Here is a 57,671-nt window from a genome sequence, read left to right as displayed (position 1 = left end):
TCGTCGTGCTTGTGGATGTAGGGGTCCATCAGAGCATCGGTTTCGGCGGTGGACGAGACTTTGGAGGGCGAAACCGGCGCGCCGCCGTGGTCGTGGTCGTCGTGCCCGGGGGCTTCGGCGGTGGGGGAGGCGGGCGCGTCGTCGTCTTCGGCCGTGGGCGCGTGCGGGCCAGCTTCTACCCCAATCCCGGCCTCCGACTCTTCGCCCAGAAACTTGCCGTAGCGCAGGCGCAGCGTCTGCTGGTCGAAGCCGAGGTTGTTGGCGCGGCTGGCCACGGTGGCGGCATCAAGCTTTGGCTTTTCGGCCAGCAGCTTTTCGGTGTCGATGATAATCTGGCGCTGGCTGCGGAAGTAGGCGGGGGCCACTTTTACGCCCATGCCCAGGTCGAGGGCCCCATCGGCCACGGCGGTATCCTGCCACTGCACGAGGTAGGAATCGGTGCGGGTGCTGTGGCCGTGGTTGTCGCGGGCCGTGAGGTAGAAGTACAGCTCGTCGCCATACGTCAGGCCCAGCTTGGGCAGGTTGAGGAGGCTGCCCAGCGTGGCCTGCGGCCCGCCCAGGCCCGCGCTCAAATCGCGCCGCACCTCGTGAAACTTCACCGCCTCGCCCTGGCCCTGCGCCACGGTTATCACCAGTTCGGCCCGGCTCAGGCCATAGTCGTCGCGCACGGTGGCGCGGATGGGGACTTCCGGCCGCTGGCCGATGGCCGCCACCAGCGTGTAGGATTTGGGGGTTTGAATGCGCAGCACGGGCGCGAGGTCGGGCCGCACGTCAATGGCGTAGTCATCAGACACCGTGCCCGCGTAGCGCAGCCGGTACAGCGTGGAAGCCATCAGTGTTTGCTCGGTGAAGAACCAGCCCGCCTGCCCGGCCACCGGCTGCAAACGTACCCGCTGGCGGCCCAGCTCCAGCATCGGCGCTGCCGATTTGCCATCGCCGCTCACCCGCACCTGCCAGCGCACCCGCGCCTCCTGCGGGCACTGAAACGAAGGCTGCGCCGGGGCAAAAGCCGCCAGCCGGGTGTAGGCGGGCGGTGTAACCAGCAGCTTTGTTTCGCTGATACGCGGCGGCGCGGGCCGCCCGGCCGCTGCCGGAGCCGGGGGCGAAAACCGCATGCTGACGGCCGCCGGTAGGGGTTGGGCCGGCTGGCTGATGGGCAGCAGGTAGCATAACGCCGCCCCCAGCAATAGTCCGGAGCTCAGCAGCAACGGCTTCCGAAAAGAAAATGGGAGCAGCCCCGGCCCTGCCGCAGTCAGCTGCCCGAGCTGCCCGGCTACGCGCTTGAATTGCAGCTGGCCGAGAAAAGTCAGAGTAGCCGGGTCCTGCAGCAGCAGGCCGGTGCTGTCCTGCAGCTCGGGAAACTGCCGGTCGAGCCGTTGGGCTACAACTGCGCAGTCCAGCTGACGCAGGGGCCACGCCCACCACGCCGAGGTCGTCAGCAAGCCTAGCACGACCAGCGCTACCCAAAGCGGCTGTACGGCTGGCCAGTGGTGTGCCAAACCGGCCAACAGGGTACCGGCTGCCAGCAGAACTAGTAGCCCTGCGCCGGCGTAGCGGCTGGCATAGCTATTCCTAACCGCCTGCAGCTGCGCCTGTGACTGGCCCTGCTCCGGCAACCGGCTTGTGTTAATGGAAGTAACCGTGGGCTGCGTCATATCGAAGTAGGCAATGTGCTCCCGGCCTGCCGCCCTGCCAGCCAGCGCTCCAGCAAAAACAGCAGCCCGGCCGCCAGCACCAGCCAGGGCCGCAAATCAGCCGTGCGCTCACCTGTTGCCCGGATTGGAGTGGTGGTGGGCTGCATACGCGGTGCCATGGTCAGTTGGACGGGGTCGAGGGCACGATGGTCGAAACGACTCAGCTGCTGCTCCATGCCCGGGTTGCGGGGATGGTAGAGGACGGCTGCGGCTTCATCGGTGGCGGCGGGCTGTAGCAGCTTCAGTAACCGGGCCGGCAGCTGCGGGTCGTCGGCCAGCTCGCTCCAGGGCGGCGCGAGGCGCGTGTGCAGCTGATAAGTTGCCCCACGGCCCTGCATCCGCCGCGAAAGCACCGGGCGTCCCCGGCCATCGGCCCACACCGTTGCGCTTACCGAAGCCGGTGGGCGTGCACCGCGCCGAAATACCAGGCCAGCTGCGCCCGAGGCATCCGCAGCGGCGAAGCGCGCCGTGTCGGGCATGCCCGGGCCGGCGGCCTCCTGCCAGATGGTAGCCCCTTGGCGTACCGTTTGTTGCCAGTTTTGCGGTAATGCATCGTCGGAAAGCCAGAATGTCCAGTCAGCCTGCAACTGCCTGGGCCGGTCCGTAACCCGGCGTAGCTGCAGCGCCACGGGCAGCCCTACGGCGGCAGCGCGTACTGCCGCCTCCCAATAGCGGGCATCGGCGGCGTATTCCGGCGTGGCATATAGGTGAATGGTGAGCGGCGAATTCCTTACCTCAATAGCTGGGGTGGAGGCAGAAGTAGCGCCGTTGGCTGAAACTAGCCGCAGGCTTCCGCTGCCGGTGGTATCCGGCTGCAGGCGTAGCGGGGCAAGTCCAGCCAGCCGAACTACCTGGCCGGTGGCCGGCAGCAGTGAGCGTTGCGGGCGGTAGGTGGTTCGGGCTTCGCTGCTGCGTCCAACCAGCAGGTGCAGGCTGTCGCCCACCAACCCGGCGGCCGCCAGCCACGCGCTGGTAGTGGTATCGGGCAGGGCCTGCCAGCTCACGGCGGCTGGCAACGGCGCGTGGCGACCGCCAAAGTTGCGTAGCGCCGCGCTGGTGACCACAAAAACCGGCTGGCCCGCAAAGGTGGCCGCCGCCTGCTGCACCCGCGCCCAGGCCGGGCCGGAAGGCTGCTGTGCCGCTGCCGAATCGACGGTGGCGCTGGCCCGACTCGCAGCCACCGCCCGCCAAGCCGCGCCCGGCACCCGGGGAAACCCCGCCGATAGCCAGCGCAACGTATATCCCTTCCGACGCAGCGAATCGATAGTGGGCTTGATGCCGGCCAGCGTTGGCAGTCGGGCCGCCTCGGCGCTCAACAGCACCACGCCCCGGCTGGTGGGCCGCGCCGTGCGCCACACCGGCCCGGCCACCGCCACGGCCAGCACCGCCAGCAGCGCCGCACGCAACAGCAGCAGCCAGAGCTGCTCCAGCTTCAGGTTGCGCAGGCGGCGGTTGGCACCGGCGGCCAGCCAGCGCAGGCTGCCCACCGCCACTTCACGGGCAGGCCGGCGGTTCCAAAGATGAATGGCTACCGGCACCAACAGGCCCGTGAGGGCCAGCAGGGCGGCAGGGTGGAGGAGGGCGAACATGATTTGGCAGGCGTCACCTCACCCCCTGACCCCCTCTCCAAAAAAGAGGGGGCACCGGTTCGGTCTGGATGACACCGTTACTTGAGCGTTGAGAGGTTTTACAGATGCCTTGAATATTACTATTGGTTGTCAAAAGCATTTCCGGTGCCCCCTCTTTTTTGGAGAGGGGGTCAGGGGGTGAGGTGACCCGTCAGGATGTGAGGTTACGTCGGCGCAGAAACTCCCGCATCGCCGCATCCAGCGGCTGCGAAGTGTCCAGTAAATGATAGTCGAAGCCCTGCCGCCGGGCGTTTTGGGCCGTGTCGCGCAGCCAGTTTTGCAGCTGCTGTTGGTAGGCTGTCCGCTGGGTGGCGGCGTCGATTTGCAGGGTCTGGCCAGTTTCTAAGTCGCGGAAAGTGACAGCGCCCTCGTAGCTGAATTTGAGTTCATTATGGGCCATTACGTGCAGCAGCAGCACGTCGCCGCTGGTGGCGCGCAGGCGGGTGAGCAGGGCGTTTATTTCCTGGCCTTCCTCATACAAGTCGCTCACGCACACCGTGAGGGCGCGCTGGCGGCGGGCTGTGAGGGGCGCCAGCGTTTCGGGCGCGGGGAAGCGGCCGGCGGCCTCGGCCGTTTCGAGGGCGTGGTAGAGGCGGGGCAGCTGGCGGGCATCGGCGCGGGGCGCGAGGTGGCGCAGGCCGGCGGGACTGAGGATGCTCAGACCCACGGCATCGCCCTGCTGTGTGGCGATGTAGGCAAGTGCGCCTAGCAGCAGCCGGGCGTAGTCGAGCTTGCTGAGGCCGTTGTCATCGCGGTGGTTCATGCTGGCGCTGGCGTCGAGCAGCAGGTGCACGGTCAGGCTGGTGTCGATTTCCGATTCGCGCAGGTAGTAGCGGTCCGAGCGGGCAGCCAGGCGCCAGTCGAGGCGGCGCAGGTCATCACCGGGCTGGTAGGGGCGGTACTGGCTAAACTCCATGCCCGCGCCGTGCCGCCGGCTGGCGTGCGCGCCGTTGAGAAAACCCTCAGCCGCCTGCCGGGCGGCGAGGGAGAGGTTGCGCAGGCCGTGCAGGAGTTCGGGGTTGAGCATTTGATATTGATAAGCTAACGGACGTCATGCAGCGCGTAGCGAAGCATCTTTACCGAGATGGTAACTGATTGCGTTAAGCGGTAAAGATGCTTCGCTACGCGCTGCATGACAGTTTACTGTAACATTCTGCTACACCGCTACCGCTTTCAGCAACTCCACCACCGCGTCGTCGGTCGTGATGTTCTCAGCTTCGGCGTTGAAATTCAGCAGTACCCTATGCCGCAGCACCGGTGGGGCCAGCGTGCGGATATCCTCCAGCGTGGTGGCGAAGCGGCCGTGCAGCAGCGCCCGAGCCTTAGCGCACAGTATCAGCGCCTGCCCGGCGCGGGGCCCCGCACCCCAGCGCCCGTAGTCTTTGATGAACTTTACTTCCGAGGTAGCCGGCCGCGTGGCCCGCACCAAGCGGTTCACGAAATCCATCAGCTCGGGGCTGAGGCTCACCTGCCGCACGAGGGCTTGCAGCTCGCGGATATCGGCCCCGCCCAGCACCGGCTGCACTTTTTGGCCGGCCGCGCCGGTGGTTCCACGAAGCACTGCCAATTCCTCCTCGGCGGTAGGGTAGCCAATGCGAACGTACAGCAAAAAGCGGTCGAGCTGAGCTTCGGGCAGGGGATAGGTGCCCGATTGCTCGATGGGATTCTGGGTGGCCAGCAGGAAGAACGGCTTGGGCAGCGCATGCTCCTGCCCGGCGTAAGTGACGTGGCCTTCCTGCATGGCCTCCAGCAGGGCGGCCTGGGTTTTGGGCGGCGTGCGGTTGATTTCGTCGGCCAGTACTAGGCTGGCGAAGATGGGGCCGGGGTTGAACTTGAACGAGCGGTGGCCGGTGCCGTGGTCTTCCTCCAGCACCTCGGTGCCGAGGATGTCGGTGGGCATCAAATCAGGCGTAAACTGGATGCGGCGGAAGGGCAAGTCCGTGGCGGCGGCCAGCGTGCGCACGAGTAGGGTTTTGGCCAGGCCGGGCACCCCTTCGAGCAAGGCGTGGCCACCGGCCAGCAGGGCCACCAGCACTTCATCGAGCACGGTTTCCTGGCCTACGATGACCTTGGCAATTTCGGCCTTCAGTACGGGGATTTTGGCGAGGAGCGTGTTTACTTCTTGTTCGGTCATTGGGTCCGAATTATTAATTAGCAGGCAGAATTGAAATTTAAATTCATCGTTTTCGAAATAATGATTCTAATAAAGTGAACAGAAAATATATTGCAATACCTGCTCCTAATCGTATCCCAAATAATATTCGCAATTCTCGGTTCATACAGAACACGTAAGCAAAAACTGTAATGGCTAGGTAGAATAAAATGAGTTTTATATTGTTGATTCGGTATTTGCTCTTCTCATGCCGGGCTGTCCTTTTGTAATAGAGAGAATAGAACTCTGTTACTGCTAAAATAGGGGCAAATAAACCAGCACATACCAACAGAAATAACTCAAAGCCAGTATTCGGTTGAAGGTTTGCTATTTCCATGCACCTGCCATTTAATCAGAAAAATTCATGGCTTTTATGTCAGTGCATACAGCAAAATATTCACCCCAAACTTGGTGTTGTCCTCCGCAAGGAAGCGCTTGTTGCGGAAGTCGTAGTCCCATTCGCAGCCGTAGTCTTTGTTGGAGTACAGCACGCCGATGCGGCCTTTAATTTCAATGGCTTTCAGGTAGTCGTGCACGAGGTCGTCGCCCCAGCCGTTCAATTCAAAACCCGTGTTGGGCGGACCGTCTTTGAAGGTGAAGAATTGGGAGTAGATGGGGTGGGTTTTGGGGATTTTCTTCAGGGCGCTGCTGCCGAAGCACTGGCGCATCTGCTCCTCAAAGGAACGGGCGAAGAGGCCGTCGATGTCGTGATTGCAATCATCCACGAACACAAAGCCGCCATTGCGGACGTACTGCGTAAAGTTCTGTTTCTCCGTGCTGGAAAACTGCACCAGCCGGTGCCCGCTCAGGTAGCAGAAGGGGTAGTTGAACAGCTCGGGGCTGTCCAGGGCCACCACTTTTTCCTTGGGGTCGACGGGCACCTTGGTGTACTGCACCAGCGAGTGCAGCAGGTTGGCGGGCATGCGCTCGTCCACCGCGTCCCAGTCGCCGGAGTGGTATTTCAGGCGAACGAAAGTGAAGGCGGCAGCGGGCATTAGGCAGAAATAGTAGTGGTCAGCTTTGTCATGCTGAGCGCAGCGAAGCATCTTATCAGAAGCCAACGACACCTTCTGCGCTGATAGGATGCTTCGCTGCGCTCAGCATGACAAAGATTAAATAGCGTCCGACAAGCTTGTGAACGTGAAGTCGCGGATTTTTAGCGGCGGAATGAGGCAGCCGGCCAGGCGCTGGGGCCGGCCGATGGCCTCAATATTATTGAGCATGATAATCGGGCTTTCATTGAAGCGCAGGTTTTTGATTGGGAATTTAATCTTTCCGTTTTCAATGTAGAACGTGCCGTCGCGGGTGAGGCCAGTGTAAAGCAGCGTCTGCGGGTCGACTTCGCGGATGTACCACAAGCGCGTGACGAGGATGCCTTTGGCGGTGCTCTTGATGAGCTCGGCGGTGCTTTGGGTGCCGCCTGCCATGATGAAGCCGTTGGGGAAGGCCGTGGCGGCCACCTTGTTTTTCTCAGCCCAGAAGCGGCTGTAAAACAGGTTTTTCACCACGCCTTTCTCAACCCAGGTCTGGCGTTTGGTGGGCAGGCCATCGCCGTCGAAGGCATTGCCGGGCACCTCGGCATTCAGCGGGTCGGAGTAGATGGTTATCCGGTCATCAAACAGCTTTTCGCCCTTGCGATTGCCGCCGCCCTTTTTGCTCAGGAAGCTGCGGCCTTCGTCGGCCTCGCGGGCGCCCATTCCAAATATCATTCCCCCCAGCAGCGAGAGGTCGTCGCCGGCCATGAGGGCGGCCGGCTCCAGAATGACGGTGTATTTGCCCGGCTCGATGGCCTTGGCATTCACCGAGCCCAGGGCCTTGTCGGCAGCGCGCTGGGTGAGGGCTTTGGCATTGAGCTTGGCGGGGTCCGTCACGTCGGCAATGGCGTAGCCCGAGCCGCGGCCGTCGGCGGTGCGCACCGTCACCGAAAAGTCGGTGTTGGTGGACTGCTGGTAGGCCTCCAGGCCCTTGGAGTTGCGCTTGGCCACGAACCGGGTACCGCCATCGAGGAAACCCGCTGACGTGAGGTTACTGGCAGCGCACAGGGCCATGCTGTCGGCCGCGGCCTGGGCGCGGGTGGTGGCCGTGAGCAGCGTGGTGGCGGTGGAGGGCGGGCTCAGGTAGGTTTGGGGCCCGAGCAGGGGCACGTATTCGGGGCTTTCGGGGGCGAGGCGGGCAATTTCCTCGGCCCGCTGCACGCAGCGGCGCAGCGTAGCATCGTCGAACTCGTTGCAGGTGGCAATGCCGCTGCGCTTGCCGAAGCGGCTTTCGACGGCCAGCGATACGGAATCCTGGGCGCCAGCCGTGCTCACGCTGTTGCGGGCGTAGCGGATGTTGCCGGTGGTGCGTCCGTTCAGAGAGGCTTCGCACTCGTCGGCGGTGCTGTAGCTGAGGACTTTTTTGAGGAGCGTTTGGGCTTCGTCTTTGGAGAGAATGGCCATTGGATGATTTTGCAGATAGTTTAGAGATGGGACGTTCTGGCGTTCACCTCACCCCCTGACCCCCTCTCCCGCGGAGAGGGGGCACCGGCCATGCACCTTGTGTGAAGCGTCAGGCTCCCCTCTCCGCGGGAGAGGGGCCGGGGGTGAGGTTAGGCGGCTACACCTTGCGCGCCGTATTGATAACGTTCACGCCATTAAACCGCGTGGTGGCCGAGCCGTGGCTCACCGACGACACCTGGGCCGGCTGGCCTTTGCCGTCGAAGAAGGTGCCGAACAGGCGGTAGTCCGACTGGTCGCACGAGCCGGCGCAGGCTCCCCAGAACTCCTGGGTGTTCGACTGGTAGGCCACATCTTCCAACTGCTCGGTGATTTTGCCTTTTTCAATTGCGAAAAACAGCTGCCCGCCAAACTGGAAGTTGAACCGCTGCTGGTCGATGCTGAACGAGCCGGCGCCCGCAATGTAAATGCCCTTGTCCACGCCCTTCACCATCTCGTCGGGACTCATTTTGGCAGTGCCGGGGCGCAGGCTCACGTTGGGCATGCGCTGGAACTGCACGTCTTCCCAGCTCTGGGCGTAGGCGCAGCCATCCGATTCCTTCTGGCCTACGATGTGCGCCTGGTCCCTGATTTTCTGGTAATTAACTAACTTGCCGTCCTTGATGAGGTCCCACTCGCGGGTTTTAACGCCCTCGTCGTCGTAGCCCACGTTGCCCACCGAGCCGGGCTGCAGTTTGTCGGCCACGATGTTGACCTCCTTGGAGCCGTAGGGCAGGTTTTTGGCCTTCCATTCCAGGGTGGCAAACGAGGTGCCTGCGTAGTTGGCCTCGTAGCCCAGCACCCGGTCGAGCTCGGTGGGGTGGCCCACGGACTCGTGAATGGTGAGGCCCAGGTGGCCGGGGTCGAGCACGAGGTCGTACTTGCCGGGCGTCACCGATTTCATCGTCAGCTTGGCTTTGGCCTGCTTGCCGGCCAACGCGGCATCGGCCAGTATGTCGTAGCGCAGCTTGTAGCCGATGGTATCGGTGCCCTGCGGCCCGCGCACCTGCTCGGCCGCGCTGGGCGTGAGGTACTCAAAGCCCAGGCCCACCGGCGCGCTCAGCGCCTCGCGGCTGCGGAATTTGCCCGATTTCGTGTCCACTGCCGTGGCGTTGAATGTAGGCCAGAGCCGGTGCACGTCCTGGTCGATGTACGACCCGTCGGTGCTGGCGAAATACTTCTGCTCATTCACCTGAAACAGGGCCGAGTTGATGTAGCTGGCCCCCGCATCGAGCGCCGCGGCGTTGGCCGCCAACAGCAAATCTACCTTCTGCTTGATGGGTACCTCGAAAGCGCTTTGCTGAATGGGCGTTTTCCAGCTAACCTCGCCGTAGCCCTTCTGCGTGGCCAGCTGCACGGGCTCCTTCATCACCAGGCGGTTGGCCTTGGCAATGTTCACGGCCTCGCGGGCGGTGGCGGCCAGGTTGGCCTCGGTGACGACGCTGGTGGAGGCAAAGCCCCAGCAGCCTGCCACCAGCACCCGGATGCCCACGCCGTAGCTCTCGGTACTCACGATGTTCTGCACCTGCTTCTCGCGGGTGAACACGTACTGGTTCAGCGAGCGGCCGATGCGGACGTCGGCGTAGTCGGCCCCGGCGGCTTTGGCGGCGTTCAGGGCCGCGTCGGCCAGGCGTTTTTTCACGGCCACGTCGGCCCCCGGCTCCAGCAGGCGGGCGGGGTCGACGGGCGTGTGGCCGAAGCCCGGCAGGCTCGGTAGAAACAGGGCCCCGGCGGCGAGGCCGGTGAGGCCCACAAAGTCGCGTCTTTTCATAGGTTGCAGAGAAAAAGATGTAGCGCGGAATTTCAGTCCGCAAGTGAATGAACTGTATTTATATTGCGTACCCGCGGACTACAGAGTCCGCGCTACAAGCTACGGCAACATAGTGCCGAAAGCGCCCTTCTGCTCGAAGGATTTAATGACCTCCTCTTCGAGCGGTGTGCGTTTGACGGCGGAGTTGTTCTGCCAGGCGGTGGCGTCGTAAGTTGTTTTTTTAATGGCTTCCAGGTCCGACCGCACTTTGCCGGCTGCATCATAAGTTACGCCGCTGGCGGGCGCGGACTGGACGGCGTAGAACGAGGTGAAGGATGACGCCTGCAGGTTGATGTCTTCCTTCAGCATTCGGCCCACGGTGCCCTGATAACTTGCTTTGATGTAATCCAGGGTAGCGCCGGTAGCGGAGGGCTGAAAGGCCATTTCATACACCGACGACTCCGCTTTAAATTTAAAGATTGGGTTGTTTGATTTGATGTGGATGAGGTTCTGGCTTTCCACCCGAAAATGCAGCACCTGGTGCGTGGCTTCGTCGATGGTAATGGTGCCCCGGTTCGGGGTGGGGGAGAAAGTGGACTTGCTGACGAAGCCAATCTGCACCAGGTTTTGGCTCCCGCTCTGCGTCACTCCCAGCAGCTTCAGCGTGTAGTCGCGGGCCACGTTTAAACTGACAACTCCACCCTGCTGCGTGCTATCGACTAAGGGATTGAACAGAACGATTGACTTGGTGAAGATGGAAAAGTTATTGAATTGGAGCAGGGCTTTCTTCGCCGCAAACCGGCCCTGCGCCATGGCGGTGCCTTCTATTCCGCCGCTGGTTGTTTTCGCGTGCCAAATCATTTCCTGCACCTCGGTAGGCTGCCCTTCCAAACGGGTAATTTGCCGATAGAAGGCTTGGCTGTACCTTTTGGTAAGGCTGCTTCTTTGCAGCTGCCGATATGCCTGCTTAATCAGCTCCTCCGTGTAGGTACCAAGGGCTACTTCCGGAAGCATGACCGAGGCGGGCTTCAACTTAAGCTGGAGTGGCGTGGCAGCTGCCACGGCTACGGTGTCGCGTTCGTGCCCCAGTTCCGATACCACCAGCCTGGCGGGCAGCGCAATGCCGCGTAGCTCGAACTCGCCCTCGGCGTTGCTGGTGGTGCCGGCCGTGGTGTTCAGGACCGAAATGCTGGCATAGGGCACGGCCTGACCGGTAGCGGCATCCAAAATTTTGCCGCTGAGGCGCGTCTGCGCGGCGGCGGGCCGGATGATAGTAGCCAGCAGCACACTGGCAATCAGGAAGAACTTCATCGCAGAAAAGAAGGGGAGTAGGCCGCAAGATAGGCGCGGAATGCCTGCGCCCAAGTCGGCAGATGCAGTTGGCGGGTCGGAAGTTGCCTCCGCTTCGCCAGCAACTAAAAAAGCCACCAGTCCGGCTGGCTGGTGGCTTTCGAAGTCATCTAAAAAGTCATGTTGCTATAAAAGCAAGTCGTGCTGAACGTAGCCGAAGCATGACGCTCAGTTAACAGGGATGCTACAAGAATACGCTACACCGCGTCCGACAGGCTCGTGAACGTGAAGTCGCGAATCTTGAGCGGCGGCACCAGGTTACCGTTCAAACGCACCGGCTTGCCAATGGCTTCCAGGTTGTTGAGCATGATGACCGGGCTTTCGTTGAAGCGGAAGTTCTTGATGGGGAACTTGATTTGGCCGTTTTCGATGTAGAACGTTCCGTCGCGCGTCAGGCCGGTGAAGAGCAGCGTCTGCGGGTCGACGGGGCGGATGTACCACAGGCGCGTGACCAGAATGCCCTTGGCGGTGCCTTTTATGAGGTCGGCGGTGCTTTGGGTGCCTCCTTCCATAATCCAGCCGTTGGGGCGGGGCAGGTCGGGGATGCCGGCCTTTTGGGCCCAGTAGCGCGAGGCGTACAGGTTTTTCACCACGCCCTTGTCAATCCAGGTGGTGCGCTGCTGCGGCCGCCCGTCGCCGCTGAACGTCAGGTCGGCGATTTCCGGGTTCAGCGGGTCGGAATAGATGGTCACGCGCTCATCGAACAGCTTTTCGCCCTTGCGGTTGCCGCCACCTTTCTTGCTGAGGAAGCTACGGCCCTCATCGGCGTTGCGGGCATCGAGGGCACCCATGAGCGCGCCGATGAGCGAGGTGTCCACGTTCGAGAGCAGGGCATTGGGCTCCATAATCACGGTGTACTTGCCCGGCTCAATGGCCCGCGCCTTCATGGAAGCAGCAGCTTTATCGGCGGCTACTTTGGTGAAACGGGCGGCGTCCATCTTGGTCGAGTCCACGTAGTCGCCCGAGGCGTAGCCCGAGCCGGTGCCATCGGGCGTGCGCACGGTCACCGAAAACGTGACGTTGGACGTGCGCTGGTAAGCCTCCAGTCCCTTGGAGTTGCGCTTGGCCACGAAGCCGTGCGAGTCGTCGAGGAAGCCGGCCGAGCTCAGCTTTTTCTGGTCGCACAGCGCCATGCTGGCCCCGATTTGCGCGGCCCGGTAGTCGGGGTCGATGGCGGCGGTAGCGGCGGCGTATGAGCGGCTGCCATCGAGGTACTGCTGCGGCCCGAGCAGGGGCATGTACTCCGGGCTTTCCGGCGCGAGGCGGGCAATTTCCTCAGCCCGCTGCACGCAGCGGCGCAGGGTGGCTTCGTCAAACTCGTTGCAGGTGGCCACGCCGGCGCGCTTGCCAAAGCGGCTTTCCACGGCCAGCGACACGTTGTCGCTGGCCCCGGCCGTGCTGATGGAGTTGCGGGCCGAGCGCACGTTGCCGCCAATGTTGCCATTGAGCGTGGCATCGCACTCATCGGCGGTGCTGAAACTGAGGACTTTTTTGAGGATGGTCTGGGCTTCGTCTTTGGAGAGAATGGCCATGATATTTTCAGGTGTAGGAGTATGCTGGATGAATTCAGAACGTCATGCCGAGCGTAGCCGAGGCATCTCGCGTGGGGTAGTAATCTAATCGATTGAATTACCATTGCACGCGAGATGCCTCGGCTACGCTCGGCATGACGGTCAGGCGTCTGTTACCCAATCTTACGCGCCGTGTTAATCACGTTCACGCCATTAAACCGCGTGGTGGCCGAGCCGTGGCTCACGGCCGAGCTCTGGCTGGGCTGGCCCTTGCCGTCGTTGAAAGCGCCGAAGAAACGGAAGTCGCTTTCGTCGCATGAGCCGGCGCAGGAGTTCCAGAATTCCTGGGTGTTGGCCTGGTATGCCACGTCCTCCAGCATCTCGGTGATTTTGCCTTTCTCGATGGCGTAGAACACCTGCCCGCCGAACTGGAAGTTGTAGCGCTGCTGGTCGATGGAGAACGAGCCGTTGCCGGCGATGTAGATGCCCTTATCGACCTTGCTCACCATTTCATCCACGCTCATTTTGGCCTTGCCGGGCTGCAGGCTCACGTTGGGCATGCGCTGGAATTGCACGTCCTGCCACGACTGCGAGTAGCAGCAGCCGTCCGATTCCTTCTGGCCCACCATGTGCGCCTGGTCCCGGATTTTCTCGTAGTCTACCAGCGTGCCGTCTTTGATAAGGTCCCAGCGCTTGGTTTTCACGCCTTCGTCGTCGTAGCCTACCGCGCCCAGGGTGTTGGGCGTCACCTTATCGGCCACTATGTTCACCACTTTCGAGCCGTAGGGGATGCCCTTGGCCTTCCACTCCAGGGTGGCAAACGAGGTGCCGGCGAAGTTGGCTTCGTAGCCCAGCACGCGGTCGAGCTCCAGCGGGTGGCCCACGCTTTCGTGGATGGTGAGGCCCAGGTGGTGCGGGTCGAGCACGAGGTCGTACTTGCCGGGCGTCACCGACTTACAGGTCAGCTTCTGCTTCACCTGCTTGGCGGCCAGGGCCACGTCTTCCAGCATGTCGTAGCTGTATTTGTAGCCGATGATGTCGGAGCCGGTGGGGCCGGCCATCTTGTCGGCGGCTTTGGGCGTGAGGTACTCGTAGCCCATGCCCACGGGCGAGCTCATGGCCTGCCGCGAGCGGAACTTGCCGCTGGCCCGGTCGATGGCCGTGACGCCGAACGTGGGATAAATCCGGTGAATGTCCTGGTCGATGTAGGAGCCGTCGGTGCTGGCAAAATACTTCTGCTCATTCACCTGGAACAGCACCGAGTTGATGAACGACACGCCCATATCCAGAGCTTTGGCGTTCACGCCCAGCAGCAAATCCACTTTATCCTTGATGGGCACCTCAAACGCATTCTGCTGAATGGGCGCTTTCCAGCTTACCTCGCCGTAGCCTTTTTGCGGGGCCAGCTGCACCTTTTCCTTCTGTACTTTCGAGTTGGCCTTGGCGATTTGTACGGCCAGCTGGGCGGCTTTGGCGATGCCCGCGTCGGTCACGTTGTTGGTCGAAGCAAAGCCCCAGGTGCCGTTGGCAATCACGCGAATGCCCACGCCGTAGCTCTCGGTGCTGGCAATGTTTTGCACCTGCTTTTCGCGGGTGAAGATGCCCTGGTTGAGGTAGCGGCCAATGCGCACGTCGGCGTAGCTGGCACCGGCGGCTTTAGCGGCGTTCAGGCCGGCATCGGCGAGGCGTTTTTTCATGGCCACGTCGGCGCCGGGCTCCAGCAGGCGGGCGGGGTCAACGGGGGTGCCGCCGAAGCTGGGGAAGCTGGGGAGATAGAGGGCGCCGGCCGCCAGGCCAGTGAGTCCTACAAAGTCGCGTCTTTTCATAAATTGTGAGGTAAGCTTTAGCTTGCCGTATTGGAGGCCAGCGGAAAAATGCAATGAATCAACTAATTGTCCGGCACGGCAAGCTAAAGCTTACCGCACTACCTACACCGCGTCCGACAAACTGGTGAAGGTGAAATCCCGGATTTTCATGGGCGGCACCAGGCTGCCGTTCAGGCGCACGGGCTTGCCCAGCGCCTCCAGGTTGTTGAGCATAATCACCGGGCTTTCGTTGAAGCGGAAGTTTTTCACCGGGAATTTAATCTGCCCGTTTTCAATGTAGAACGTTCCGTCGCGCGTCAGGCCGGTGTAGAGCAGCGTTTGCGGGTCGACGGCCCGGATGTAGTAGAGGCGCGTGACCAGAATACCCTTGGCGGTGCCCTTAATGAGCTCGGCGGTGCTTTGGGTGCCGCCTTCCATAATCCAGCCGCCGGGCGCCGGAATGTCGGGGATGCCGGCTTTCTGGGCCCAGAAGCGCGAGGTGTAGAGGTTTTTCACCACGCCCTTATCCACCCACGTCACCTTCTTTTGGGGGCGGCCGTCGCCGGCAAAGGTCAGGTCGGGCACATCAGGGTGGGTGGGGTCGGAGTAGATGGTCACCCGCTCGTCGAACACCTTTTCGCCCTTCTTGTTGCCGCCGCCCTTCTTACTCAGGAAGCTGCGGCCCTCGTCGGCGTTGCGGGCATCCATGGCCCCCATCATGTTGTTGAGCAGGTCGATGGCGGCAGCCGGCTCCAGAATCACGGTGTACTTGCCCGGCTCAATGGCCTTAGCATTCACCGACGAAGCCGCCTTGTCGGCTGCCACCCGCGTGAGGCGCGCTGCGTCGAAGCGGGCCAAATCGGTGTAGTTGGCAATGGCGTAGCCCGAGCCGGTGCCGTCCGGCGTGCGCACCGAAATGGAAAAATCAAGGTTGCTCACCGGCTGGTAAGCCTCCAGCCCCTTGGAGTTGCGCTTGGCCACGAAACCCGACGAATCATTAAAGAAGCCGGCTGAGCTCAGCTTCTTGGCATCGCACAGCGCCATGCTGGCCCCAATCTGCTCGGCCCGGTAATCGGGCGTGATGGCCGCCGTGCGCGCCGCAAAAGAGTTGGGCGATGCCAAATACGTCTGCGGCCCGAGCAGCGGCACGTACTCCGGGCTTTCCGGCGCGAGGCGGGCAATTTCCTCGGCCCGCTGCACGCAGCGGCGAATCGAGGCCTCATCAAACTCGTTGCAGGTAGCGGTGCCGCTGCGCTTGCCAAAGCGCGACTGCACCGCCAGCGCCACGTTCTCGGCCGCGCCCGCCGTGCTGATAGAGTTGCGGGCCGAGCGCACGTTGCCGCCGCTAGTGCCCGTGAGGGTGGCCTCGCACTCATCAGCGGTGCTGAAGCTGAGGACTTTTTTGAGGATGGTCTGGGCTTCGGATTGGGAGAGCATGGCCATGATGTTTTCTGTGAAAGTATGTTGGTTGAAGTCAGACCGTCATGCCGAGCGCAGCCGAGGCATCTCGCTCGCATCGTTGCAACCACAGGCGAACGGAGCTGACGATTGGATTACTACTCCGAGCGAGATGCCTCGGCTGCGCTCGGCATGACGGTTTGACAAAACCGTTCAATTACCCGATTTTCCGGGCCGTATTAATCACGTTCACGCCATTAAACCGCGTGGTGGCCGAGCCGTGGCTCACGGCCGACACCTGGCTGGGCTGGCCTTTGCCATCGAAGAACGACCCAAACAGCCGGTAGTCCGACTCGTCGCAAATCGCGGCGCAGGAATTCCAGAATTCCTGGGTGTTGGCCTGGTAGGCCACGTCTTCCAGCATCTCGGTGATTTTGCCTTTCTCGATGGCGTAGAATACCTGCCCACCGAACTGGAAGTTGTAGCGCTGCTGGTCGATGGAGTAGGAGCCGCGCCCGGCGATGTACACGCCCTTGTCCACGTCCTTAATCAGCTCGTCGACACTCATTTTGGCTTTGCCGGGCTGCAGGCTCACGTTGGGCATGCGCTGGAACTGCACCGAGTCCCAGGAGTCGGCGTAGCAGCAGCCGTCCGATTCGTTCTGGCCCACGATGTGCGCTTGGTCCCGGATTTTCTCGTAGTCCACCAGCGTGCCTTCTTTGATGAGGTCCCAGCGCTTGGTTTTCACGCCTTCGTCGTCGTAGCCCACTGCGCCCAGCGAGCCGGGCTGCAGCTTATCGGCCACAATATTTACCAGCTTCGAGCCGTAGGGCAGGCCCTTGGCCTTCCAGTCGAGCGTGGCAAAGCTGGTGCCGGCGTAGTTGGCCTCGTAGCCCAGCACGCGGTCGAGCTCCAGGGGGTGGCCTACGCTTTCATGAATGGTGAGGCCCAGATGGTTGGGGTCGAGCACGAGGTCGTATTTACCGGGCGTTACCGACTTGGCGGTCAGCTTCTGCTTTACCTGCCGGGCGGCCAGGGCGGCGTCTTCCAGCATGTCGTAGCTGTTGCGGTAGCCGATTAGTCCTGTTCCTGCGGCGCCCGCAATCTTATCGGCGGCCTTGGGTGTGAGGTACTCGTAGCCCAGGCCCATGGGCGAGCTCAGGGCATCGCGACTGCGGAACTTGCCACTGGCTCGGTCTACCCCCGAAACCGAAAACGTAGGCCAGATGCGGTGCACGTCCTGGTCGATGTAGGAGCCGTCGGTGCTGGCGAAATACTTCTGCTCGTTAATCTGAAACAGGGAGGAATTCACGAAGCTGGCGCCGTTGTCGAGGGCCTTTGCGTTGGCGGCCAACAGCAATTCAACCTTCTGCGCCACCGGCACCTCAAAGGCATTTTGCTGGATGGGCGTTTTCCAGCTCACCTCGCCGTAGCCCTTTTGCGGGGCCAGCTGTACCTTTTCCTTCTGCACCTTGGCATTGGCCTTGGCGATGGCTACGGCCAGCTGGGCGGCTTTGGCCAGGCTGGCCTCGGTAACGACGTTGGTGGCCGCAAAGCCCCAGGTACCGTTGGCAATCACCCGAATGCCCACGCCAAAGCTTTCGCCGCTGGCGATGTTCTGCACCTGCTTTTCGCGGGTGAAAATGCTCTGGTTGAGGTAGCGCCCGATGCGCACATCGGCGTAGCTGGCCCCGGCGGCTTTGGCGGCGTTCAGGGCCGCATCAGCAAGGCGTTTTTTCTGGGTGAGGTCGAGGCCGGGCTCCAGCAGGCGGGCGGGGTCAACGAGGGTGCCGCCAAAGCTGGGAAAACCGGGGAGGAAGAGGGCCCCGGCAGCCAGGCCGGATAGTCCTACAAAGTCGCGTCGTTTCAAAAGAGGGTAAGCGTTTTAGTGATGCAGGAAGCAGATTCGTAAAGATGGGACGAAATCTTAATCAAATAGACATGAAGGATATTGGAACGTTGCGTTGCTGATGAAGGAAAGATAGACCGTCATGCCGAGCGCAGCCGAGGCATCTCGCGGGCCTTAGTAACTCAATCGTGAAAACGGTATTGAATACTGCTGCACGCGAGATGCCTCGGCTGCGCTCGACATGACGGTCTTTACCTTGCTACCTCATTCCCATCCACTCGCGGACTCGCAGAGTCCACGGTACTACCTGCTGCTTCATGCCCATCGAAACCCACTACCGCGCCTGCAATCTCTGCGAAGCCATTTGCGGCCTCGAAATCACTCACGAAAACGGCCGCGTCCTCAGTATTGCCGGCGATGCGCAGGACCCCTTCAGCCGGGGCCACATCTGTCCGAAAGCTGTAGGGTTGAAGGACATTTACGAAGACCCCGACCGCCTGCGCCGCCCCCTCAAGCGCACCGCCGACGGCTGGCAGGAGCTCGACTGGAACACGGCCTTGGATGAAGTCGCCGCCGCCCTGCGCCAGCAGCGGGAGGCGCACGGCCCGCACGCCACGGCCTGGTACGCCGGCAACCCCAGTGTGCACAACTCGGGCACGCAACTGGCGGCACCCGGCTTTTTGCGGGCGCTGGGCTCGCGCAGCCTGTTCTCGGCCTCGTCGGTCGACCAGCTGCCGCACCACTTCGCCGCCTGGCAGCTCTACGGCCACCCACTGCTGCTACCGGTGCCCGACCTCGACCGCACCGACCACTGGCTCATCCTCGGTGGCAACCCCCTGGTGAGCAACGGCAGCCTGATGACCGCGCCCGACGTGGCCAAGCGCCTGCAAGCCATTCAGGCCCGGGGCGGCAAGGTGGTGGTCGTCGACCCGCGCCGCTCCGAAACCGCCGCCAAAGCCGATACTCACCACTTCATTCGCCCGGGTACCGACGTGTTTTTGCTGCTGGCAATGACGCAGGTGTTGTTTGCCGAAAACCTGGTGAAGCCCGGCCGGCTGGCCGGCATCACGGATGGTATTGAAGCCCTGGGCGCGGCCGTGGCCGAGTTCACGCCCGAGCACGTTGGCGCCATCACGGGCATCGCGCCCGCCGAAATCCGCACGCTGGCGCGGGAGCTGGCAGCCGCTGAGCGCGGCGTGATTTATGGTCGGGTAGGGGTGTCGGTGCAGGAGTTTGGCGGGCTATGCCTCTGGCTGATAAATGCCCTGAACCTGCTTGCCGGCCACCTCGACGAGCCGGGCGGCTACATGTTTGCCACGCCCGCGCTTGACGTGCTGGGCAAGCCGGGCCCCTATAACCGCTACGACCGGTACCGCAGCCGGGTGCGCCAGGCCCCTGAGTTTATGGGCGAGCTGCCGGTGGCCTGCCTGGCCGAAGATATGCTTACGCCCGGCGCAGGCCAGCTGCGGGCGCTGGTCACGAGCTGCGGCAACCCGGTGCTGTCCACGCCCAATGGCGGGCAGCTCGATGCCGCCCTGGCCGGTCTGGAATTCATGGTGTCCATCGACATCTACCTCAACGAAACCACCCGCCACGCCCACTACATTCTGCCCCCCGCCACCGGCCTCGAAACCGCGCATTATGATGTGAGCTTCCACGCCCTGGCCATCCGCAACACCAGCCGCTACTCCGAGCCGCTGTTCGACAAAGGCCCCGATGCCCGCTACGACTGGGAGATTTTCGAAGGCCTGCGCCAGCGCCTCGAAGCCGGCGACGCTTTCGACGTGGCCACCGCGCCCGCCCCCGAAAATCCGGAAGCAAAAATCGACCTCGGCCTGCGATACGGCGCCTACGGCCGCACCGGCCTCTCGCTGGATAAGCTCCGCGACAACCCCCACGGCATCGACCTCGGCGAGCTGCAGCCGCGCCTGCCTGCCGCCCTGCGCACCGAAAACCAGCGCATCAACATCGCCGCCCCGCTGTTCCTGGCCGACTTAGATAGGGCCCGCTGCGTGCTGACCGCTGGGCTATTAGTGTCTGATAATCAGTTATTACTTATCAGTCGGCGCGAGTTGCGCTCCAATAACTCGTGGATGCACAACCTGCCCCGCCTCATTAAAGGCCGCAACCGCTGCACCCTGCAGCTCAACCCCGCCGATGCCGCCGCCCGCCAGCTTGTTGATGGCCAGCCGGTGCGCGTGCGCTCCCGTGTTGGCAGCATCGAGCTTCCCGTCGAAATCACGCCTAACCTGATGCCCGGGGTGGTCAGTATGCCCCACGGCTACGGCCATGCCCGCCCCGGCACCCGCCTGGAAGTGGCGCAGGCCCACGCCGGCGTCAGCATCAACGACCTCACCGACGAGGCCCGGCTCGATGAGCTGACCGGCAACGCGGCGCTGTCGGCCGTGCCGGTGTGGGTGGAGGCGGCAGACGTCAACCTCACCCCCTGACCCCTGCCGGGTACGGCCCCTCTCCAAAAAAGAGGGGGCACCGGTTCGGACCAGGTGACAAATCAAAAAAGAGCCCAGCGCGTCGCACTGGGCTCTTTTTTGTTAGCAGGTTTTACGTCAAAAGCATTTCCGGTTCCCCCTCTTTTTTTGGAGAGGGGCCGTGCCCGGCAGGGGTCAGGGGGTGAGGTTGACGCGTGGTACGTTTACTTCTTCGGCCGCCAGGTAATGCTCATGCCCGTGGCCCCGTTGCCGAAGTAGGCCGGAACCATGCCCACATCGCGGCCGATGGACTTGCGGCCCCAGCGGTTGCGGTGGCTCAGGTAAGCCAGGTGGGCGGAGAGGATGCCGAAGCCGGCTCCGGCCACCACGTCACTCTGCCAGTGCTTGTCGTTAATCATGCGCAGGGCGGCCACGCTGGTGGCAATGGTGTAGGCGCCCACGCCGTACCACTGGCTCTTTTCCCGAAACTCGGTGTGCACAATGCTGGCCGCCAGGAAGGCCTGCGCCGTGTGGCCCGAGGGAAACGAGAGGTTGTCCTGCCCGTTGGGCCGCGTCTCATTGGCCAGGTATTTCACGGCAAATGTGGAAGCCAGCATAATGGCCTCGCCCTTGGCAATGATGAGCAGGGTGTTGATGCGGTCGTTGTGCGACTCCACGCCGGCAATAGCCACGGCCGCCAGCTCGAAGTAGGGGGCAATAATGAGCGTGTTATCAAAACCCGTGCTCACTGGCCGGAACTGCTTTTGCGTAAACTCCCGCGCGCTGCGGTTGATGCCCGCATCGCCCTGCGCCGTGATGGCTCCGTAGGTTATCAGCGCGGCCGGAATGGCCAAGGCCCGGAACACCTTGCTTTTAAAAAAAGGAGCCTTTACGGCCGAAGAAACACCGCTGGGGTTTTCGTATTTCTTGGTGGTATCGGAGGGAGCCGTGGCCGGCAGCTGAGCGTAGGCGGGAAGGCTACCGAGTAGCAGCGCAACGGCAGCGAAGCGAGTAAGAATAAAAGAACGCATGAAAGAAAGAATGTAATCGGTAAGCTGTTTAATCGGGTACTACGGGCCGAATAACATAAACGTAACGCTTGATTCTGTTGAAAATCTTAACAGGTTATCTTATAGGGTATTGCCATCATAAAAAATTCCCTTTCAACTCGGAAGGGAATTTAGAATCTGTGCGAAATCTGTTGAATTAGCCGCTATTCCCAGCCACCGCCCAGGGCTCGTACCAGCGCCACGCTGGCCCCCAATAAATTGCTCTGCGCCTGTGTGAGCAGCGTGGCCGCGTCGAGGGTCTGGCGGTCGGCATCCACCACCTCAAAGTAGTTGGTGAGGCCGGCCCGGTAGCGCTCCTTGGTGAGGGCGCTGGCCAGGCGGGCGGCGCGGTAGGCGCGCTGGCGCGCTGCCACCTGGGCCTGGTACTGGCGCACGTCGGCCTGGCTGGTTTCGGCTTCCTGAAACGCCACGAGGGCCGCCTGGCGGTAGTCGGCCACTAGCGCTTCGGCTTCGGAGCGGGCCACCTGCTCGTTGGCGCGGTTGCGGCCGCCGTTGAAGACGGGGATGCTCACGCCGCCGCCCACGTAGTATGTGTAGTTGTCGGCCACACGGGCCAGGTCGCCGATTTTGGCACTCTGTGGGCCGAGGAAGCCGTTGAGGCGCACGGTGGGCAGGCGCGTGAGCTTGGCTACATCCACGCGGGCGCTGGCGGCGGCCAAGCGGCGTTCGGCCTGCTGCAAATCGGGCCGGCGGGCCAGCAGGGTGGCGGGCAGCGAAGTCGGCACCGCCGGGGCCACCAGCGGCCCGGACTGCGCGGCCACCGCGAAACCACTGGCGGGCATGCCCAGCACTGTGGCCAGCGAGGCTTCGAGGCCGAGGCGCTGGCGGCGGGTTTCGAGCACACTGGCATCAACGTTGGCCAGCTCGGTTTCGGCGCGGTGCACGGCAATCTCATTATCCACGCCCGCCTGGTAGCGGGCGCGGGTCAGGTCCAGGCTGTGCTGGCGGTCGAGGCGGGCGGTATCGAGTACCAGCAACTGCGCATCGAGCCCGCGAAGGCCGAAATAATAGGTCGCGGCATCGGCGGTGAGGGAGAGCAGCACGGTGCGGCGGTTGGCTTCCTGCACCTGCGCATCGGCCTCGGCGGCACGGATGCTGCTCCGGATGCGGCCCCACACGTCGAACTCATAGCTGGCATTGATGGGAATGTAATACTGCGTCTGAATCACCCCGAGGTTATTGGTAGCCACCGGAAATGGCACCGGCCGCAGCCCCGAGAGCCGCGAGCGGTACACCTGCGGGTCCACCGTCACCAGGGGCGAGCGGTAGGAGTTGGCTACCCGCACGTTGGCGCGGGCACTTTCCACCCGGGCCAGGGCTGCCTGCAGGCTGAAGTTCTGCGCCGTGGCCTGCTGCTCCAGCGTGTTGAGGCCGGCATCGTTGAAAAGCGTCCACCAGCTGGCGGGCGCAGGCGGGTTGTCGACGGTAGGCGGCGTGCTGCTGGCCACGGCGGCCGGCGGCGTGGCGGCGGTGAGACTGTCGGCCGTGTTTTTCCAGGCGGCGGGCGTGGGCAGGCTGGGGGGCGCGTAGCTGGGCGGCCGCACGCAGCCGGCCAGCAGCAGGATGAGGGAAAAAAGGGAGAGGCGGAGGGTCATTGCTAGTTGTCGGTTTGCCCGGTCCGACCACCCTAGGCGGTCCGACCGGTTGCCGTGGGGGCGGCATCGTTCTTACTTCAACCGGTCGGACCGCCTAGGGCGGTCGGACCGGGCCAACGTCCTATTTTACCGGCGACGACACGCGCGGGGCGTCCGGGTCATTGGGCCGGGGCTTGGCGGGTGGGGGGCCGGCGGGCTTGGCGGGCGGGGTGAAGGCTTTGGTTTGCACGGCCTGGCCCTCGGTGAGGGTTTCGGCGGGGTTCAGGACCAGCAGCTCGCCTCCTTTCAGGCCCTGCGATACTTCGAGCTGGTTGCCGAAATCGCGGCCCGTGACGATGGGTTGGTAGTGGATTTTGCCGTCCTGCACGGTGGCTACGCGGCTTTCGGTGCCGCCGGGCACCAGGGCGTTGGCCGGGATGATGACGCCGGGCGCGGTGCGTGGTAGGTAGAATCTCACTTGGGCGTAGCTGCCGGGGCGCAGCTCGCCGCGCGGGTTTGGCACCTGCACTTCGGTGAGCAAGGTGCGGGTGTTGGGGTCGAGGGCTCCGGCATTGCGCACCACTTTGGCTTCGAAGGGCTTGCCCGCGAACTCCGGCACCAGGTAATCGGCCGTCATCCCGCTTCTGATGGACGGGGCGAAGTTCTGCGGCACCTGCACGTAGGCGCGCAGCTTTTCGGTCTGCTCAATTTTAAACAGCTGCGAGCCCGGCGCGTTGCTGGTGCTTACGAGACTGCCCACTTCCACATTCCGCTGCGTGACGGTGCCGCTGAACGGGGCCGTGATGCGCCGGAAATCCTGCTGCGCCAGTAGCTGCTGCAAAGCGGCCTGCTGCACCGAAAACTGCGATTTGGCCACGTCCAGCTCCTGCTTCGAGATGGCCCCGGGCAGCGCCACGCCGGCCAGGCGGTTGTAGCTGGTTTTGGCCAGGCCGAGGTTGGCGCGGGCCTGGGCTACCTGCTGGTCGAGCTCGGGCGTGGTTACTTCGGCCAGCACCTGCCCGGCGCGTACCTTCTGGCCAATGTCGGCGCTCCACGACTTCACGAAGCCATTGGCCCGGGCAAATACGAAGGTTTCGCGCAGCGACTTGGTATCGGCGGGCAGCGTGACGGTGGTGGTATCGGGCGCGGCCTTGGCCTTGGCCACGGTCACGGTCGGGTTTGCGTCAGTCACCTGTTTGGCTTCGGCATCGCGGGTTTTTTCCTGCTTGTGGCGCGGCATATAGCCCAGCAGAAACAGCCCACCGAACACGGCCAGCAGGATGAAAATTATCAGCCAGAAGCGGCCGGAGGATTTGGAGTCGGACATTATCGTTAGGTAGGATTTCTGGCGGTTTTAGCCCGCAGAAGTCGCAGAAGTTTACGCAGATGACGCTGAACGTTCAGCGTCATCTGCGTAAACTTCTGCGACTTCTGCGGGCTAAAATTCTAAGCCTGCGCCGTAGCCACCGGCTTGACTTTTTTCAGGTATGAAAACATAATCGGCACAAAAAACAAGGTTGTTACCGTGGCCAGCATCAGCCCGCCAATCACGGCGCGGCCGAGCGGGGCATTCTGTTCGCCGCCCTCGCCCATGCCCAACGACATGGGCAGCAGGCCGATAATCATGGCCAGGGCCGTCATCAGCACCGGGCGCAGGCGGGTGAAGCCGGCATCCAGCGCCGCATCGCGCGGACTCAAATCCGGTTCTTCCTCGCGGCGCTCGTTGGCGAAGGTGACCAGCAGAATGGAGTTGGCCGTGGCCACGCCAATGCACATGATGGCCCCCATCAGGGCCGGCACGCTGAGCGTGGTCTGGGTCACAAACAGCATCCACAGAATGCCCGCCAGCGCGCCCGGCAGCGCCGTGATGATGATGAGCGGGTCCATCCAGCTCTGGAAATTCACCACCATCAGCAAGTACACTAATATGATTGCCCCGGCCAGGCCCAGGCCCAGCCCGGCGAAGGAGGTGCGCATGGAATCGGCCTGCCCGCGCAGGGCCAGCGTGGTGCCTTTGGGCAGGGTTTTCTCCGTGTCAGCCAGGATTTTACGGATGTCTTTGCTCACGCCGCCCAGGTCGCGGCCGCTCACGCTGGCATAGAGGTCCACGGTGCGCTGGATGTTGTAGTCCGAAACCACGGCCAGCGTCTGGCTACGGCGCAGGGTGGTGAAGTTGCTCAGCAGCTGGGCTTGGTTCTGGGTGGCGCTGGTCACGCCAATGTTGCCGATTTCGTCGAGGGTGGAGAGGGCGCGGGGCGGCGTTTGCACGGCCACGGTGTAGCTCACGCCGGTGGCTGGGTTCAGCCACTGGTTGGGGTTGGTTTGGGTGCTGCTGCTCAGGTTCACGAGCACGTTGTTGGCAATGTCGCGCTGCGAGAGGCCGGCCTCCTGCGCCCGCACGCGGTCGATGTCGAGGCGCAGCTGGGGCTGGTCGAAGGCCTGATAGACGAAGGCATCGACCAGGCCGGGAATCTTCACGATTTTCTCCTTGATTTCGCCCGCAATGCGTTGGTTGGCGGCCTTGTCGCGGCCAATCACCTGAATGTCAATCGGGGCGGGTAAGCCGAAGTTCAGGGTCTGGTTCACGATGTCGGCCGGCTGGAAGAAGATGGTCAGGTCGGGGTACTGCTTATGAATCTGGCGGCGAATTTCGTTGATGTAGTCGCCCGTGGGGCCGTGCTCCTCCTTCATGCTCACCAGAATCTCGCCGTCGCCGGCCCCGATGGTGGGGTTGTCGCTCAGCAGCAGGTTGATGGGGATAACCGGCAGGCCGATATTGGCGAGCACCAGGTCCAGCTCTTTGGCTGGAATTACCTGCCGAATCACGTTTTCGACCTGCCGGAAGCGCACCTCCGTTTCCTCCAGGCGAGTACCAGTTGGCGTCCGCACGTGCAGGCGCAACTGGCCGGCATCCACCGTCGGAAAGAAGTTCTGGCCAATGAGCGGAAACAGCCCCAGCGAGCCGATAAACAGCACCATGAACGCCACAATGACCTTCGGACGGTTGCTCAAGGCCCACTCCAGCGCCCCGCCATACCCGGCGCGGAACTTCTCAAACTGATGCTCGAAGCCCTTGTGCAGCTTCCAGACCCAGGTTTGGGTGATGGCCTTGCCGGCCTCACGCTCCGAATCGGTGATTTCTTCTTCGGCTTCTTCCTCGGCCGTGCCGCTGGGGTGGGCCTTCTCGTACTGCTCGCGGCGGATGCGCTCCAGGTCGCGCTCTACCTGGCTCACGGGCTGGCCGTTGCGCTGGTGCTGGCTGGGCAGGTCGGGCTCTTCCTGCGCGTGGTAAATGGGCAACTCCTTGCGCAGCAGGTACATCACCAGCGTAGGCACCAGCGTCCGGCTGAGAATGTAAGACGCCAGCATGGCAAAAATAACGGCCGTAGCCAGCGGCGCGAAGATGGCCGACGCCACCCCGCCCAGGAAAAACACCGGTACAAATACAATGCAGATGGCCAGCGTGGCCACCAGGGCCGGCGTCGCAATCTGCTGGGCCCCATCGAGAATGCTGCGCTTCAGCAGCTTCTTCATGCCCATGTTGCGGTGGATGTTCTCGATTTCTACCGTCGCGTCATCCACCAGAATGCCCACAGCCAAGCTCAGGCCGCCCAAGGTCATGATATTCAGGGTTTGCCCCAGCATATTCATCATGATGATGCTGACCAGAATACTGAGCGGAATGCTCGTCGCGATAATCAGTGTGGAGCGCCACGAGCCCAGAAATAGCAGAATCATCAGCGCCGTTAGGGCCGCCGCAATGCAGGCCTCGATGATAACGCCCTTAATGCTGGCCCGCACGAAAAAGGACTGGTCAAACAGCAGCTTGATGTTCAGGGCCGGCGGCGCATTGGCCTGGATATTGGGCAGCGCCTTCTTGATTTTGTCGATGATGTCGAGCGTGCTGGCCGCCCCGCTTTTCAGAATGGGGATGATGGCCGTCCGGCGGCCATTCTGACGCACGATGTTGGTTTGCACGGCCGCACCTTCGTGCACGAAAGCCACGTCGCGGATGTACACCGTGGTGCCGTCCACCGTCTTGATGGGCAAGTCGTTGAGCGTGGCAATGGCCTCGGGGCTGGAGTTCAGCTTCACGTCGTACTCCCGGTCGCCGATTTTGGCCGAGCCGGCCGGAATGATAAGGTTCTGGGCCAGCAGGGCCGACACAACGTCGTTGCCGCTCAGGTTTTTGCCGGCTAGCTTGTCGGGGTCGAGGTCCACCATAATCTGCTTGGGCTTGCCGCCGTTCGGCAGCAATACCGACGCGCCCTGCACCACCGCTAGGCCCGGCCGGATGAAGGCATTGGCCGCGTCGAAAAGGTCCGACTCGCCCAGGGTTTCGCTGCTAAGCGAGGTCTGGGCAATCGGCACATTCGAAGCCGAGTAGCGGATGATGAGCGGCGGCGAAATGCCCGGCGGCAGAATGCGCAGCAGCGTCTGGGTAATGGCCGTGAGCTGGGCCACGCCGGCATCGGGGTTGGAGCCGGGCTGGAAGAACACCTTAATCAGGCCCACGCCTTTCAGGCTCTGGCTTTCCTGGTGCTCCACGTTGTTCACGGTGGTCGTGATGGCGCGCTCCACTGGCACTACGATGCGCTGGTTCATCTCCTCGGGCGAAATGCCGGAGTAGCCCCACACCACCCCCACCACGGGAATCGGGATGTCGGGAAAAATATCCACCGCCATCCGCTGAATTGTGAGCCCGCCGCCCACCAGGATTAGCAGCGCCATCACCACAAAGGTGTAAGGACGCGCCAGCGCCAGTCTAACTATCCACATATCGTCCGTTTTCTAACTTGGCCGCTGCGCCGCTGCGGCCGCAATGGGTGCCGCTGCGGCTGCAAGGGGTCTTAACTCATCCGCGCGGGCTTTTGTTGAGTTGATAGCGCAAAATTAACCCCGCCCGAGGCCCTGGCAGTCACTTTTATCGACGGGGAGGGGGGCTTTCATCGACGGGGACTGCCACTACTGGCCACTGCTGGCGCGAGTTTAGCGCTGCGCCAAACTCGTGACTTGTTGTACGGGGGAGGCTGTGCCTCCCATAGCGCGGCCCGTTGGAACGGTGCGACTGGCTTGCCGCTGGCGCGGCAGGGGAGGCGCAGCCTCCTCATCGTGGCAAGGCACGAGTTACGCTGCGCTAAACTCACGCCAGCGTGCTCATCATTAAGCTGAAGCTTATGCTACGAGGGGAGCGGCCTTCTGCTGGTAAGCCAGCCGCAGCAGGCTGGGCAGCACCAGCAGCAGCAGGGGCAGTGCCAGCAGCAGGCCGCCGATGACGGCAATGGCCAGGGGCTGGTGCAACTGCGCGCCCGCCCCAATGCCGAGGGCCAGCGGGGCCAGCGCCGCAATGGCCGAGAGGGCCGTCATCAGCTTGGGCCGCAGGCGGGCCGCGATGGCGTAGCCCACGGCCTGCTCCACGGGGTTGCCCTCGGCCAGCACCTCGAAAAACTGCTGGAAGGTGAAAATTGCATTCTCGCCAATGATGCCCACCACCATAATCAGGCCGGTGTAGGAACCCACGTTCAGGGGCGTATTGGTGAGGTACAGCGCCAGCGAGCCGCCGGCCGGCCCCAGAATGGCAATGAGCAGAATCAAGCCCGCCGCTTTCAAATCCCGAAACAGGAACAGCGCCACCGCAAACACCAGCAAACACGCCGTGCCCAGAATGGTGAGCAGCTCCTGAAACGACTGCTGCTGCTCGGCATACGAGCCGCCGTACTGGATGAAGTAGCCGGGCGGCAGCGGCACGTCGCGCTCCAGCTTCTGGCGGATTTCGGCCATGGCCCCGCCCAGGTCGCGGCCGTCGAGGCGGGCCGTGACGGCGGTCATGGCCTGGAGGTTTTCGCGTTCCAGCTCGGCATCGCCGGGCGTCACGCGCACCGTGGCCAGCTCGTCGAGGCGGTGGCGCTGGCCGTTGGGCAGGAACACCGGCTCGGCGCGCATCTGGGCCAGCGTGGCCTGGGTGGCGTTGGGGTAGCGCATCCGGATGTTGAGCAATTGCTCGCCTTCGAGCACGTTGCCGGCCACGGTGCCAGCCAGGTGGGTTTGCAGCTGGGTCTGGAAATCGGTAGCCGTGAGGCCGTACTGTGCCAGGCGGCGCGGGTCGGGCCGCACGTCGATGGCCGGGCCCATCCGCACAATGCCGTCGAACACATCGGCGGTGCCGGCCACGCCTTCTACCACTTTGGTTACCTGGTTGGCCAGGGCGTAGCGCTTGGTGGCATCGGGACCAAAAACCTTTATTTCGATGGGCTGCACGGTGCTCATAAGGTCGCCCAGCATGTCGCCGATAACCTGGCCGAAGTCAATGGTGAGGGCCGGCTGGGTGGCCTCAATTTTGGTGCGGATGTCGGAAATAACTTCCTCGGTGGTGCGCTTGCGGTCGATTTTGAGGCGAATGAGGTAATCGCCCCGGTTGGGCTCGGTGATGAAAAAGCCCATTTGGGTGCCGGTGCGGCGTGAGTAGCTGGCCACTTCGGGGACTTTTACAATGAGCTTTTCGGCCTGGCGCAGCATGCGGTCGGTTTCCTCGATGCTGGTGCCGGGCGGCGAGTTGTAGTCGAGTACAATGGCGCCTTCGTCCATGTCGGGCAGGAAGCCGGTGGCCAAGCGCGGAATAATGAGCACCATGCTGCCAATGAGCACCAGAATGCCGATGATGGAGTAGGCCGGGTGCCGGATAACGGCCTTAACCCAAGGGATTTCGTGGTGGGCGGAATCCTGACGGGTCACCTCACCCCCTGACTCCCTCTCCCGCGGAGAGGGGGCACCGGCAATGCCCGAACGGAAATCGTCCGGCTCCCCCCTCTCCGCGGGAGAGGGGGGCTGGGGGGGTGAGGTGACCGGGGAGGGCGATTTTCCCTTCCGTGACAGCAGCAGGTAAATTACCGGCAGCCCCAGCCAGGCCACCAGAAACGAGCATACCAGCGCCACCACCATCGTAGTAGCCAGTACCTTAAAATAGGCCCCTGCCACGCCGCCCAGTAGCGCAAACGGCAGGAAAATTACAATCGTGCTCAGGCTAGACCCAATCAGGGCGGGCAGCAAATGGCCCACCGACTTGCGCACTACCTCGCCGGGCGTGGCCCCGGGGTGCTCCTCGCCCACGCGGTGCAGCTGCTCCACCATCACCACGGCATCGTCAATCATGAGGCCGATGGCGGCGGCGATGGCCCCCAGCGTCATAATATTAAACGAGTAGCCCAGGCCGAAATACAGCACCGCGATGGTGAGGGCCAGCGCTACCGGAATCGCCCCCAGAATCGTCATCGTAGCCCGGAAGGAGCGCAGAAACAGGGCCGTCACCACGAGGGCCAGCGCCAGGCCAATCCACAGCGCGTCCTGCACCGACTTCACTACTTCGGCCACAAAATCGGCCTGGTCATAGTACGGCGCCATGCGCACACCACTCGGCAGGCCCGATTTCAGGGCCGCTACTTTGGCCTTCACGCCATCGGAAACGAGCACCACGTTGGCATCGGGCTGGCGCAGAATGGAGACGAGCACGGCATCGGAGCCGTTGGCGTTGATGCGGGTGTATTCGGGCTGCTCGCCGAGGCCCACGGTGGCCACGTCGGCCAGGCGCACAATGCGGCGGCCGTCGTTGCGGAGAACAATGTTTTCGAGGTCTTCCTTCTGGATGATGGTGGCGTCCGTCACCGTGAGGTAGAGGCGGCGGTAGTCGCTCAGGTAACCATTGCTCTGCACGAAATTGGTAGCTGTCAGTGACTTGGTTATGTCGTCGGGCCCCAGGCCGAGGGCGGCCAGCTGGTCGGGCAGCAGCTGCACCTGGTATTCCTTGGTGCGCCCACCCTGGATTTGCACCGACGACACGCCATCGACCTGCGACAAAAACGGCTTAATGGTGTAGAGCGCCAGCTTGCGCAGCTCCAGCGCCGAGCGGCCCGGCGCTTCCAGCGTGTAGCCCATCACCGGCAGAATGGCCGGGTTCATGCGCTCCACGGAGATGTTGACGTTAGGCGGCAGGTCGCCCCGAATCTGGTTCAGGCGCGACTCAATCAGCGTCTGGCTCTTGGCCACGTCCACGCCCCAGTCCAGAAAGGCCGAGATTTCGCAGCTGCCCCGGCTGGTGGTACTGCGCAGCAGCTTCAGCCCCGGCACCCGCTTGATGGCGTCCTCCATGGGCTTGGTCACGGTCACCATCATGCGGTCCACGGGCTCCAGGCCGTTCTCGGCAATCACCTTCACCTTCGGAAACGTCACCTCCGGAAACAGCGCCACGTTGATGCGCCGGTAAGCCACCGTGCCCAGGGCCAGGGCCAGCGCCAGCAGCACCGCAATGGGCGCTTTGTAGGCTTGGAAAATGGAAGGACGGTTGGGCATGGGGGAGGATATTATCGAAAACCAGAGAACGTCATGTCGAGCGTAGCCGAGACATCTCGCGTGGGATAGTAATCAAATCGTTGAAAAAGGATTAGTGGCGGCACGCGAGATGCTTTGCTGCGCTCAGCATGACGTTCTTTTGCTTACTACTGCTCTGCCGCCACTGGCCGGGTCACCTTCACGGCCGCCGTATCATCCAGCCCAAAGTTGCCGCTAAGCAAAATCTTATCACGGGGATTGAAAGAAGGCGACTTGATTTCGATGTGGTCTTTCTCCTGCGCGCCCACTTTTACCGGCACTTTCACGGCCGTCGAATCATTCAGCAGCCGCATCACCCAAAACGCGGTTTGCGTTTCGTTGGTGAGCACGGCCCCGCGCGGCAGGGTGCTGGCCAGGTGCGGCGCGGACTTATCGATTTCAACCTGCACGGCCAGGTTCTCGGGTAAATCCGGAAACGTGCCCACCGGGCGAATGGTGTAGCGCTGGGTCTGAATGCTCACGTCGGCGGTGGCCAGCACCTCGGCCACGCGGCCGTTCAGGATGCGGCCATCGGGCAGGAAAATGCGGCAGCTCTGGCCGGTATGCACGTAGCGCAGCTGGGTAACGGGCACATCGAGAACGAAGCCGAAGCGACTGCGGTCGTAGGTGAGGCCGAGCTGCTCGCCGTCCTGCACGTAGTCGCCGGCCAGCTTATCCACGGTGGCCAGGATGCCCGCCCGGCCCGATTTTATCGGAATAATGCCGCTGAATTTCAGGCGCGGGTCGCCGGTAAGCTTATCCAGGTGCAGGGTCCGCGATTCTTTGGTTTGAATGGTGAACACCGTTTGGCCGGCGCGCACCAGCTGGCCTACCACAGGCGTGGGCGGCAGCACGTAGCCAGTGGTAGTGGCCCGCAGCGCGTCCTTGGCCGGAAAGGCTGACACGGCGCTCAGGCGCAGTACATCCGTCAGCGTATCCGTCTGAATGGTGCCGATGGTGACCAGCGCCCGAGGCTTCATAGCGGGCTCGTCGCCGCTACCGGCGGGGGCGGCGTCGCCGGCAGCCGCCGGGTCTTTCGAGCCGCAGGCCGCAAGGAATGGGAGGAGCAGGAGAAATCGAAGAAGGTTCATGGAGTAAAATAATGTAGCGTGGACTCTGCGAGTCCGCGAGCGAGCGCAGCGAGCATCTGGCATTGGGCAAACGGCAGGTTCCAGATGCTCGCTGTGCTCGCTCGCGGACTCGCAGAGTCCACGCTACTATTGCTCGGCCAGGTAATCGAGCGCGAACCGGCTGCGGAGTTGGTCGGTCTGGGCTTGAGTCAGGCTAAACTGCAAAGTCCGGTAACTGGTCACCAGGTTGAGGTAGTCCAGGATGGCGACGTCGCCCGTGGCCAGCTGCTGGCGGGCGGCCCCCACCAGCGCATCGGCCACCCGCAGCTGCTCCCGGATGCGGCCCAGCAGCGCGTCCGACGCTCGAATCAGGCCTTCGAGCTGCTCGTACTGCTGCCGCCGCTGCACCGTGATGAACTGGCGGTAGCCGCTGCGGCTGCGCTCGCTCAGCTCGATGCGCTGGTATTGCAGCTGGCGCTGGTGGCCATCGAAAATGGGCACACTCAACTGCAGGCCACCCCCAATGCCCAGGCTGTGGGCCAGCGCTACGGGCAGGTAAGACGAGGACTGCAGGCCCGCATCCACCACGGCGCTCACTTTGGGGCGGTAGCTGGCATCCACGGCGCGGCGGTCGAGCAGCAGGCGCAGGCTGTCGAGCGTGTACTGGCGCTGGGCGGGGGCCAGCAGGCCGGCCAGCGGGCGGTGGGTGGGCGGGTTCGGCGCTTCGATGCTGATGAGGGCCGTATCGGCCACGCCGGCCAGCGCGCGCAGGGTGCCCAGCTCGCGGCGGTAGGCCAGCAGGTTCTGCTCCACGGTCACCTCCTGGGTGCGCACCGAGAGGTAGAAGCTCAGGTACTGCGTTTGCTTGAAAATGCCGCCGTTCACCAGTTGGCGCAGCATCTCATCCTGCCGGCGCAGCTGGGTGAGCAGCGTGCGGCTGAAGCTGAGCTGGGTTTCGGCGGCGTAGGCCGTCAGGAACTGGTCGGTGATGTTGCGGCGCAAATCCAGGGCCGAGAGGCGGCCGGTATTGCGCAGCACCTGGCCCTGGTTGGCAATCAGCTGGTAGTCGTTCTGGAGCTGGAAGCGGTTGAGGATGGGCTTGACGGCCTGGGCGAAGGCCGCGTAGTTTCCGCCGTTGGAAATGGCGTTGTCGTAGCCCAGCACGCTTTCGCCCTTGCTGTTGGTAATGGACGGATAGTAGAGCGCCGAGCCGATGCCGCCCACCTGCACGCCGTTCTGGCGGGCCCGTACGAGGCTGTCGATACGGTTCTGGCGCACCTGATTGGCGGTTTCGCGCAGCAGCGGGCTGCTCTGGCGGGCCACCAGCAGGAAATCATCGAGGCGGCGAGGGCTGGCAGGCGCGGCGGCCACTGCTGGCAGCGGCGCGAGCACGGCCGGGCCGGTCTGGGCCCGGGCCGCGCCGGCAAACAGCGCTGGCAGACCACTCAGGGCCAGGCACCACATCAGGCAGGAAAAACGAGCGAACAACAGACGGGGGAGGATGATAAGCGCCACAAAGCTGCGGGGCAATTCTGAAGAAAATCGGCCACTTGCCAAGCTAAAGCCCCTCATACGGACAACCTCACAGAATATATACAAACTTTGGGCCTTCCTTCGCGGCCAGGCCGTCATCTCATCGGCCCCCAGCCCATGAAAATTCTCCTTGTTGAAGACGAAGCCGCCCTGCGCACGGCCCTGCTGGCCTCGCTGAAGCAGGCCGGCTACCTGGCCGAAGCTGCGGCCGACTATGCCCAGGCCCACGAAAAAATCATGCTCTATCAGTATGATTGCATCCTGCTCGACCTGACCCTGCCCGACGGCTCCGGCCTCGACCTGCTCCGCGCCCTCAAAGCCGGGGGCTCGCCCACCGGCGTGCTCATCATCACGGCCCGCGATGCGCTCGACGACAAAATCGCGGGCCTCGACCTCGGGGCCGACGACTACCTCATCAAGCCCTTTCACCTTTCCGAGCTCAATGCCCGGGTGCGGGCCATTATCCGCCGCCGCCAGTTCAACGGCCAGCAGCAAATTGTGTTCCGCGACCTGCTGGTGCTGCCCGAACTGGCCGAAGTGCACGTGCGCGGCGAGCTCATCACCCTCACCCGCAAGGAGTACGACCTGCTGCTGTACCTGCTCGCCAACCCCGGCCGGGTGCTCACCAAGGAGGCCATTGCCGAGCACCTCTGCGGCGATGCCGTGGACGCGGCCGACTCGTTCGACTTCATCTACACCCATCTCAAAAACCTGCGCAAAAAGCTCCAGGAAAAAGGGGCCGATAATTATATTCGAACCATGTACGGCGTGGGGTATAAGCTGAGCCACGAGTAGCCGACAATAAAAGAATCCCCTCCTTACAAAGGAGGGGAGTGGCCCGTTCTACCTTCACGCTCTCGCTTATCCGCATGAACCTCCTCAACGCTACCACGCGCTACTACTTGTTACTGGCCCTGCTTGTGTTTGTGGGGGGCAGCCTGGGCCTGTACTACGGCATCAACTGGGCGCTGCGCACGGAGGTGGGCGAGCAGCTGGCCGACCGCCGGCAGGAGCTGCTGGCCAAAGCCCGCGCCAATGAGCTGCCGCCCGTGGACCAGCTGGCCGTGCTGCTCGATATCAGCCGCACGCCCCGCCCGCTGGGCTTCCGCGATACGATACTGCTCGACCGGACCGAGAATGAGCTGGTGCCGCACCGGCAGCTCACGTTTCCGCTCACGGTGCGCGGCGAGGGGCCGGTGTGGGTATCGTTGCGCAAGTCGCTGGTGGAGGCCGAAGACCTGCTGGGCGTCGTATCGGCCCTGATGCTGAGCGTGCTGGCCCTGCTGCTCGGCGGCATGGTGGTGCTGAACCGCTGGCTGTCGGCCCGGCTCTGGGCGCCCTTCCGGCACACGCTGGCGGCCCTGCGCCAGTACGACTTGCAGCAGCACCGGCCCCTGGCGCTGCCCGCGCCCCCGGTAGCCGAATTTGCCGAGCTCAACCAGGCCCTCAACGGCTTCAGCCAGCGCCTGGTGGCTGATTATGAGAGCCTGCGGGAGTTCACGGCGAATGCCGCCCACGAAACCCAAACGCCCCTGGCCATCATGCAGGCCCAGCTGGAGCAGCTGCTGCAGGTACCCGCCCTGGCCGAAGACCCCGCCGTGGCCCCACTCGTGGCCGACCTCTACGGGGCCACGCTACGCCTCTCGCGCCTGCACCAGGCGCTGAGCCTGCTCAGTAAAATCGAAAACCGGCAGTTTGCCCAGGCCCAGCCCGTGCGCCTCGACCAGCTGCTGGCCGAGAAAATGGCCCAGCTCGAACCCCTTTTTGAGGCCCGCGAGCTGCGCTACGGCCTCGATAGCAGCCTGCCCGTGGTGGTGCAGATGCACCCCGGCCTAGCCGACTCGCTGCTGCAAAACCTGTTGCAGAATGCCGTGAAGCACAACGTGCGCGGCGGCCAGCTGGCCGTTTACCTGTCGAATGCTGAGTTGAAAGTGACCAACTCCGGCCCGGCCGTGGAGGGCGACCCGGCCCGGTTCTTCGAGCGATTCCGTAAGCACAACGCCGCTTCCGAGTCGCCGGGCCTGGGCCTGAGCATTGTGCAGCAAATATGCGGCTACTACGGCTTTGGGGTTGCGTATTCGGTGGCGGAGGAAGGCACCTGCCACACCCTGCGCGTGGTGCTGAAACCGGGCGCCGAAGCCCTGCCGCAAAATGCTGAAATCAGTTTGGTGGCCACAGAATAGCCCCAGAATGGCTGTGTAAGTTTGGGTAGAAGCTTATTCACCAATCCCCTTCTGCAAACCAATGAAAACCGCATTCTTAACTATTGCCATGGCCGTGCTTACCGCCGGTGCCGCCCAGGCTCAGAAAATGGCCGCCGCGCAGGTGCCGGCCGCCGCCACCGCCGCGTTCAAAAAAGCCTTCCCCACCGTGAAAGCCGTGAAGTGGGAGAAGGAGGGAGCCGACTACGAAGCCGGCTTCGACATGGGCAAAGCCGAGATGTCGGCCGTCATCACCGCCGCCGGCGTGCTCATGGAAACCGAGACAGAAATGCCCGTGGCCCAATTGCCCGCCCCGGTGCAAAAATCCCTGGCCATGAACTACAAAACCGCCAAAATCACGGAAGCCGCCAAAATCGTGACTGCCGCCACCGGCACCACTACCTACGAAGCCGAAGTGACCCAGAACGGCAAGCACCGCGACGTGCTTTTCAACGCCGACGGCACCGAGGTAAAGAAATAGTGCCTCCCGTTTCTCACCGCTGAAACAGCCCGGTTGCCCTTGCGGCGGCCGGGCTGTTTTTATGCAGAATAAACCCCGCCGGATGGAGCGCGTATGCCAATGGTAAGTACTGGCGTAGAAGTAACCGTATTCGAGACGGGCCTGCTGGTCCGACCGCCCTAGGCGGTCTGACCGGTTGAAGTACCCCCGATTTCGTCCTCACGACAACCGGTCGGACCGCCTAGGGCGGTCGGACCGGAGCATATGCTTTAATACTCAAGCTCCTCGGCAGCCCGGCTATCCTCATCGAAAGCACAGGTTGCGCCGGTAGCATTGCCCTTTCAACCCTCTCCCCACCAACCCCGTTTTTCCGCATGGCCACTCCCGACCCCCGGCGTCTCGCCAACCAAATTGCCCTCGTCACGGGGGCCAGCTCCGGCATTGGCGTGGCCGTGGCCAAGGGCCTGGCCGCCCACGGTGCCAAAGTTGTGGTGAACTACGCCCACGACGAAGAAGGGGCCAACTCCACCGTGGCTGCCATTGAGGCGGCCGGCGGTACGGCCCTGGCCATCAAGGCCGATGTGAGCCAGGAAGCCGAGGTGCAGGCCATGTTCAAGCAGGCCATCGAGCACTTCGGCACCATTCATATTGTTGTGGCAAACTCTGGCATTCAGCAGGATTCGTCCTTTGTCGACATGACCCTGGCCCAGTGGCAGAAGGTGATTGACGTGAACCTGACCGGCCAGTTTCTGTGCCTGCGCGAGGCCGCCCGCGAGTTTATCCGGCGCGGCGTGCAGCCCGAAATTTCCCGGGCGGCCGGTAAAATCATCTGCATGAGTTCGGTGCACGAAGTCATTCCGTGGGCCGGGCACGTGAACTACGCGGCCAGCAAGGGCGGCATCATGCAGCTCATGAAAAGCGTGGCCCAGGAGCTGGCCCCGCATAAAATCCGGGCCAACAGCATCGGGCCGGGGGCCATTGCCACGCCCATCAACCTCACGGCCCGCGACACCCCCGAAGAGGAAAAAGCCCTGCTTACCCTCATCCCCTACAACCGCGTGGGCGACCCCGACGACGTGGGCAACCTCGCCGCCTGGCTGGCTTCGGACGAAGCCGACTACATCACCGGCCAAACCATTTTCATGGACGGCGGCATGACCCTGTACCCGGGCTTTGCCGATAACGGCTGAGGAAGTTTTGAGGGCTGAGTTTTGAATGTTGAGTGAGCCCACAGGCACCTTTCAAAACTCAATTCAACCCTCAACATTCAAAACTCAACCCTTCAAACATGAACCCCGAACAAAACCGCCTCCATGAAGCCAACGCCGGTGCCAAGCCCTGGCGTAAGTTCGGCCCCTACGTGGCCGACCGGCAGTGGGGCACCGTGCGCGAAGACTACAGCGCCAACGGCGATGCCTGGAACTTCACCACCCACGACCAAGCCCGTAGCCGCGCCTACCGCTGGGGCGAAGAAGCCCTGGCCGGCTTCTGCGATGACGAGCAGCGCCTCTGCTTCGGCCTGGGCCTCTGGAACGGGCAGGATGCAATATTGAAGGAGCGCCTGTTCGGGCTGAGCGGGCCGGAGGGCAACCACGGCGAGGACGTGAAGGAGGTCTATTACTACCTCGATGCCACGCCCACGCACTCCTACCAGCGCATGCTGTATAAGTACCCGCAACACGCTTTTCCCTACGAGTGGCTGGTGCAGGAAAATGCCCGCCGCGACCGCAGCAAGCCGGAATTCGAGCTGATGGATACGGCCATTTTCCTCGAAAACCGCTACTTCGACGTGTTCGTGGAATTCGCCAAAGCCGATGCCGAGGACGTGCTCATTCAGCTCACCATCATCAACCACGGCCCGGCCGAGGCGACGCTGCACCTGCTGCCGCAGCTCTGGTTTCGCAACACCTGGGCCTGGGGCGAGGACGCCTACCGGCCTCACCTGGCCGCCACGCCCGACAACAACATCCACGCCGAGCACCGCGATTTGGGCGCATTCACGCTCTACTGCGACGAAGCGCCCAGCCTGCTTTTCTGCGAGAATGCCACCAACAACGGCCGCCTCTACCACGCGCCTTCCGACGAGCTTTTTTTCAAGGATGGCATCAACGATTACCTGCTGCACGGCCAGACCGGGGCCGTGAACCCCGCTCGCACCGGCACCAAAGCCGCCGCCCACTACGAGCTGGCCATCGCGCCGGGCGCTACCCGCGTGGTGCGCCTGCGCCTGGCCGCCCCGGACCTGCAAAATCCCTTCGCCGATTTCGACCAGACCCTGAAGCTGCGCCTGGCCGAAGCCGACCAGTTTTACCAGGCCCTGCAATGCGACCTGGCCAGTGCCGATGCCCGCCTGGTGCAGCGCCAGGCCTTCGCCGGCATGCTCTGGAGCAAGCAGTTCTATTATTACGACGTGCCCCGCTGGTTGGCCGGCGACCCCGCCCTGCCGCCCCCGCCGCCCGAGCGCCTCGACGGCCGCAACAGCACCGGCTGGACGCACCTCAACAACCAGCACATCATCTCGATGCCCGATACCTGGGAATACCCCTGGTACGCGGCCTGGGACCTGGCCTTCCACTGCCTGCCGCTGGCCCAGCTCGACGCGCAATTTGCCAAGGACCAGCTCCTGCTGCTGTGCCGCGACTGGTATATGCACCCCAACGGCCAGCTGCCCGCCTACGAGTGGAAGCTGAGCGACGTGAACCCGCCGGTGCACGCCTACGCCACCTGGCGCGTTTTCAAAATGGACCAGAAAGCCCACGGCGGCCACGGCGACGTGAAGTTTCTGGAAACCATTTTCCACCGCCTGCTCATCAACTTCACCTGGTGGGTGAACCGCAAGGACCGCGACGGCCGCAATATTTTTGAAGGCGGCTTTTTGGGGCTGGATAACATCGGCGTGTTCGACCGCTCGGCTCCGCTGCCCTTCGGCGGCTTCCTGGAACAGGCGGATGGCACCGCCTGGGTAGCTATGTATGCGCTCAACATGATGCGCATTGCCCTGCAGCTCAGCCAGACCAACCCGGTGTACCAGGACCTGGCCAGCAAGTTTTTCGAGCATTTCCTGTACATCGCCGAGGCCATGACCAACGTGGCCAACGAGCACATGGACCTTTGGGACGACGAGGACGAGTTCTACTACGACGCCCTGAACACGCCCGACCGCGGCCACGAGCTGCTGAAAGTGCGCAGCTTGGTGGGCCTTATTCCACTGTTTGCGGTGGAGGTACTTGATGAGGATTTGCTGGCCGGTGCGCCGGAGTTTCTGGCCCGCATGAACTGGTTTCTCGATAACCGGCCCGTGCTGGCTTCGCTGGTGTCGCGCTGGCAGGAGCCCGGCAAGGGTGCCCGCCACCTGCTCTCGCTGCTGCGCGGCCATCGGGTTAAGCGCCTGTTATCCAGAATGTTGGATGAGGCCGAATTCCTCTCGCCCTACGGCGTGCGCAGCCTGTCGCGCTACCACCTGGACCACCCGTATATCTTCCGGGGAACCGAAACCCAGTTCACGGTGAATTACGAGCCAGCCGAGTCACAGACCAGCCTCTTCGGCGGCAACAGCAACTGGCGTGGCCCCGTGTGGATGCCCATGAATTTTCTGCTCATCGAGTCGCTGCAACGCTTTCACCACTACTATGGCGACGATTTCAAGGTGGAATACCCCACCAATTCCGGCCAGACCGTGACCTTGCTCGAAGTAGCCGATGCTCTCACCCAGCGCCTCACCCAGCTCTTCCTGCGCGACCCCGAAACCGGCCGCCGCCCCTGCTTCGGCGACGACAAGCAGCTGCAAAACGACCCGAATTTCCGCGACTATCTCTGGTTTCACGAATACTTCAACGGCGAGAACGGCCACGGCCTCGGGGCCAGCCACCAAACCGGCTGGACCGGCCTGATTGCGAAGCTCCTGCAGCCGAGAAGTGGGGTGTAGTCGAAAAAAGGGGGAGCCGAAATAGAAAGAACGTCATGCAGAGCGCAGCGAAGCATCTTGCCCGCCACCACTAATTCTTTTATTTAACGATTGAGTTAGTGACTGCGGGCAAGATGCTTCGCTGCGCTCTGCATGACGTCCTTATTGCTTCACTTTTATATAATTCAACACCCAATTATGCCCACCCCTGCCTCCTGGCTCGACGCCACTACGCCCATCCGCAACGGCATGGTGCACTGGCCCGATAACGCCCCCGTTCACGTCAAAAAAACGCTTAGCATTGCTACCGGCGCGGCCGCCAACGTCACCGAAGTGTCGATGAGCGCCCACACCGGTACCCACGTCGATGCGCCGCTGCACTTCACCCCCCACGCCGGCGATACCACCACCCTGGACCTAGCCCGCCTCATGGGCCCGGCCCGCGTCGTGGCCATCAGCGACCCCAAAAGCATCAGCCTGGCCGAAGTGCAGCGCCTCGCCATCGAGCCCGGGGCCCGCCTACTGTTCCGCACCCGCATGTCGGATTCGGAGTGGAGTACCATACCTTTTCAGCCCGATTTCGTAGCCCTGGATGGTGATGCCGCCCTTTTTCTGCGCGATGCGGGCGTCGTTTGCGTGGGGGTCGACTACCTGTCCGTGGGCAAAGCCGATGCCCACCACGCCCTGCTCGATGCCGGAATTTGCGTGATTGAGGGGCTGGCTTTGCAGCACATCGCGCCCGGCGATTACGAGATGCTGTGCCTGCCGCTAAAAATTGTGGACAGCGACGGCGCGCCCGCCCGCGTGCTGCTGCGCCCTCAGTAACAGCCCGAAACCAGTGCGGCTATCTTCGCCAGGGCAGTAGCCTCGTGCATAATATTGGTGCCCGAAGCAGCCTGGCTTCGTATTTGACGTATACGGCCTGCCGCCGGCCTCCGGGCCGTGCGGCTTCGTCTATTCAGGGTACTTCGCTTATGTTTTCGCGCATCTTCTGGCTTTGCTGGGCCACTACCAGCCTGCTGGCACTACACGGGCCGGCGCACGCCCAGCAAACGCCCAACAACGACGGCTTCCAGCGCCGCAACGGCCAGATGCAGGTGGTGCGCAACGGCCAGCCCCGCCCCATGACCCGCGACGCCCACCTGCCCACCGGCGCCACCGTCACCAAAGACGGCTTCGTGGTGAGCCCCACCGGCCAGCGCACCGAGCTGCGCGAGGGCCAGGGCTGCGACCTGCGCGGCCGCCCCGTAGCCATGCGCACCGCCGCCAACGGCGCGCTGTCTCTGGGCTCTGCCTCGGCTCCGGCCGCTGTTCGCAGTGCCAGCCCCGCGCCGGCTCCTTCGCTATTGGAGCAGCTATTTGGCTCGGATAACGACGAAGGTTACGGAAAAATCAAGTTTAAGAAGCACAAAAAGCACCATGGCAAAGGCCACGGCCACGGCAAGGGCGACGACTAGCGGCCAGCCGCCCAATTCAGTATTTCATGGTTCATTGTTTTCTCGCTTCTCCTTTTATTGATGTGGTCCGCGCCGGGCAGTTTGCGGCCCTGCAAGCCACCCTGCAAGCCAGCCCCGGCCCCGATACGCTGCTGCTGGGCAACCTGGTGCTGGCCGACGGCGCCGCCCCGCTCGATGCCGTGGTGGTGCGCCCGCACAGCATCACCGTGCTGGTATTTGCGCCCCGTGGCGGCCGGCTCAGCATTCCCGCGCTGGGCTACGGCCGCTGGCAGCTCGATGGCGTAGCTCTCTCCGGTCCCGATGATTTTGACAATCCTTTCGAGCAGTTTCGAGAGCAGAAAGCGGCGCTGGCCGGTTGGCTCCAGCCGCGTTTCGCTCCCGCTCAGGCCGATTTGAACGGCGTTTCCGGCCTTGTGCTTTTTGAAGCGCTGGTTGAGTTCGGCCCCGACGTAGAAGCTGCCCTCTCTGAAGCCCCGGCCGGCTTCCGGATTGCCACTAGCCCGGCCGACTTGCCAAGCTACTTGCGGGACCTGGCAACGCCCGAAATCAACCTAACGGCCGCTGATATAACCGAGTGGGCCGCCGAATGGGCCGCCTTCGTGGCCAAGCCCGCCGCCCCCGAAAGTGCAGCCATGGCCAGCGAGCCGGCCAGCGCCACCCAGGCCCAAGACCTGGCCCAGATGGCCACCAGCGGCAGTACCTTTTTGGGCCAGAAAGCCCGGGCCCTCTGGGGCTGGCTCGGGGCCAACGACGTGCCCGACGATGACCTGCCCTACGGCTATACCGCCACCCTGAGCGCCCGCAACGAGGAAAAACAGCAGCTTGAACAGTTGCGCCAGCAAATGCAGGCCGACCTCAGCACCCAGCTACAAGCCCTGGAAGTCCGCGAAGCTGAGCGTGAGCGTAGCATTGCCCAGCTTCGCACCGAGCTGGCCCAGGCCCCTCCCGTAGCGGCCGAGGCCACGGCCCTCGTATCACGCCTCGGCGCCGAAACCCGCGAAAAAGCCGCCCTCGAAGCCGAAATGCAGGCCTCTCGCGACGAGCTAGCCGCCCGCAACCAGGAGCTGGATGCCAAGATTCAGCAGCTCAGCCAACTCATTGGGCAATTGAGCACCGCCCCGGCCGCCAGTGCCCCGGCTCCGGCTGCGGCCCCGCCCATAGTGGCTGCGGCCCTGCCAGTAGCTCCCGTTGCCCCGCCCGTTACGGCGGCCGCCCCGGTTACTGAAAGCAAGCCCGCCGCTGCCACCGCTCCCGTGCCGGTTGCCGCTAGCCCACCTGCCGCCGCACCTGTCTTACCTAATTCAAAGTCTGCCGAAATAGCACCAGCTTTAGGCAAAAGTGATTCATATACAGCGAATTCGGGAGCCGCATCTGCTCAGGCATCACCGCTGGCTTCCGCCATCGCCAACCATCTTGCCGGCTTGCGCGCCCGGGCGCAGGCCGGCGCTGCTGCCCTGCGGCCCCGGCTGCGGCAGGGGTGGGAGTGGGGGCAGGCCCAGCCCCGGGCCGTACTGGCAGCGGGCGGCGTGGCCGTTCTTGGTTTGGGCATCTGGGCCCTGAGCCATGCGGGCAGCACGCCACCCGTGCCCTTCCAGGAAAACGGCCGCTGGGGCTACGCCGACGCCAGCGGCCAACCGGTAATTCCGGCCCAGTTCACGGCTGCCAGCCCATTTGAGAAAGGGCAGGCTGTGGTGGCGAAAGATGGCGCGTATGGCTTCGTGGATGAAAAAGGCAAGGAGATAATTCCCGCCGCCTACGACGCCCTCAATCCCTATGCCGGCGGCTACGCCCGCGCCCGGGTAGGCGATGCCTACACCTTCATCGACGAGGATGGCCAGGAGTTCGACCATTATTATTTCAATGCCCTCGACTTCGCCGAAGGCCACGCCGCCGTGCTCGACCACCGGGGCTGGCACTATATCAGCGGCCCCACCGAGCCCGATACGCCGCCCATCGCCTTCAAAGAAGCATACACGTTTGCTGAAGGCTTGGCCCGCGTGAAGCTGCCTGATGGCTACACCTTTATCACCGTCGATTACCTCGCCGACCCCGGCCAGGGCACCAAACCCTTCGGCCGCTACGAGCAGGCCACCGACTTTGCCAACGGCCAGGCCCGCGTGAAACAAGCCGGCCGTAGCTTCACTATCAACAAGGACGGTGAGGAAATAAAGTGAAATAATTACTTCCGAAGCAGCTAAAGTAATCAGGCGCAGGCAGGCTACCATTGGTGGTCTTCCTGCGCCTGATTACTTTAGGCGGATTTTGCGGGTTAAATAGGTGGCTGAATGTGAGCTACTTTGAAAATAATTTCTTCGGAAACGATTGCGGAATTACTCCATATCCCACAAAACCCTTAGCTTGCACCCCGCATAACATTAAGGTAACATGGAAGTTCAAACATTGAAGTATCCGGCCATTCGCAACTACGTGGCGGGCCAGTCGGTAGAAAGTGCCTCTACGCCCACTATGGACGTATTCAGCCCCCTCAGCGGGCAGTTGATTTCCACGTTGCCGCTCAGCAATGCCGCCGCGCTCGACGACGCCGTGCAGGCCGCCAAGGCCGCCTTCCCCTCGTGGTCGGCCACGCCCATTAAGGAGCGGGTTCAGATTTTTTATCGCTATAAAACCCTGCTGGAGCGCGACATGAAAGCCCTGGCCGACCTCGTGCGTGAGGAAAACGGCAAGACCTATGATGAGGCCCGCGCCGAAGTCGAGAAAGCCATCGAACTGACCGAGTTTGCCTGCTCGATGCCCCAACTCATCCAGGGCGAATTCCTGGAAGTGAGCAAAGGCGTGGAAGCCCGCGCCGAGCGCAAGCCGCTGGGCGTGGTGGCCAGCATCGCCCCGTTCAACTTCCCCAATATGGTGCCGCACTGGACCATCCCGAACGCCATTGTTCTGGGCAATACCATGATTCTGAAGCCCTCAGAGCAAGTGCCGCTGAGCGCCGTAAAAATTGCCGAGCTGCTGAAAGAAGCCGGCCTGCCCGACGGCGTGCTGAACATCGTGAACGGCGACCGGGAAATCGTGGAAGCCATCTGCGACCACCCCGATATCCAGGCGGTGAGCTTTGTGGGCTCCACCGCCATTGCCAAAGTTGTCTACATCCGCGCCACCAGTAACCTGAAGCGCTGCGTAGCCCTCGGCGGGGCCAAAAACCACCTCATGGTGCTGCCCGACGCCCATCCCGACATGACGGCCTCGAACGTAGCCGCCAGCATGTCGGGCTGCGCGGGCCAGCGTTGCATGGCCGGCTCCACCATGGTAGGAGTGGGCGCCGTGGACGGCATCGTGGCCAAAATCGTGGAAGAAGCGAGGAAAATTGTGGCCGGTCAGAACCTCGGCTCCGTCATCAGCAAAGAGGCCAAGGAGCGCATCGAAAAGCACATCACAGAAGCCGAAGCGGCCGGCGCGAAAGTGCTGCTCGACGGTCGTAACGCCGTGGTGCCCGGCCACGAAGACGGCTATTATGTAGGTGCAACGGTAATCGACTACGTGACGCCCGACATGCGCATCGCCCAGGAGGAAGTGTTCGGCCCGGTGCTCGCCATCATGCGTACCAACACCCTCGACGAGGCCCTGGCCATCGAAAACGCCAACCCCTACGGCAACGCCGCCGCCGTTTTCACCAGCAGCGGCAGCAGCGCCCGCTACGTGATGGACCACGCCCAGGCCGGCATGATTGGCGTGAACATCGGCGTGCCCGTGCCCCGTGAGCCCTTCTCCTTCGGCGGCTGGAACGACTCGAAATTCGGCGCCTGCGACATCACTGGCAAAAGCTCGATTGAGTTCTGGACGCAGCTCAAGAAGACCACTACCAAGTGGAACCCCGAGTCGCGCGTGAACTGGATGAGCTAGTAGGTTGTCAGAAAAAGAACGTCATGCCGAGCGCAGCCGAGGCATCTCGCGTGCAATAGTAAACCAATCGTTCAACGATTTCGAGCGAGATGCCTCGGCTGCGCTCGGCATGACGTTTCAAGATGAGCTTCTTAATCTACATCCTCACCAACCCAGCCCGAACGGTACTCTATACCGGCGTTACCAACAACCTGGAGCGCCGCCTTTACGAGCATGGTGAGGGCTTAGGAGAGTGGGGCAAATTCACGGGACGCTACCAGTGCAACTTGCTCATCTATTTTGAAATAAGTCCTGATGCAACCCAAGCAATTGCGCGTGAAAAGCAAATCAAAAACTGGAACCGCGCCAAAAAGGAATTTCTAATCAATACGCTTAATCCCAATTGGGAACCGATAGATTTACAAACCTGGAGCGGCTGATATTGCCCACAACGACAGCACGCGAGATGCCTCGGCTGCGCTCGGCATGACGTTCAAATAGAACCAACGAAAATGGAAACCACCCTCGCCCCCGACCCCACGCAAATCCTGCACGACAACCTCGACCACACGCTCTTCTCGTGGTCGAAGCAAACGGGCCTGAATCCCATCAACGCCGAGCGTGCCGAAGGCGTGTACGTGTACGACCGCGACGGCAAGCGCTATATCGACTTCTCGGCCCAGCTCATGAACGTGAACATCGGCCACGGCGACCAGCGTGTGACCGAGGCCGTAGCCGCCCAGATGCGCGAGCTGAGCTATGTGTACCCCGGCATGATTACCAAAACGCGCGGCGATTTGGGTAAAAAATTGGCCGAAATCACCGCGCCCAATCTCACCAAGGCCTTCTTCACGCTCGGAGGGGCCGAGGCCATTGAAAACGCCATCAAGCTGGCGCGGGTGTACACTGGCCGCCACAAGATTGTGACGCTGTATCAGTCGTTTCACGGGGCCAGCTACGGGGCCATGAGCGCCGGCGGCGACCCCCGCAAATTTGCCGTGGACAGCCAGGCCATGCCGGGCGTAGTGCACGTCGAGAATCCGTATTCCTACCGCTGCCCCTGGTACTCCGATTCGCCTGAGCAGTGCGCCCAGCGCGCTGCCGATGCCATGGAGCGCATCATCGGCTACGAGAACCCGGGCAGCGTGGCGGCCATCATTCTCGAAGGCGAGTCGGGCACGTCGGGCTGCATCAAGTACCCGCCCGGCTACTGGACGCGCATCCGCGAAATCTGCGACAAGCACGGCATCCTACTAGTGGCCGATGAGGTGATGTCGGGCTTCGGTCGCACCGGCAAGTGGTTCGGCTCCGACCACCACAATGTCAAAGTCGACATAATGTGCATGGCCAAGGGCATTACCGCCGGCTACCTGCCCCTGGGCGCGGTAATGGTGGACGAAGCCATCTCCAAAGCCTTCGACGACAAGCCCCTGCCGCTGGGCCTGACCTACTCGGCGCATCCCGTTTCCTGCGCCGCCGCCGTGGCCGTGCTCGACATCTACGAGAGCGACAACCTGCTCGAAAACACCGTGGAAATGGGTGAGTACATGGACGAGCAAGTGGCCCAGCTCATGCGCCACCACCCCAGCATCGGCGACTGGCGCAACACCGGCCTCTTCGGTTGCCTCGAGCTGGTGAAGAACCGCGACACCAAAGAGCCCATGGCCCCCTGGAACGCCACCCCCGCCCAAATGGACATCATGAACCAGGTAGCTGCCAAAATCCGCGAGCTGGGCATGTACACCTTCGTGCGCTGGAGCTACATTTTCATCTGCCCCCCGCTCACCATCACCAAGGAGGAAATTGACGAGGGCTTGGCCATTATTTCGGAAGCCATCAGCATCGCGGACAAGTATGTTAATTAAAAATTGAGAATTAAAAATTAAAAATGGGAAGTTCTGCCGCATTGCATCTGCATTGTCCCAAATTGACTGCCCTCAAATTTTTAATTCTTCATTTTTAATTTTTAATTAATTTCCATGTCCATCCTCCTCAAAAACGGCCGCGTCGTCACTGCCGATTCGGACGCCGTCTGCGATATAATGATTGAAGGCGAGACCATCGTTTCCATCGGCCGCAACCTGTCGGGCGAAGGCGCGGAGGTAATCGACTGCACCGGCAAGCTGATTATGCCTGGGGGCATCGACCCGCATGTGCACCTGGAAATGCCCTTTATGGGCACCTTCAGCTCCGACACGTACGAAACCGGTACCCGCGCCGCGCTGCACGGCGGCACCACCACCGTCATCGACTTTATTCTGCAAAAGCAGGGCAACTCGTTGCGTTCGGCCTTCGAGGAGTGGAGCGGCCGGGCCACCGGCAATGCCGTGGGTGACTACAGCTTCCACATGGCCGTGACGGATTTCAACCCCGACACCAAGGAGGAAATCAAGGATATGATTGCTGAAGGCATCACCTCCTTCAAGACCTTCATGGCCTACAAGGGCGCGCTCATGATTGATGACGCGCAAATGGTGGGCCTGATGCAGGAGGTGAAAAAGCACGGCGGCCTTGTGACCGCCCACGCCACCAACGGCGACATGATTGACACGCTCATCGCCCAGCACCGGGCGCAGGGCAAGCTCACCCCGCTCTACCACTACCTCTCGCAGCCAGAAGTAACTGAGGCTGAAGCATCAGGCCGCTTCGCCGACATTGCCAACTACACGGGGGTGAATGCCTACATAGTGCACCTCACCTGCGAGGGTGCGCTCAACCAGGTGCGCCGCGCCACCGAGCGCAACCAGCGCGTGCTGGTCGAAACCTGCATTCAGTACCTGCTGCTCGATGCGCGGCTGTATGAGGATAAAGTCAATGGTGCGAAGTGGGTAATGTCGCCGCCGCTGCGGGAGAAAAAGGACCAGGCCACGCTGTGGGCCGGCATCAACCAGGGCCTCGTGAATGTGGTGGGTACCGACCACTGCCCTTTTATGTGGGAGCAGAAACTGATGGGCAAAGATGACTTCTCGAAAATCCCCAATGGCCACCCCGCCATCGAGCACCGCATGGAATTGCTGTTTTCCGAAGGCGTGAATAAAGGTCGAATTACGCCGCAGAAATTTGTAGAAATCACCTCCACCAACGCCGCCAAAATCTTCGGTATGTTCCCCCGCAAAGGCACCATCAGTATCGGCGCCGATGCAGATTTAGTGATTTTCGACCCCGATAAAAAGCATAAAATTTCGGCTGAAACGCACCACATGAATTGCGACTATTCCGGCTACGAAGGCTGGGAGCTGACTGGCAAAATCGAAACAGTGCTGCTGCGCGGCAAAGTTGCGGTTGATGCTGGTGAAACGAAAGTTTCGAAGGGCTACGGGCAGTTCATCAAACGCGGAAAGACGAATATTTAGAACGAAATATCTAGCCCGTCATTCCGAGCGAAGCCGAGGAATCTCGCGTGTGGTAGTAATCAAATCGTAGCAACGTCATGGATTAGTGTAAGCACGCAAGATTCCTCGGCTTCGCTCGGAATGACGGTTTAATTCAACACATAAAACTCACCCCTCCCCACAAATGCCAAGAATAATCAAATCCGGCCTCATCCAGATGAGCTTGCCGATGACTGAAGGCGAAGGCACGATTGCCGAAATCATGGCGGCCATGGAAGCCAAGCACATTCCGCTAATTGAGGAAGCCGGCCGCCAGGGCGTGCAGATTCTTTGCTTGCAGGAAATCTTCAATACCCCGTATTTCTGCCCCGGCCAGGACAAAGCCTGGTACGCCTCAGCCGAATCGGTGCCTGGCCCGACGACGGACCGCATGGCTGAGTATGCCAAGAAATACAACATGGTGATGATTGTGCCCGTGTACGAGCGCGAACAAGCCGGTTTCCTCTACAACACCGCTGCCGTGATTGATGCCGATGGCACTTACCTCGGCAAGTACCGCAAAAACCATATTCCCCATACCACCGGCTTCTGGGAGAAATTCTTCTTCAAGCCCGGCAACCTGGGCTACCCCGTTTTCCAAACCAAGTACGCCAAAGTAGGCGTTTACATCTGCTACGACCGGCACTTCCCCGACGGCGCCCGCATCCTGGGCCTGAATGGGGCCGAAATCGTGTACAACCCCTCGGCTACCGTGGCCGGCCTTTCGCAGTACCTCTGGAAGCTGGAGCAGCCCGCACACGCGGCCGCTAACGGCTATTTCATGGGCTGCATCAACCGCGTGGGCGAGGAGAAGCCTTGGAACCTGGGCCGCTTCTACGGCACCTCCTATTTCGTGGACCCGCGCGGCCAGATTATCGCGCAAGCCGACGAGTACAAGGATGAATTGCTCATCGCCGAATTCGACCTCGATATGATTGAGGAAGTGCGCAATACCTGGCAGTTCTTCCGCGACCGCCGCCCCGAAACGTACGAGAAACTGGTGGAGCTATAGAAGTTTTGAGTGCTGAATGTTGAGTGTTGAATGGAGTGCCGGATAGTATTCGGGCTCGAATTTAACACTCAACATTTTCCACTCACCATTCAAAACTCAAAACTCAACACTTCTAAAGAATGGCCGAATTTTTTACTCCCACCACCGAGCAGGAATTTGCGGAAAATTTCGCGCAATTAAAGCCGGTGATGAACCGCACCGAGGCGCTTTACGAAAGCTCCCGCTGCCTGTTTTGCTTCGATGCACCGTGTATTAAAGCGTGCCCGTCGGGAATTGATATTCCGCAATTTATTCGTCAGATAAATTCGGGTAATGATACCGGCGCGGCGCGGACAATTTATGAGGCTAACTACTTCGGTAATGCCTGCGGTAAAGTGTGCCCCACGGAAGTGCTGTGCGAAGGTGCCTGTGTATACAATCTGCAGGAAGTGAAGCCGATTGAGATTGGCCGCCTCCAAAGCTACGCTACTACTAAGGTGATAAAGAGCGGCGAAAAGCTGTTCGGACCCGGCGCGGATAATGGGAAGAAAGTAGCTGTGATTGGGGCTGGTCCGGCCGGTATATCGGCGGCCTGTGAATTACGGGCATTGGGTTATACGGTAGACGTTTTTGAAGCCAAAGCACAGCCTTCGGGCCTGACGGTATATGGTGTCGCACCATATAAAATTACCAACGAAGAAACGCTGGCCGAAATGGATTATTTGCAGGCGCAATTTGGTTACAACACGCATTTCAATTCGCCCATTAACTCCCGCGAGGAATTGGCCGAATTAGAAAATAAATACGACGCTATTTTTCTCGGAATTGGCCTAGGCAAAACTAATGAATTGGGCTTGCCGGGTGAGGATAAAATCAACTGCACGGGTGCCGTCGAATTTATTGCTGAATTGCGTCAGCATCACCACGAAGTAGCGGTAGGCCGCAAGGTTATTGTGCTGGGTGGCGGCAACACTGCTATGGATGCTGCTTCGGAATCGTCGCGTTTGGGAGCGGAAACGGTGATTCTGGCCTACCGCCGCGCCAAGGAGGAAATGGGGGCTTATGAGTTCGAGTACGACTTGGCCAAAGGCGTGGGGGTGAAGGGCTTGTTCAACGTGGCTCCAATCGAAATTACCGGCAACGGCTACGTGGCGGGCGTGAAATTTATTCGTACCGAAACCAAGGATGGCAAGGTGTTGGAAATTGCCGGCTCTGAGTTTGTGGAACCGTGCGACATGGTGATTAAAGCCACCGGCCAAGCCAAGCAGACGGAGTTCCTGGGCCTGATTTCCGGCCTGAAGCTGGATGGCAAGGGGCGCATCATCGCCAATGCCCACACTGGCCAGACGTCGAACCCGAAGTATTTCGCCTCCGGCGATGCCTGGAACGGCGGCGCGGAAGTGGTGAACGCCGCCGCCGAGGCTAAGCTCACGGCGCGGGGTATTCACGCTTATTTGAGCAAGTAAACCCAACCGAAACTGTCATCCTGAGCCCAGCGAAGGACCTAAGGATAGTAGCCCATTTTGCAGTAAATCAATCGTCCGAAAAGCAGCGGCGGCCGTGATAAGGTCCTTCGCAAGCTCAGGATGACAGAACCGAATAGCAACCATGCCCGACCTCTCTATAAACTTCGCCGGCATTAAATCGCCGAATCCCTTCTGGCTGGCTTCGGCCCCGCCTACCAATTCCGGCTACCAGATTATGAAGGCGTTTGATGCCGGCTGGGGTGGCGCGGTGTGGAAAACGCTGGGCGTGCCCGTCGTGAACGTTTCGAGCCGCTACGGCGGGCTGAACTACCGCGACAAACGCCTCATCGGCTTCAACAATATTGAGCTGATTTCGGACCGCCCGCTGGCTGATAACCTGCGCGAGATTGAGGAAGTGAAAAAGCGCTTCCCCAACCACGCCGTTATCGCCTCGCTCATGGTGCAGACGCGGCAGGAGTGGCACGACATCGTGCGCCAGAGCCAGGACGCGGGGGCCGATGGCTTCGAGCTGAACTTTGGCTGCCCGCATGGCATGTGCGAGCGCGGCATGGGCTCGGCGGTAGGGCAGGAGCCCAAGATTCTGCAGATGATTGTGGAGTGGGTGATGGAAGTGGCCACCAAGCCCGTCATCGTGAAGCTTACGCCCAACATCTCGGACATTACGGAGCCGGCTATGGCCGCCCGGCGCGGCGGGGCCGATGCCATCTCGCTCATCAACACGATTCAGAGCATCGTGGGCGTTGATTTGGACCAGTTTGCCCCGTACCCCATTGTGGACGGCAAGGGTAGCAACGGCGGCTACTGCGGCCCGGCCGTGAAGCCCATTGCCCTGAACATGGTGAAAAACTGCGCCCAGCACCCCGATATCAAACTGCCCATTTCGGGCATCGGTGGCATCGAGAACTGGCGCGATGCGGTGGAGCACATCCTGCTGGGTGCCAGCAGCGTGCAGGTGTGCACGGCGGCCATGCACTTTGGCTTCGGCATCATTCGGGAAATGACTTCGGGTCTGGAGCAGTACATGGTCGAGAAGGGCTTCAATACCATTTACGACATGGTGGGCAAGGCCCTGCCCAACGTGCTGCACTGGGAAGACCTGAACATGAAGTACAAGGTCACTGCCAACATCAACGAGGACAAGTGCATTGGCTGCCAGCTGTGCTACACGGCCTGCGAAGATGGTGCCCACCAGGCCATCCGGCTCAACGCCGGCACCCGCGTGCCCGAAATCATCGAGGAAAACTGCGTGGGCTGCAACCTGTGCTCGCTGGTTTGCCCCGTCGAGCAGTGCATCACGATGGAGCGCACCGACGACGGCACCCAGCACCTCACCTGGAAGGAGCGCACCGAAGCCGGCACCGCCCCCACCGAGTTCAATGATGAAAAAGCCGGCGGCCGCCACCATTGGGTGCCCGAGCCCAGCGCCGCCCTGGGCAAGGAGCGCCACAAAACGCTGCCCGGCAAAGCCCGCTTGTACTCGGGCGAAACCGTGCTGCCGGCGGAAGCAGAATAAGCAATTATACAGTACGTTAGCAGCCGTCAATTAACTAATTGACGGCTGTTTGCGTTATAAATAAGCAGGCCCGGCGACTGTCAGTATGGCTTGTTTTTTGCATATACCTGTTTATCGTTTAACCGTCAATCGCCGTGCTTCGGCACGTATCTATATCATGAAAGCTAAATCCATCATTTTCGCCCTTAGTATAAGTTTGCTCATGCTGGGTGGCTGCGTGGCCTCGGTTGGTACCGGCTACGATTATTATCCTTCCGGCCCGGCCTACTACGGCTATGGCCGTCCGTACTACGCGCCCCGTCCGGTGGTGGTGCGCCCGGTGTATCGCCAGCCTTACTATCGGTCGGGCCGGGGCAGCTACCATTACGATGGCGGCCGCCGGGGGGGCAACTACGGCGGCGGTAACCGGGGTGGCGGCAACGGCGGTGGTAACCATGGCGGCGGTGGCCGTAGCCGGGGTGAATAACACTGCGTCAGGAATTTGGAATAAAGAAACAGGGCTGCTCACGAAAGTGGGCAGCCCTGTTAATTATGGCACCTGCACTGTTAGAGCAGTTTTAAGGTTCGTGTACACGTAGCGCGAACTTTGTAGTTCGCGTCCCCGCGCCGTCAAAGCCGTTCGAACGGCGCGGGGACGCGAACTACAAAGTTTGCGCTACTGCCTGCTGGCTTCATAAGCTTTACCCAAACCCGAAAACTGCTTTAGGCAAGCATCAGTTTCAGTCGAAAATTACGGTTTTGTTGCCGTGCACAAAAACCTGCTCGTCGAACACCATTTTGAGGGAGCGGGCCAGCACGATTTTCTCCACGTCGCGGCCGGCCTGGGCCATTTCGTGGGCGCTCTGGGTGTGGTCGATGGGAATGACGTTCTGGGCAATGATGGGGCCCTGGTCGAGCTGCTCGTTGACAAAATGGGCGGTGGCCCCGATGATTTTCACGCCCCGGGCGTAGGCCTGCGCGTAGGGGCTGGCCCCCACGAAGGCCGGCAGAAAGGAGTGGTGAATGTTGATGAGCCGGTTGGAATAGTGCGCCACAAAATCGGAAGTCAGGATGCGCATGTACTTGGCCAGGACCACGAAATCGGGCTGGTATTGGGCCAGCACGGCCAGTACTTCGGCCTCGTGCGCTTCGCGGGAGCGGTCGGCGTGGGGCAGGTAGTAAAAGGGGATGTTGAATTTGCGGGTGAGGTCGCCGAGCACCTCGTAGTTGCTGATAACGGCCAGCACGCGGGCATTCAACTCGCCAAACTCGTGGCGCACCAGCAGCTCGCTCAGGCAGTGGTGCTCCTTGGTGGCCATCAGCACAATGTTTTTGGGCTGGTTGGTGGTGAGGCGAATGACGGCCGAGGCCGGCAGCGCCGTGCGCAAATCGGCCTGGAGCGCCTCCGGGTCGAATGCGCCGGCTACCTCGGTACGCATGAAAAAGTGGTTGCCGTCGCGCTCCACAAATTCGCCGTTGCGGATGATGTTGAGGCCGTGCTTGAACAGCACGCCCGTAACGTTATAAACCAGGCCCGGCTCGTCGGGGCAATGAATGAGCAGCAGATGCGCCATGCGGGAAAGCGTGAATAGTCGGTTGGGCTGGCAAAAATCCAGGCTGCAAAAGTAGAGCGCTGGGTATTGGATAATTGCGCCTTTATTTGTCGCTGAATTCTACCCAGATTATTCCGTGTCTGCACTACTACCTGCCCGGCGGCTGCCGGCCCTGCTGCTCTGTGCCTGCCTGCTCATTCCGGTCCTCGGCCGGGCGCAGGGCTACGCCGAGGGCATTGGCCTGAGCTACGAGGTGCTGCCCCTGAAGCTGGCCAGCGGCAATGAAGACACGTTCCGGAGCTATGTTTTCCGGGCCAGCCTCATTGTGCCCATGGCCGTGGCGGCCGATACTTCGCACGCGGTATTGGTGGGCCTCAATCTCGAAACACTGCGTTTCAGCGGCAACCGACCTGGATTTGAGGTGCATAACGTATATGGCATCACGCCGGTGCTGGGCTACCGGCAGCGCCTTTCGCCCCGTACCGAGCTCACGGCCCTGGCGCTGCCCGCCCTCAACTCCGACCTGCGCGAGGTGCGCGGGGCCGACGTGACCTGGGGCGGCGTGGTGCGCGCCGCCTACCGCGCCAATGCCCGCCGGGCCTATCGCCTCACGGTGGGCTACCGGCAGCAGTTCTACGGCCCGCAGTACGTGCTGCTGCTGGGCCTCGACTGGCGGCTTGGGCAGCGCTGGCGGCTTTTTGGCGACTTGCCCACCTCCTTCACGGCCAGCTATGCCGCCACGCCCCGCGTCAATCTGGGCTTCAACCTGATTGGCATCAACACGGCCTACCGGCTGGTGAGCAACGACCAATACTTCCAGTATCAGCAGGGGCATTATGGCCTGTTTGCCGAAGCGTATTTGAGTACCCATTGGGCGCTGCGGGCCACGGCCGCCTATGCCGTGACACGGCGGCTGGAGGTGTATGCCAAAGATGACCAATGGCCCGCTACCCTCGACTACATCGGCCTCGGCCAGGCCCCAACTCCGCTCAGCCCGCGCCTGGATAAGGGAACGACGTTGCGCCTGGCGCTGAGCTATCGGGTTTCGGCCCAGTAGTTTAAGCTGTTCGGGGGATGCTTTGGGTGGGGTGTTAAGGACTATTAATTTAGAGGGTGAATTGCATTATATGTAGTCCGTTGCTTATTGGTATTCAGTATTTTAACCTGTAATAAAAGCTTATTGCATTTGAAAATCTAGAATTAGTTACAAATGCCCAAATGCGAAAATTTTAACATTATTCAACTAATGGCCGCTGAGTAGTTGGTTTTAAAGTCGATTACAATTGATTTAACCCATAATCGGTCAGATTAGTGCTGCGCATCGAAATGGGTTAATCACCATTCAGATACTGTTCAACTGCCAATAACCATACTTTGGCGAAAATAGAAAGGGCATGCCGTTGGGCAGGCATAATTTTGCTTTTTCTAATAAACAGTATTAATTAACAGAATGAGTAAAATATACGCTGCATTATTGGTGACCGCCCTGGCACCTGCTACTGCACTGGCTACGCCCACCCCCGGGCCACTACCACATTACCCCAAAGCCAAAGCTGCCAAAATACGCCGGATGCCTGAGCCAGTGGAAGGCCACATTGGCGGCGCGATAACCACCAATGCCGGCGACCCCTTGCCCGGCGCTACCGTGTTTATCAAAGGGACTTACATTGGCACGAGCACTAATCAGGATGGGCATTTCGACCTGACCCGCTCGTTTGCCAACGGGCCGGTGGAGCTGGTGGTAGCCTACGTGGGCTACGAAACGCAGACGATACTCCTGCAAAAGCCCGAAGACCAGCTAAATGTGGCCATGGTGCCGAGTGCTACCATGTTGAGCGAAACGGTGGTTTCGGCCTCGCGGGTAGAGGAAAACATCATGCGGGCCCCGGTAACCATCGACAAGGTTTCGGCCAAGCAGGTGGAGCGCATCAGCACGCCGGAGGTGCTCTCGGGCCTGGGCAACCTGGCGGGCATCGACGTGAGCTCGGCCTCGATGCTGTTTACCAGCATCAGCACGCGCGGCTTCAACACGGCCAAATCGGAGCGCGTGATTCAGCTGGTGGATTACATGGATACGGCCCTGCCGTCGCTCAACCTGAGCCCCGGCAACCTGGTGGGCATTCCGGAGCTGGACATGGAAAGCATTGAGATTGTGCACGGTCCGGCGTCGGCCCTGTACGGCTCGAACGCGCTGAGCGGCGTGGTGCTCTTCAACTCGAAAGACCCGTTTGTGTACGAGGGCCTGAGCCTGCGCCTGCGGGGCGGCCAGCGCAACCTGCTGGACGGGCAGCTGCGCTACGCCAAGAAGCTGAGCGAGAAGCTGGCTTTTAAAATCAATGGCAGCGTGTTTCAGGCCAACGACTGGATTGCCAACAACTACGAGGCCAATAATACGTCGCTGAACCCCGCGAATTCGCCCCTGGGCTATGATGCCGTGAACCGCTACGGCGAAATCAGCAACCTCTACACGCCCTACCAGAACCAGCCAGCCGCCGGCTATATCGTGAACCAGGAGCTGTACGGCAAAACCGTGTACATGCCCGGCTTCACGGAGCAGGAGCTGATTGCGGGCGACCAGAAAACGAAGTCGTACCGGGTGCAGGGCGCCGTGTCGTACCTCTTCAACAGCGACCTGAAGCTGACCGTGGAAGCCAAGCGCGGCGAAGGCACCGCCACTTACCAAAACCTGAGCCGCTTTCGCGTGAAGGGCTTGGGCACCAATCAGTACCGGGCCGAGCTGAAAAGCTCGAAGGGCTTTATTCGCCTGTACTCGACCCAGGATTTTACTGGCAGCAGCTACGAGCTGACCCAGCTCAGCGCCCGGATGCTGACGCTGCCCACCGCCGAAGGCGGCTCGCTGAACTACGCGCAGCAGTATTTTGGCACCTACAACCAGGCGTACACGCAGGCCCGCACGACCTTCGGCAAAACCCCGGCCGAAGCCTTGGCCATTGCCAAAACGGCCGCCGATGCCACCCAGCTGAAGAGCACCGACCCGCGCTACACCGTGCTGCGCGACCAGGTAGTGAACGACAAGCGCCCCGGCTACGGGGCCCAGCAAAACTTCAGCTCGTACCTGAACGATGCCAGCGCCCAGCACAACTTCGTGCTCGGCCACAACACCGGCCTGATTGTGGGCGGGGCCTACCGCCAGTACCGGCTGGGCTCCGATGGCTTCCTCTTTGCCGATACGAACGGGGAGCGCATTCTGAACCACGAGTTTGGCGGCTACGCCCAGCTCACCCAAACGCTGCTCGACGACCGCCTGAA

General features: G+C 61.7%; 39 protein-coding genes (2 of these 39 cut by a window edge). 19 read left to right on the top strand and 20 right to left on the bottom strand.

Translation table 11 applies throughout. The annotated features are described in order from the left end of the window. The 12 genes from HBN54_RS11540 to HBN54_RS11480 all read right to left on the bottom strand — a co-directional run. Positions 1-1,655, bottom strand: partial view of a DUF4175 domain-containing protein gene (locus HBN54_RS11540; RefSeq protein ID WP_168673366.1) — the 5' portion only. Its footprint begins 619 nt before the window's first position; 1,655 of the gene's 2,274 nt are visible here — the first part of the coding sequence; it begins with the start codon at positions 1,653-1,655; its stop codon lies beyond the left edge, outside the window. Continuing rightward, positions 1,652-3,283: a BatA domain-containing protein gene (locus tag HBN54_RS11535; protein ID WP_168673365.1), complete on the bottom strand. Its 1,632-nt coding sequence runs from the start codon at positions 3,281-3,283 to the stop codon at positions 1,652-1,654. Before HBN54_RS11535 ends, HBN54_RS11540 begins: the two co-directional genes overlap by 4 nt. A 190-nt stretch (positions 3,284-3,473) precedes the next feature. Then, positions 3,474-4,349: a DUF58 domain-containing protein gene (locus HBN54_RS11525; protein WP_168673363.1), complete on the bottom strand. Its 876-nt coding sequence runs from the start codon at positions 4,347-4,349 to the stop codon at positions 3,474-3,476. A gap of 129 nt (positions 4,350-4,478) precedes the next feature. Further along, positions 4,479-5,456: an AAA family ATPase gene (locus HBN54_RS11520; protein ID WP_168673362.1), complete on the bottom strand. Its 978-nt coding sequence runs from the start codon at positions 5,454-5,456 to the stop codon at positions 4,479-4,481. 389 nt (positions 5,457-5,845) lie between these two features. Continuing rightward, entirely contained in the window at positions 5,846-6,469 is a 624-nt protein-coding gene (locus HBN54_RS11515) for a DUF4159 domain-containing protein (protein WP_168673361.1), read from the bottom strand. Positions 6,470-6,586: 117 nt separating this feature from the next. Beyond that, on the bottom strand, positions 6,587-7,912 hold the full coding sequence (locus tag HBN54_RS11510) for a TldD/PmbA family protein (protein WP_168673360.1): 1,326 nt from the start codon (positions 7,910-7,912) through the stop codon (positions 6,587-6,589). Positions 7,913-8,069: 157 nt separating this feature from the next. Then, on the bottom strand, positions 8,070-9,719 hold the full coding sequence (locus tag HBN54_RS11505; protein WP_168673359.1) for a TldD/PmbA family protein: 1,650 nt from the start codon (positions 9,717-9,719) through the stop codon (positions 8,070-8,072). Between the two features lie 99 nt (positions 9,720-9,818). Next, positions 9,819-11,009, bottom strand: a complete 1,191-nt coding sequence (locus tag HBN54_RS11500; protein WP_168673358.1) for a carboxypeptidase-like regulatory domain-containing protein — start codon at positions 11,007-11,009, stop codon at positions 9,819-9,821. Positions 11,010-11,245: 236 nt separating this feature from the next. Continuing rightward, positions 11,246-12,580, bottom strand: coding sequence for a TldD/PmbA family protein (locus HBN54_RS11495; RefSeq protein WP_168673357.1), 1,335 nt, complete (start codon positions 12,578-12,580; stop codon positions 11,246-11,248). 152 nt (positions 12,581-12,732) lie between these two features. Further along, positions 12,733-14,385, bottom strand: a complete 1,653-nt coding sequence (locus HBN54_RS11490) for a TldD/PmbA family protein (protein ID WP_168673356.1) — start codon at positions 14,383-14,385, stop codon at positions 12,733-12,735. 102 nt (positions 14,386-14,487) lie between these two features. Next, positions 14,488-15,807, bottom strand: a complete 1,320-nt coding sequence (locus HBN54_RS11485; protein ID WP_168673355.1) for a TldD/PmbA family protein — start codon at positions 15,805-15,807, stop codon at positions 14,488-14,490. Between the two features lie 172 nt (positions 15,808-15,979). Then, the gene (locus HBN54_RS11480) at positions 15,980-17,632 is read right to left on the bottom strand and encodes a TldD/PmbA family protein (RefSeq protein WP_168673354.1); all 1,653 of its coding nucleotides are present in this window, start codon (positions 17,630-17,632) and stop codon (positions 15,980-15,982) included. A 296-nt stretch (positions 17,633-17,928) separates the two neighbouring features. Between HBN54_RS11480 and HBN54_RS11475 the strand changes: the two genes are divergently transcribed. Further along, on the top strand, positions 17,929-20,061 hold the full coding sequence (locus HBN54_RS11475) for a molybdopterin oxidoreductase family protein (protein WP_168673353.1): 2,133 nt from the start codon (positions 17,929-17,931) through the stop codon (positions 20,059-20,061). A gap of 203 nt (positions 20,062-20,264) precedes the next feature. Here the strand turns inward: HBN54_RS11475 and HBN54_RS11470 are convergent, their stop codons facing one another. The 7 genes from HBN54_RS11470 to HBN54_RS11440 all read right to left on the bottom strand — a co-directional run bounded on the left by HBN54_RS11470 (position 20,265) and on the right by HBN54_RS11440 (position 33,603). Further along, the gene (locus tag HBN54_RS11470) at positions 20,265-21,071 is read right to left on the bottom strand and encodes a phosphatase PAP2 family protein (protein ID WP_168673352.1); all 807 of its coding nucleotides are present in this window, start codon (positions 21,069-21,071) and stop codon (positions 20,265-20,267) included. Between the two features lie 182 nt (positions 21,072-21,253). Further along, positions 21,254-22,705 carry an efflux transporter outer membrane subunit gene (locus tag HBN54_RS11465; protein WP_168673351.1) on the bottom strand — a complete coding sequence of 484 codons (1,452 nt, stop codon included), beginning with the start codon at positions 22,703-22,705 and terminating at the stop codon, positions 21,254-21,256. Positions 22,706-22,826: 121 nt separating this feature from the next. Further along, positions 22,827-24,011, bottom strand: coding sequence for an efflux RND transporter periplasmic adaptor subunit (locus HBN54_RS11460; protein WP_168673350.1), 1,185 nt, complete (start codon positions 24,009-24,011; stop codon positions 22,827-22,829). 119 nt (positions 24,012-24,130) lie between these two features. Next, complete coding sequence (locus HBN54_RS11455; RefSeq protein WP_168673349.1) at positions 24,131-27,463, bottom strand: efflux RND transporter permease subunit; 3,333 nt, start codon at positions 27,461-27,463, stop codon at positions 24,131-24,133. A gap of 396 nt (positions 27,464-27,859) precedes the next feature. Continuing rightward, positions 27,860-31,027 carry an efflux RND transporter permease subunit gene (locus HBN54_RS11450; RefSeq protein ID WP_168673348.1) on the bottom strand — a complete coding sequence of 1,056 codons (3,168 nt, stop codon included), beginning with the start codon at positions 31,025-31,027 and terminating at the stop codon, positions 27,860-27,862. 146 nt (positions 31,028-31,173) lie between these two features. Beyond that, positions 31,174-32,136, bottom strand: a complete 963-nt coding sequence (locus HBN54_RS11445) for an efflux RND transporter periplasmic adaptor subunit (protein ID WP_168673347.1) — start codon at positions 32,134-32,136, stop codon at positions 31,174-31,176. A gap of 126 nt (positions 32,137-32,262) precedes the next feature. After that, the gene (locus HBN54_RS11440) at positions 32,263-33,603 is read right to left on the bottom strand and encodes a TolC family protein (RefSeq protein WP_168673346.1); all 1,341 of its coding nucleotides are present in this window, start codon (positions 33,601-33,603) and stop codon (positions 32,263-32,265) included. Positions 33,604-33,765: 162 nt separating this feature from the next. On the opposite strand from HBN54_RS11440, the gene HBN54_RS11435 reads away from it, so the two are divergent. The 16 genes from HBN54_RS11435 (at position 33,766) to HBN54_RS11360 (ending at position 53,335) form a co-directional block, all read left to right on the top strand. Next, entirely contained in the window at positions 33,766-34,443 is a 678-nt protein-coding gene (locus HBN54_RS11435) for a response regulator transcription factor (protein ID WP_168673345.1), read from the top strand. 74 nt (positions 34,444-34,517) lie between these two features. Beyond that, positions 34,518-35,831, top strand: a complete 1,314-nt coding sequence (locus HBN54_RS11430; protein WP_210428042.1) for a sensor histidine kinase — start codon at positions 34,518-34,520, stop codon at positions 35,829-35,831. Positions 35,832-35,892: 61 nt separating this feature from the next. Then, positions 35,893-36,330, top strand: a complete 438-nt coding sequence (locus HBN54_RS11425) for a PepSY-like domain-containing protein (RefSeq protein ID WP_168673343.1) — start codon at positions 35,893-35,895, stop codon at positions 36,328-36,330. A gap of 353 nt (positions 36,331-36,683) precedes the next feature. Next, a complete protein-coding gene (locus HBN54_RS11420; RefSeq protein ID WP_168673342.1) occupies positions 36,684-37,499 on the top strand; it encodes an SDR family oxidoreductase in 816 nt (271 codons plus the stop codon). 98 nt (positions 37,500-37,597) lie between these two features. Beyond that, a complete protein-coding gene (locus tag HBN54_RS11415; RefSeq protein WP_168673341.1) occupies positions 37,598-40,234 on the top strand; it encodes an MGH1-like glycoside hydrolase domain-containing protein in 2,637 nt (878 codons plus the stop codon). A gap of 177 nt (positions 40,235-40,411) precedes the next feature. Next, positions 40,412-41,038 (top strand): cyclase family protein, encoded by a 627-nt coding sequence (locus HBN54_RS11410; protein ID WP_168673340.1) that lies wholly within the window; start codon positions 40,412-40,414, stop codon positions 41,036-41,038. Positions 41,039-41,187: 149 nt separating this feature from the next. Next, positions 41,188-41,670 carry a DUF6799 domain-containing protein gene (locus tag HBN54_RS11405; RefSeq protein WP_168673339.1) on the top strand — a complete coding sequence of 161 codons (483 nt, stop codon included), beginning with the start codon at positions 41,188-41,190 and terminating at the stop codon, positions 41,668-41,670. Positions 41,671-41,696: 26 nt separating this feature from the next. Further along, complete coding sequence (locus HBN54_RS11400; protein WP_168673338.1) at positions 41,697-43,844, top strand: WG repeat-containing protein; 2,148 nt, start codon at positions 41,697-41,699, stop codon at positions 43,842-43,844. A 211-nt stretch (positions 43,845-44,055) separates the two neighbouring features. Continuing rightward, the gene (locus tag HBN54_RS11395) at positions 44,056-45,528 is read left to right on the top strand and encodes a CoA-acylating methylmalonate-semialdehyde dehydrogenase (RefSeq protein ID WP_235955502.1); all 1,473 of its coding nucleotides are present in this window, start codon (positions 44,056-44,058) and stop codon (positions 45,526-45,528) included. A 122-nt stretch (positions 45,529-45,650) separates the two neighbouring features. After that, on the top strand, positions 45,651-45,947 hold the full coding sequence (locus HBN54_RS11390) for a GIY-YIG nuclease family protein (RefSeq protein ID WP_168673337.1): 297 nt from the start codon (positions 45,651-45,653) through the stop codon (positions 45,945-45,947). Between the two features lie 72 nt (positions 45,948-46,019). Beyond that, positions 46,020-47,372 (top strand): aminotransferase class III-fold pyridoxal phosphate-dependent enzyme, encoded by a 1,353-nt coding sequence (locus tag HBN54_RS11385; RefSeq protein ID WP_168673336.1) that lies wholly within the window; start codon positions 46,020-46,022, stop codon positions 47,370-47,372. A 114-nt stretch (positions 47,373-47,486) separates the two neighbouring features. After that, positions 47,487-48,860 (top strand): dihydropyrimidinase, encoded by a 1,374-nt coding sequence (gene hydA, locus HBN54_RS11380; protein WP_168673335.1) that lies wholly within the window; start codon positions 47,487-47,489, stop codon positions 48,858-48,860. A gap of 163 nt (positions 48,861-49,023) precedes the next feature. Then, positions 49,024-49,890, top strand: a complete 867-nt coding sequence (locus tag HBN54_RS11375) for a nitrilase-related carbon-nitrogen hydrolase (protein WP_235955501.1) — start codon at positions 49,024-49,026, stop codon at positions 49,888-49,890. A 119-nt stretch (positions 49,891-50,009) separates the two neighbouring features. Continuing rightward, positions 50,010-51,335, top strand: a complete 1,326-nt coding sequence (locus tag HBN54_RS11370) for an FAD-dependent oxidoreductase (protein ID WP_168673334.1) — start codon at positions 50,010-50,012, stop codon at positions 51,333-51,335. Positions 51,336-51,477: 142 nt separating this feature from the next. Further along, entirely contained in the window at positions 51,478-52,869 is a 1,392-nt protein-coding gene (preA, locus tag HBN54_RS11365; RefSeq protein ID WP_168673333.1) for an NAD-dependent dihydropyrimidine dehydrogenase subunit PreA, read from the top strand. A gap of 157 nt (positions 52,870-53,026) precedes the next feature. After that, positions 53,027-53,335, top strand: a complete 309-nt coding sequence (locus HBN54_RS11360) for a hypothetical protein (protein ID WP_168673332.1) — start codon at positions 53,027-53,029, stop codon at positions 53,333-53,335. Positions 53,336-53,588: 253 nt separating this feature from the next. On the opposite strand, the gene purU is transcribed toward HBN54_RS11360, so the two are convergent. Next, positions 53,589-54,422: a formyltetrahydrofolate deformylase gene (gene purU / locus HBN54_RS11355; protein ID WP_168673331.1), complete on the bottom strand. Its 834-nt coding sequence runs from the start codon at positions 54,420-54,422 to the stop codon at positions 53,589-53,591. A 115-nt stretch (positions 54,423-54,537) separates the two neighbouring features. Here purU and HBN54_RS11350 point away from each other — a divergent pair, with 115 nt between their 5' ends. Together HBN54_RS11350 and HBN54_RS11345 are read left to right on the top strand one after the other, a co-directional pair. Beyond that, positions 54,538-55,458: a DUF6268 family outer membrane beta-barrel protein gene (locus HBN54_RS11350; RefSeq protein WP_168673330.1), complete on the top strand. Its 921-nt coding sequence runs from the start codon at positions 54,538-54,540 to the stop codon at positions 55,456-55,458. 393 nt (positions 55,459-55,851) lie between these two features. After that, positions 55,852-57,671, top strand: the 5' portion of a protein-coding gene (locus HBN54_RS11345) for a TonB-dependent receptor (RefSeq protein WP_168673329.1). It continues 967 nt past the right edge of the window; 1,820 of the gene's 2,787 nt are visible here — the first part of the coding sequence; it begins with the start codon at positions 55,852-55,854; the stop codon falls past the right edge of the window.

The sequence above is a fragment of the Hymenobacter artigasi genome (assembly GCF_012275535.1).
Classification (GTDB): Bacteria; Bacteroidota; Bacteroidia; order Cytophagales; family Hymenobacteraceae; genus Hymenobacter; species Hymenobacter artigasi.
This window is presented reverse-complemented; position numbering and strand designations above follow the sequence as displayed.

Bases quoted from the DNA above. Each gene is read 5' to 3' on its own strand.
- HBN54_RS11370 (WP_168673334.1), top strand. From the start codon at position 50,010: ATGGCCGAATTTTTTACTCCCACCACCGAGCAGGAATTTGCGGAAAAT.
- HBN54_RS11410 (WP_168673340.1), top strand. From the start codon at position 40,412: ATGCCCACCCCTGCCTCCTGGCTCGACGCCACTACGCCCATCCGCAAC.
- preA (WP_168673333.1), top strand. From the start codon at position 51,478: ATGCCCGACCTCTCTATAAACTTCGCCGGCATTAAATCGCCGAATCCC.
- HBN54_RS11395 (WP_235955502.1), top strand. From the start codon at position 44,056: ATGGAAGTTCAAACATTGAAGTATCCGGCCATTCGCAACTACGTGGCG.
- HBN54_RS11450 (WP_168673348.1), bottom strand. From the start codon at position 31,027: ATGCCCAACCGTCCTTCCATTTTCCAAGCCTACAAAGCGCCCATTGCG.
- HBN54_RS11415 (WP_168673341.1), top strand. From the start codon at position 37,598: ATGAACCCCGAACAAAACCGCCTCCATGAAGCCAACGCCGGTGCCAAG.
- HBN54_RS11515 (WP_168673361.1), bottom strand. From the start codon at position 6,469: ATGCCCGCTGCCGCCTTCACTTTCGTTCGCCTGAAATACCACTCCGGC.
- HBN54_RS11390 (WP_168673337.1), top strand. From the start codon at position 45,651: ATGAGCTTCTTAATCTACATCCTCACCAACCCAGCCCGAACGGTACTC.
- HBN54_RS11460 (WP_168673350.1), bottom strand. From the start codon at position 24,011: ATGTCCGACTCCAAATCCTCCGGCCGCTTCTGGCTGATAATTTTCATC.
- HBN54_RS11470 (WP_168673352.1), bottom strand. From the start codon at position 21,071: ATGCGTTCTTTTATTCTTACTCGCTTCGCTGCCGTTGCGCTGCTACTC.
- HBN54_RS11435 (WP_168673345.1), top strand. From the start codon at position 33,766: ATGAAAATTCTCCTTGTTGAAGACGAAGCCGCCCTGCGCACGGCCCTG.
- HBN54_RS11400 (WP_168673338.1), top strand. From the start codon at position 41,697: ATGGTTCATTGTTTTCTCGCTTCTCCTTTTATTGATGTGGTCCGCGCC.
- HBN54_RS11385 (WP_168673336.1), top strand. From the start codon at position 46,020: ATGGAAACCACCCTCGCCCCCGACCCCACGCAAATCCTGCACGACAAC.
- HBN54_RS11500 (WP_168673358.1), bottom strand. From the start codon at position 11,009: ATGAAGTTCTTCCTGATTGCCAGTGTGCTGCTGGCTACTATCATCCGG.
- HBN54_RS11360 (WP_168673332.1), top strand. From the start codon at position 53,027: ATGAAAGCTAAATCCATCATTTTCGCCCTTAGTATAAGTTTGCTCATG.
- HBN54_RS11475 (WP_168673353.1), top strand. From the start codon at position 17,929: ATGCCCATCGAAACCCACTACCGCGCCTGCAATCTCTGCGAAGCCATT.
- HBN54_RS11455 (WP_168673349.1), bottom strand. From the start codon at position 27,463: ATGTGGATAGTTAGACTGGCGCTGGCGCGTCCTTACACCTTTGTGGTG.
- HBN54_RS11525 (WP_168673363.1), bottom strand. From the start codon at position 4,349: ATGCTCAACCCCGAACTCCTGCACGGCCTGCGCAACCTCTCCCTCGCC.
- HBN54_RS11445 (WP_168673347.1), bottom strand. From the start codon at position 32,136: ATGAACCTTCTTCGATTTCTCCTGCTCCTCCCATTCCTTGCGGCCTGC.
- HBN54_RS11420 (WP_168673342.1), top strand. From the start codon at position 36,684: ATGGCCACTCCCGACCCCCGGCGTCTCGCCAACCAAATTGCCCTCGTC.
- HBN54_RS11375 (WP_235955501.1), top strand. From the start codon at position 49,024: ATGCCAAGAATAATCAAATCCGGCCTCATCCAGATGAGCTTGCCGATG.
- HBN54_RS11425 (WP_168673343.1), top strand. From the start codon at position 35,893: ATGAAAACCGCATTCTTAACTATTGCCATGGCCGTGCTTACCGCCGGT.
- HBN54_RS11535 (WP_168673365.1), bottom strand. From the start codon at position 3,283: ATGTTCGCCCTCCTCCACCCTGCCGCCCTGCTGGCCCTCACGGGCCTG.
- HBN54_RS11490 (WP_168673356.1), bottom strand. From the start codon at position 14,385: ATGAAAAGACGCGACTTTGTAGGACTCACTGGCCTGGCGGCCGGCGCC.
- HBN54_RS11495 (WP_168673357.1), bottom strand. From the start codon at position 12,580: ATGGCCATTCTCTCCAAAGACGAAGCCCAGACCATCCTCAAAAAAGTC.
- HBN54_RS11405 (WP_168673339.1), top strand. From the start codon at position 41,188: ATGTTTTCGCGCATCTTCTGGCTTTGCTGGGCCACTACCAGCCTGCTG.
- HBN54_RS11505 (WP_168673359.1), bottom strand. From the start codon at position 9,719: ATGAAAAGACGCGACTTTGTGGGCCTCACCGGCCTCGCCGCCGGGGCC.
- HBN54_RS11430 (WP_210428042.1), top strand. From the start codon at position 34,518: ATGAACCTCCTCAACGCTACCACGCGCTACTACTTGTTACTGGCCCTG.
- HBN54_RS11465 (WP_168673351.1), bottom strand. From the start codon at position 22,705: ATGACCCTCCGCCTCTCCCTTTTTTCCCTCATCCTGCTGCTGGCCGGC.
- HBN54_RS11510 (WP_168673360.1), bottom strand. From the start codon at position 7,912: ATGGCCATTCTCTCCAAAGACGAAGCCCAAACGCTCCTCAAAAAAGTC.
- hydA (WP_168673335.1), top strand. From the start codon at position 47,487: ATGTCCATCCTCCTCAAAAACGGCCGCGTCGTCACTGCCGATTCGGAC.
- purU (WP_168673331.1), bottom strand. From the start codon at position 54,422: ATGGCGCATCTGCTGCTCATTCATTGCCCCGACGAGCCGGGCCTGGTT.
- HBN54_RS11520 (WP_168673362.1), bottom strand. From the start codon at position 5,456: ATGACCGAACAAGAAGTAAACACGCTCCTCGCCAAAATCCCCGTACTG.
- HBN54_RS11485 (WP_168673355.1), bottom strand. From the start codon at position 15,807: ATGGCCATGCTCTCCCAATCCGAAGCCCAGACCATCCTCAAAAAAGTC.